The sequence below is a fragment of the Leisingera daeponensis DSM 23529 genome, assembly GCF_000473145.1.
Taxonomy (GTDB): domain Bacteria; phylum Pseudomonadota; class Alphaproteobacteria; order Rhodobacterales; family Rhodobacteraceae; genus Leisingera; species Leisingera daeponensis.
Map to the genome: position 1 here is coordinate 1 of NZ_AXBD01000006.1, position 57,671 is coordinate 57,671.

The window sequence follows — 57,671 nt, forward strand, 5'->3', positions numbered from 1 at the left end:
GAGGAGAGGAGGGACGGCCGGGGGCTGCAGGTGGCCGGGAGGCACGAGGAGGGGGGGAGCGTGCCGGCTGGGCCTTGCGCCTCGGGGCGAAGCGCGGGGGGGAGATGCGGGGGGCCGGGGTCAGCCGAAATAGGGGCGCGGCGAGTAATAGGCCAGCTGCGGTCCGGCGGCCAGGCGCTCGCGCTGTTCCAGCGCCCACTGGCAGGCGGTGCAGCCCAGCACCCCGGCGACCGGGTAGATCAGGGCCAGGGCCAGCAGCGGCAGGCCCAGGAGAAAGCCCGCGGCCACGGCTGCCAGGCTTGCGGTGATGCCGGTGAGGGTGCTGATCAGGGTCATGGGCGTGTCTCCTGCGGTGTGTGTTTTTGCGGTCAGTGTTTTTTGGTCTGTGTGTCTTGGCGGCAGCTGGCTGTGTCTGCCTGTTGAAACCTTTCTAGCATGGCGGCCCCGGCGGCGCTGCTGCACCAAAGGATAGGACGGGGGTGCTGAGGGCTATCCTGTGCCCGCCATGGGTCAGGCGGCCCCGCCTTTCCGGGCCCCCGGCCTGCGGCAGGGAGCAGGCAGGCGGGTCAGGCAGGCCCGGACAGGCTGCGGCCCTCCCCCCGGAACCGCGGCCCTCCTGGCTGGGCAGCGTCAGCCGCTGCCTTCCTTCAAGGCCTGCGACATGCTGGAGAGCACCGGGCTGATCAGGTAGTCGGCCAGCGTCTGGCGGCCGGTTTCGATCATCGCCTGGGCCGGCATGCCGGGCAGGGTTTTCACATTGGGCAGGGCGGCCAGATCCGCCGCATCGATGCGGATGTGCACCGGGTAATAGGGCTGGCCGGTCATCTGGTCGATGCTGCTGCCCGCGGCCACCATCACCACCTCGCCGGTCACTGGCGGGGTCGAGCGGAAGCTGTAGGCGGTGAGCTGCACCCGCGCCAGGCTGCCCTCGGAGACCTCGTCGATATCGGCCACCGCCACCCGGGTTTCCACCAGCAGGCCGGCATCCTCGGGCATCAGCTCCAGGATGGTCTGGCCGGGATCCACCACCTGGCCCAGGGTGTTGATGCTGAGCCCGACCACCCGGCCGTCGCGCGGGGCGCGGATGATCTGGCGCTCGGCCACGTCGAGGGTGGCGTCCAGGCGCTGGTGCAGATCCAGCAGCTGCTCCTGCACGTCCTGGCTTTCGGCGGCGATCCGCGCCGCCCGGTCGCGGCCGGCCTGCAGCCGCCGCTCCTCCATCTCGCCGATCTGCTCCAGCACGTTGCCGCGGTCGCTTTCCATCGCGCCAAGGGTGCCGAGGAGGCCGCTCTGCTGCATCTGCCGCTGGCTGATGCGGGTCTTCGGCACCAGCCCCTTTTCGAACAGCCCGCCGAGGTCCGACAGTTCCTCCTGCACCAGCGCCAGCTGCTCCTCGGTGGCCCGGATGCGGGCATCGCGGCCCTTGAGCTGGTCGTTGAGCTGGGTGATGCGGCCCTGGAGGATCTCCATCTGGCCCTGGTAGAGCGCCCGGTTGGAGCTGAGCAGGTCGCGCTGCACCGCCACCAGCTGCGCCAGCTCCGGCATCCGGGCGATGAGCTGCTGCAGTTCGGGGCCGGTCTGCAGGCTGTCCGTGCCCTTCAGCTCCGCGTCGAGCCGGGCCTGCTGCGCCAGCAGGCTGGCCCGCTGGCCGTTCAGGATCGCCAGCTGCGCCTCGATGCGGCGGCCGTCGAGCCGGGCGATCACCTGGCCCTTGGCGACCCGGCTGCCCTCGGTGATGTTCAGCTCGCGCAGGATGCCGCCTTCCAGATGCTGCACCGCCAGCCGGTCGCCGGCCACGTTGAAGGCGCCGGGCGCCACCACCGCGCTGGTCAGCTCCGCCTGGGTGGCCCAGAACACCAGCCCGCCGAACAGGCCGAAGCCGCAGACCGCCATCCACAGCACCAGCTGGCGCACCCGGGTCGGCGGCCGCCCCGGCAGCGCCACATCCAGGCTGCCGCCGGCGGGCATCAGGTCGCGAAAGCCGCTCTTGGCCGCGGCGCGGCCGGTCTCTGCCGGGCTGCGGCTGTCATGTTCCACCAGGCTCATGCGCTTGCTCCTTTATGGCCGGGCGCGTTCGCGGTTTGCCCGGTGCTGCCCCCTTCCGCGTTGCGGTGGCGGAAGGGGGCGATTTTGGGATCGCCGGGATGCGCCCGGGCGGCCATCGGCTGGGCGGCCGCCTCGATCACCTGGCGCGCCTCGCCGAAGCGGGCGATGCGGCCCTGCTGCAAGAGCGCCGCATGGCTGACCCGGCGCAGCAGGCTGAGCCGGTGGGTCACCGCCACCACCGCGGCGCCGCGGGCGCAGGCTTCCTCGATGGCGGTGGCCAGCGCCTCCTCGCCCTCGGGGTCGAGATTGGCGTTGGGCTCGTCCAGCACGATCAGCTTGCGGTCGCCGAAGAAGGCGCGCGCCAGGCCGATGCGCTGGCGCTGGCCTGCCGACAGGAACTCGCCGCGCGGGCCGACCTCGGCGTTGTAGCCGCCGGGCAGCGCCAGGATCATCTCATGCACCTGCGCCAGCTTGGCGGCCGCCACCACATCCGAGGGTTTGGCGTCCGGGTCCATCAGCGCGATGTTTTCCGCCACCGTGCCCTGGAACAGCTCCACCCGCTGCGGCAGGAAGCCGATATGCTGGCCGATCTGCGCCGGATCCCAGTCGGTGAGGGCGGCATCGTCGATGCGGATATGGCCGCGCACCAAGGGCTGCAGGCCTGCCAGCGCATGGGCCAGCGTGGTCTTGCCGGCGCCGGAGGGGCCGATCAGCCCCAGCGACTGGCCCGGCTTCAGCTCCAGCGTGATGTCCAGCAAGACCGGCTCCGGCCGCCCCGGCAGCACCACGGTGGCATTTTCCACCGACAGCCGGCCCTCGGGCGCGGGCAGCTCCAGCCGCTCCGGCGCGGCGCCGAGATGGGTGAGGAAGTCATTCAGCCGCCCGTGCGCGCCGCGCGCCTTCAAAAAGCCGCGCCAGCCGGCGATCGACTGCTCCACCGGCGCCGCGGCGCGGCCCAGCAGGATCGAGGAGGCAATCATCAGCCCCGGCGTCAGCTGGCTGTTGATCACCAGCACCACGCCCACGCCCAGCACCGCGATCTGCAGCCCCATCCGCACCGCCTTGGCCAGCGAGGTCATCAGCGCCACCCGGTCGGTGGCCAGGGTGTTGAAGACCAGGGCGGAGAACGCCTTGAGCTGCCAGCGCCGGATCAGCGGCGCGGTCTTGCCCATGGCGTGGATCAGCCCGGCATTGGCCATCATCTCCGCCACTGCGGCATTGGTCTCGGCGGCCTGTTTGCCGGCCGTCTCCAAGGGTTTGCGGGCCATCATCTCGCTGAGCAGCCCGAGGCTGAACAGCAGCGCGATGCCGACCAGCGCCACCGCGCCCAGGACCGGGCTGAACATGAAGATCAGCGCCAGGAAGATCACCGACCAGGGCGCGTCCAGAAGCGCCAGGAACACCGGGCTGGTGACAAAGCCGCGCAGCTCCTGGATGTCGCGGATGGGTTCGGCGCGGGACAGGTGCGGCGGCAGGCGGCCGCTGATCATGCCGTCCAGCACCACCGGGCTGAGCCGCGCCTCCAGCCGCGATCCGAGCCGCGCCACCAGGCGCTGGCGGATCATGTCGAACAGAAAAAAGAACACCAGCGCAATCGCTGCGCCGGTGGTCAAGGCAATCAAGGTTGGAATGCTGCCCGAGGCCATGACCCGGGCAAACAGTTGCAGCATGTAGAGCGGCGCTGTCAGGACAAGGAGGTTCACAAAGATGCTTGCCGTGAAGATGGCGGCAAGCACGCCCCGCTGGCCATCAAATACCCGTCTTACCTTCATTGTCGTAGCCCCCCGGCTGCACGAAGTGAAGTTATGAAATCTGGAGAACAGCGCCCTGGTCCAAGGATGCAATCCTTGGCCGGGGACCAAATCGCTGTCCTGAACCAGGGCTGGACGGGCCCGGGGGAAACCCCGGGCCCGCCGTTCCTAAGGCTCAGACGGCAGTGGGACCCCAGATGTTGTCGTAGCTGTCGTCAAAGCCGGTATCGGAGGTCAGCACCCGGATCGCCTCGTAAGAGCCCGCATCGCCGGTGGTGACCGCGTTGATGCCGACGCCGCCGATCGGGACAGCGTCCTGGCCGAGCGAGGTGAACGGCGCCTCGTTGCCGGTCAGGCCGAGGATGTTCACCGTGGCGCCGCCCGCGCTGATCTGCGTGTCGGTGCCATTGTCGGTGACGGTGGCACCGCCGCCGTCGAGCGCCCCGAAGGCATCCTGCGCCGAGGTGCCGAGACCGCCGCCCACGTTGGTGACACGGAACAGCAGCACGTCGTGGTCCTGATCGATGTCGAAGTCGTGGATGGTGTCGGTGCCGTCGTTGGACGAGAAGGTGGCGCCATCCCATTCCAGATCGATGATGAAGACATCCTTGCCGTCGCCGCCGTACAGCCGGTCACGGCCGGCGCCGCCTTTCAGGAAGTCGTTGTAGTCGCCGGCGCCGCCGGACAGGGTGTCGTTGCCGTTGCCGCCGTCCAGGAAGTCGCCGCCGGTGCCGCCGTCCAGGCGGTCGTCGCCGGCTTCGCCGTAGAGGCAGTCACGGTCGGCGCCGCCGTTCAGGTAGTCGTCGCCGTCGCCGCCCTGCAGCACGTCCTTGCCGCTGCCGCCAAGCACCTTGTCGTTGCCGTCGTTGCCGTCGAGGAAGTCGTCGCCATCGTTGCCTTTGACGGTGTCTCTGCCGTCGCCGCCATGGGCCACGTCATTGCCGTCGCCGCCCTTGACCTTGTCGTTGCCTTCCTCGCCGTAGAGGAAGTCATTGCCCTCATCGCCGCAGACAATGTCGTTGCCGGTGCCGCCCCAGGCCTTGTCGGAATCCTCACCGCCTTTGATGGTGTCATCGCCGGCGTCGCCATAGAGACGGTCATGGCCTTCATTGCCGAGCACCCAGTCGTCGCCGTCGTTGCCGTGCAGCAGATCGTTGCCCTTGCGGCCATAGAGCCGGTCATTGCCGTCGCCGCCGTAGCCTTCGTCGTCGCCGCGGCCGCCGATGATGACGTCATTGCCGCCTTCGCCGAACATGGTGTCGTCGCCGCCGCCGCCGCGGATCCGGTCATTGCCGTCCGGGCCTTCGTCGATCGGGGTGTAGCAGTCCGGGCAGTCGACTTCTTTCAGCCCTTCATCCGTCGGGGCATGGTTGCTGTCGGCAGCCGTGGCCTGCTCATCGTCGTCGCAGCAATCCCAGTCGATCTCGTAGCCGTTGACGTCGGCGCCGAGGTTGGTGCCGCTGTCGCCGAAGATCAGGTCGCCCTGGGCGCCGCCTTCCAGCACGTCGTTGTTGGAGCCGCCGCGCATGGTGTCGTGGCCGGCGCCGCCGTTGACGTCATCGCGGCCTGCGCCGCCATCCATCAGGTCGTCGCCGCGGCCGCCCTGCATCAGGTCGTCGTCGTCTTCACCGAACATGCTGTCGTTGCCGCCCTGGCCGTCCATGGTGTCGTTGCCGTCACCGCCCAGCATGCAGTCGTCGCCGTCGACCTGCTCGTCCTTGTTGCCGGTGCCGTTGTCGGCGCCGAAATCAAGGTCGTCATTCTGCGACTGGCGCTCGTCGCCGAACATCTCGTCATCGCCGCTGCCGCCGATCACCAGGTCGTCGCCGAGGCCGCCTGCCATGCGGTCATTGCCGCCCTGGCCGTTCATCCGGTCGTTGCCGTCGCGGCCGTACATGGTGTCGTCGCCGTCCTTGGCGGTTTCGCCGGACTGGCCCATGTCGCCCCACATCCAGTCGTCGCCGCCTTCGCCGTCCATGCAGTCGTCGCCGAGCTCGCCATAGAGGTAGTCGCCGCGGTCGCCGTCGGCATAGCTGTAGTTGCCGTCCGCATCATCGCCGAAGATGTGGTCGTCACCCTTGCCGCCGAAGACGGTGTCGCTTTCCTCGCCGCCCAAGAGGGTGTCATTGCCGGTCTCGCCGTCGATGTAATCGCAGCCTTCCTCGCCGTCGATCCAGTCGTCGCCGTCGTCGATGTATTTCTGGCCGTAGATCGGCACCTGGTATTCTTCCCAGGTGTCCTGATTGACCTTGGTTTCATAGCCGGTGATCACCTGCACGTAATGGCCCTTGCCGTCGGCATTGCCGCCGAACAGGTAGTCATTGCCGGTGCCGCCTTCGATCGCATCGTCGCCGTCCTGGCCTTCGATGTAATCCTGGCCGGCTTCGCCATCGAGCCGGTTGTTGCGCTCGTTGCCGTAGACGGCGTCATCGCCGGCCCCGGCCTTGGCATTGTCGCCGGCGTCGTGGTCGTTCAGGTCGATCACATTGCCGTCGGTGCCGCCGCGCTCGGTGGTGCCGTCGTTGTAATTCGGGTCGAACTTGTTGTCGCTGAAGATGATCTCGCAATCCGGATTGCAGACTTCCCAATCTGAGGTTCTGTCCTTGATACCCATGGTAAACGTCCTCCTCGTTAACTGTAACTGTGCGGGGCGGGGCAGCCTGTGCCGCCCGGGTGCTTGCCCCTGCCGCGCGGTCTGCCGCGGGTGCGGCTGCTGCGGCGGCGGTGTGACAAAGGCGCCGTGATGCCTTCCGCTGGTATTGCAGCGCATCCGCGCCGCTGCCGATGCCCCCAAATGGGGACAAAATCAGCGCTTTAGCCGCCGCGGCCCAGCCAGCCGGCCAGGGCCGGCGCGGCGCTGTCCGCCAGCGCCAGCAGCGGCGCGTGCCACCAGGCGCCCGCCGCCAGCGCGGCCGCCAGCGCCAGCGCCGCCGCCACCCCCCGCGGCCAGCGGCGGCGCGGCTTGGGCGCGGCTTGGGCCAGCGCCTCGGCCACCGCAGCCTTCAGCACCGGCTCCAGCTCGATCCTGAGCGCGCCTTCCATCCGGTTCACCGCCGTCTCCAGCTGGTCGATGCGGGCGCTCAGCGCGGCGCGGTCGGCGGCCGCCTTCTGCGCCGCCTGCGCGCCCAGCCCCTCGTTCAGGGTGGTGAACATCTCCGCGATGCGCTTGTGCAGCGCCACCAGGTCGGCCTGGGCCGCCAGCGGCGGCGCGTCCGGCCCGCCCTGGCGCAGGGCGTTTGCGATCTGCGCCAGCACCGCAGCGCTGAGCCGCGGCGGCGGCGCCGGCCTGTCCGGAGCGGCCTGCGCCTGCGCCGGTTCAGAGGCGGCCTGTCCAGAGGCGGCCTGTCCAGAGGCGGCCTGTCCAGAGGCGGCCTGTCCAGTGGCGGCCTGTGCCGGGGCGGCCTGTCCGGAAGGGGCCTGTTCAGAAGAGGCCTGGGCCGGGCGGGGCCGGGCCGGGCGGGCGGGGCTGCCGGCCGGGGCGGGCGGGCCCTGCACCGGGGCTTCCAGCGTCAGCTTGTTCATGACGCCCTCCCCAGCGAGGCCTGCCAGGTCAGCCGCTGCGCCATCTCGGCGCGGCCGGCCGACTGCAGCTTGGCCAGCACCCGCTTGGCATAGGTGTTGAAGGTCTGCTCCTTGAGGCCCGCGATATGCGCCGCCTCGCGGTTGGACAGCCCCAGCTGGATGAGCGCCGCCACCCGCGCCTCGGCCGGCGACAGCCCCATCTTCTGGGCCAGCATCTCGATGCGGGTGCGGTCGGGCTGGCGCGGCAGGATCGCCACCACCAGCGGCTGATCGGCGCCGGCGCAGCGGTAGCGGGTCAGCGACACCGGCAGCCGCATGCCGCTCTGGCGGTCCTCCAGGAACAGGATCAGCTCGCGCGGGCCGCGGGCGCTGCCGCGGCGCGAGCGGGCGCATTCGGCCACCGCCGCGTAAAACCCCGCGGTCTCGCCCGGGCGGGCGCAGCTGAGGCGGCCGCCCTGGTCGCTGAGCAGGTCGCCGCCCTCCAGCATGTCGCGCCCCGATTCATTGCAATGCAGCAGCCGGCCCTCGCCGTCGAGCACCAGCACCGCAGAGTCGGTCTTCTTGGAAATGGTCCACAACAGCGCGCTGGTCACCGCCGCCTGGGTCTCGCCCGCCAGCTCGCGCAAGCTGTCCTCGCGCAGCACCGGCCAGATCGCCTGCAGGATGTCGCCGCAATGGGCATCATGGGGGCCGCCTTCGAGTTTCAGGGCGATCAGATCCTCGCTGCCGTCCTCGAAGCCGCAGGAAAACAGCGTCCAGCCGCGGCCTGCGGCGAGGTCCGCCGCCAGCTCCGCGGGCAGCAGCGCCGCCAGCGCCCGCGCCGCCGCTCCCCCCGGGCGGCGGCGGCGGAAGCTGCTGGCGGTGCCGGGCTGCAGCTGGCGCCGCAGCGCCGCCGCGGCGGTGTCCGGACAGGCCGCGCCAAGTGCCCCGGAACTGGTCAGGACCGGCGCGCGCCGGTGCCCCGGCTGGACCAGGGCCTGCGTTGTCAGAGAAGAGATTTGCCTTTGAAAAGACCGTGAAAATACCAACCTGCCCGCTTGCGCAGCGGACGCACTCAACACACCCATGTTGCCCCCCGGCATGACATTATGAATGCCTTGAAGGTAGCACAGTGCCGGCAGCGTCAAACCGGGCAGAGGGGGTACGTCAAAGGCCGGCGCGGCCCGGCCCGGCACCGCCGGATACCACCATGGGGGTAGCGGCGGGCGCGCATCGGGCGAATCGAAGAAACTTAAGGTTGATTTGGTTGCAGATTCAAATTTCTTAAAATTGCAGAATACCCCTTGGAAACAGACCGTTTCCCTATCGGATACACTGCCAACGGGGTAAGGCGCCCTGGCCAGATCGCGTGGAAAAACAGCCGGGTAAGGCGGAAACCGGGGCGCAGGGCCGGGCCGGGCGGCCAAAAAGAGCTGCGCCTTGAGGGGAAGCTTCTTAACAAAAACGGCTGAATTCGCTACGGTTTATCCACAGCAATGCGCATCAGAAGTGTTTGGACGCCCGTCTGCGCTGCCAGGCCCAGGATGTTTTTTTCCGGGCATGTTCTGTATTTATCACGATCCGGAAACGGCAGCGCAAAGCGCCGCCGGGGCCAAGACGGCAGCAGGCGGGTGAATTGTGTTTCAGGGAGCGGCCGCGCATTGCAGCACCGGCCGCCTGCGGGGGCAGGCGGTTTAATAAAGGGCGCTCCTGGAGGGACGGGCCGGACGCAGGATCCGGTTCTGGTTACGAGTAAAGGAGTTTTTGATGCCTGTGCATATTGTGGGGGAAAGCAGGCTTCTCAGGGACATGTTTCTGAACATCTGTGAAGCACATGATTACGAGACCGGCGGCTGCTGCAGCAGCCTGGCAGAGCTGCCGCCGCTGCCGGCCAGGGACCTGGTGCTGTTTTACAGCCATTGCGCCGGCGACGGGCTGGAGGCGGAGCTGCGCAGCTACCGCGCCCGCAAAGGCAGCGCGCATCTGATCCTGGTCACCGGCGATGACTGCCCGCCCGAGGCCCAGGCCCGCCTCAGCACCTATGCCGAGGCGGTGATCCCGGAGCGCCAGCCGGCGGATGCGCTGATCGCCGCGCTGCAGGTGGTGCAGAACGGCTACCGGATCGTGCTGCCGGAGGCCGCAGACGCCGCGGAGGCGGAGCTGCCCGCGGTTGTGCCGTGCCCGCCGGACGGCCGGGCCAGGCACGGGCTGTCGGACCGCGAGCAGCTGATCCTGGCCAAGCTGACCGAAGGCGCCACCAACAAGAGCATCGCCAATGAGCTGGGCATCTGCGAAGCCACGGTGAAGGTGCATCTGCGCACCTGCTTCCGCAAGATCGGCGCCAAGAACCGCACCCAGGCCGCGCTCTGGGCCTCCGAGCGGCTGCCGCCGCAGACGGCGGAGCCGCGGCCGCACTAAAGGGGGGCGCCGGCGGGGGGCCGCAACAGGTGTGCCCGGCCGCAAGGCCGGGACGCCGCTGGCCGGATGCGGGCGGAGCCGGGGGCCGCCGCATCCGGCGGGTGCGTGATGCCGGGGCCTTTCTGAAGGGGAAGGTTCCGCTTGTGGCCGGGCGGCGGCCAAGGGCGCCGCTGCGCGGCGGCTGCGCCGGCCTTGACCCGGACCCAGCGGAAGGGGGCAGTATCAGAGCCTTTTTTTCCGCGCCTGCGGCTGGATTTTAAGTCTCCGTGCCTCCGGCTGGATTTTAATCCTCCGTGCCTCCGGCTCAGATCTTGATTCTCCGTGCCTCCGGCTAGACTTTAATTCTCCGTGCCTCCGGCACGAGGGCATTGATCTGGGCGATATGCTCCGGCAGGCAGCGGCTCAGGAAATCGTATTTCTCCACCGCATGGGCGCGGGCGGCGGGGCCGATATGGGCGTACGCGCCGGGGTTGGCCAGCACGTCCGCCACCTGATCGGCGAGCTTCTCCGGGCTGAAGAAATCCACCAGCAGCCCGGTCTCGCCGTGGGTGATCGCCTCGCGCACCGGCGCCACATCCGCCGCCACCACCGTGGCCTGCATCGCCATCGCTTCCAAGAGCGACCAGCTGAGCACGAAGGGCATGGTCAGATAAATGTGGCAGCGGCTGATCTGGATGATCCGGGTGAGGTCGTCATACGGCACCTTGCCGAGGAAATGCACCCGGCTCCAGTCGACGCTGCTGCCCAGCTCATCCTCCATCTCGCCGCGCAAACCGCCCGGATGCTTGCTCTCGGCGCCATAGGAGGTCTCATTGCCGCCGATCATCAGGATGCGGGCATTCGGGCGCTGCGCCTGGATCCGGGGCAGGGCGCGCATCATGATGTGAAAGCCGCGGGCGCGCTCCATGTTTCGGGCGATATAGGTGACCACCTCATCGCTGCGGGTGAGCGGCGTCTCCAGCCGCCCGAGGCTGACCGAGGCGTCAGGGTCGGGGCCCAGCTTGTCGGTGCGGATGCCGTCATGGCACAGATACATGCGGTCATGAAAGCTCTTGGGAAACCGGTCGCGCTGCCAGGCGGTGGGCACATGGCCCTGGTCCACCAGCTCGATGCTGGCGTAAGGCACGGTGTTGCGCGCCTCGGCAAAGAAATAGGCCTGGTCGTTGGGCGGGTTTTCCGGATCGAAGCCGACCAGACCGCCCGAGGTGCGGTAGAAATACTCGAAAAAGCCGATGACCGGCACATCGGGGTAGGGGTCCTTGATGAACAACAGCTCGCCCCAGCCGGTGTGGCCGATGATGATGTCGGGGGTAAAGCCCGCGTCCTTCAGCTGCCGCGCCGCCAGCGCCGCGCCAAGCCCCGCGCCTGACGCCGCCTCCCAGTCCCGGGACAGGCCGAAGGCGTCCTTGTCGGGGGTGCGGAAGGGTTTGTAGGTGACCGTTCTGATCCCCGGCAGCTGCACGCCCTTGCGCTGGGTCAGAAAGACGATTTCATGGCCGCCTTGCGCCGCCAGCCAGGGCGCCAGCTCCCGGTACTGGCCGGGCATGTTCTGATGCACAAACAAAATCTTCATGGGCTTATGCTTGCCGGGCCGCGGGCCGGGATGCAAGCGCAGGCTGCGCGCACGGGCGGCGCCTGTTGCAGCGCTGCCGGCGCCTGATGCTGGCGCTATGCCCTCCTAGCGGCTAGATATAATCAAACGGAGGCAATCAGGGGGCCGGGCTTGGGACGGGCAGAGACCGGACCGGAACCGGGCCAGAGAGCGGGCCAGAGAGCGGGGCAGAGGCGATGCAGATAGAGGAAACCGGGCTGCCGGGGCTGAAGGTGCTGACGCCTGCCCGCTTTGGCGATGCGCGCGGCTTTTTCAGCGAAAGCTGGAACAAGCGGCGGCTGCAGGACGCCGGGATCGAACTGGAGTTCGTGCAGGACAACCATTCGCTGTCGGTGCAGGCGGGCACCCTGCGCGGCCTGCACTTCCAGGCGCCGCCGCACGCCCAGGACAAACTGGTGCGCTGCGGCCGCGGCGCGCTGTTTGATGTGGCGGTGGATATCCGCAAGGGCTCTCCCGCCTACGGGAAATGGTTCGGGATCGAGCTGACGGCGGAAAACGGCAAGCAGCTTCTGGTGCCCAAGGGGTTCCTGCACGGCTTCCTCACAAGGGTGGCGGAGACCGAGGTGATCTATAAATGCACCGATTATTATGCGCCCGAGTGCGACGGCGCGGTGGCCTGGGACAGCTGCGGCATCAACTGGGGTTTTGAGGGCACGCCGCTTTTGAGCGAAAAGGACGCCGCGGCACCGGCCCTGGCGGAGTTCGCCAGCCCGTTCACCTGGGAGGGATAAGGCATGAAGCTACTGGTTACGGGCGGGGCGGGCTTCATCGGCTCTGCGGTGGTGCGGCTGGCAATTGCCCGCGGCCATCAGGTGGTGAACCTCGATGCGCTGACCTATGCCGCCTGCCTGGACAATGTGGCCAGCGTGGCGGAGAGCCCGGCCTATGCCTTTGAGCAGGCCGACATCCGCGACCGGGCCGCATTAGACACTGTTTTTGAGCGCCACCGCCCGGATGCGGTGATGCATCTGGCCGCCGAAAGCCATGTCGACCGCTCCATCGACGGGCCGGGCGATTTCATCGAGACCAATATCACCGGCACCTATCAGATGCTGGAAGCGGCGCGGAAATACTGGGGGCAGGCGGGCAGGCCGGAGGGGTTCCGCTTCCACCACATCTCGACGGACGAGGTCTATGGCAGCCTGCCTGCCGACCCGGCGGTGCAGTTTACTGAGGAGACCGCGTATGATCCGCGCTCGCCCTATTCGGCCTCCAAGGCGGCCAGCGACCATCTGGTCCGGGCCTGGCACGAGACCTACGGCTTGCCGGTGGTGCTGACCAATTGCTCCAACAATTACGGGCCCTATCATTTCCCGGAGAAGCTCATTCCGGTGGTGATCCTCAATGCGCTGGCGGGCAAGCCGCTGCCTATCTACGGCGACGGCTCCAACGTGCGCGACTGGCTCTATGTGGAGGATCATGCCGATGCGCTGCTCTTGGTGGTGCAAAAGGGGGAGCTGGGGCGGTCCTACAATATCGGCGGCGAGAATGAGCGGTCGAACCTGGAGCTGGTCGAGACGCTCTGCGCCATTCTGGATGAAAAACGCCCGCGCGCGGACGGGCGGTCTTACAAGGAGCAGATCACCTTTGTCACCGACCGCCCGGGCCATGACGCGCGCTATGCGATCGACCCCAGCCGCATCCGGCAGGAGCTGGGCTGGCGGCCCTCGGTCACGGTGGAGGAAGGGCTGGAGAAGACGGTGGAGTGGTATCTGGACAACGAGAGCTGGTGGCGCGCGCTGCAGGACCGCGACGGCGTCGGCCGGCGGCTGGGCACCGGCAAGTGACGGCAGATAGGCCGCAAAGGGCAGCGCCCGGCCCTGGGCGGGTGCGAAGCGCCCTCCCGGGGGGGCGGCCGGGGGCTGCCCGGCGGTGCCGCCGGGCGGAACATCTTGGAGAGCGCATATGATCCTCGTCTTCGGCAAGACCGGCCAGCTGGCCCGCGAACTGGCGGCCTATGAGGGCGTCACCTGCCTGGGCCGCGATCAGGCGGATCTGAGCCATCCGGCGGCCTGCGCCGCCGCCATCCGGCAGGCGCAGCCGCAGGCCGTGATCAATGCCGCTGCCTACACGGCCGTCGACAAGGCGGAAGAAGAAGAGGCGCTGGCCACCGTGATCAACGGGGCGGCCCCCGGCGCGATGGCGGCGGCCTGTGCGGAGACCGGCATTCCCTTTGTCACCGTCTCCACCGATTACGTCTTTGACGGCAGCGGTGAGGCGCCCTGGCAGCCCGGCGATGCCACGGCGCCGGTGAACGCCTATGGCCGCTCCAAGCTGGCGGGCGAGGACGCGGTGCGCGCGGCGGGCGGCACATATGCCATCCTGCGCACCTCCTGGGTGGTGTCGGCGCATGGGAACAACTTCGTCAAGACCATGCTGCGGCTGGGCAAGGAGCGGGAGCGGCTGACCATCGTTGCCGATCAGATTGGCGCGCCCACCCCGGCGCGCGGCATTGCGGCGGCCTGCCTGGAGATCGCGCGGCAGCTGATCGAAGATCCGGGCAAATCCGGCACCTATCATTTTGCCGGTGCGCCTCAGACCAGCTGGGCGGGCTTTGCGCGCGGGATCTTTGCCCGCGCCGGGATCGCTTGCGACGTTGAGGACATCCCCGCCGCGGAGTACCCCGCACCGGCGGCACGGCCCTTGAATTCACGCCTCGATTGCTCAGCAATAGACACGGTTTTTGGTATCCCGCAGCCGGATTGGCGGACGGGTCTGGATGAGATTTTAAAGGATTTGGGAGAGGTATCATGACAGAGGGCAAACCCGGCATGAGGACAGGATCCGGCCGCAAGGGCATCATCCTGGCGGGCGGCTCCGGCACAAGGCTCTATCCGATCACCATGGCCGTCTCCAAACAGCTCTTGCCGCTCTATGACAAGCCGATGATCTATTACCCGCTCAGCGTCCTGATGCTGGCGGGCATCCGCGAGATCTGCGTGATCACCACGCCGCAGGACCAGGACCAGTTCATCCGCCTCCTGGGCGACGGCAGCCAGTGGGGGGTGGAGCTGACTTACGTGGTGCAGCCCTCGCCCGACGGGCTGGCGCAGGCGTTTATCCTGGCCGAGGAGTTCCTGGCGGGGGCGCCCTCGGCGCTGGTTCTGGGCGACAACATCTTTTTCGGCCACGGCCTGCCGGAGCTTCTGGCGGCGGCGGACCGGCAGGCGGCGGGCGGCACCGTCTTCGGCTATCACGTGGCCGATCCGGAGCGCTATGGCGTGGTGGCCTTCGGCGCGGACGGCCGCGCGCAGGGCATCGTCGAAAAGCCCCCCGTGCCGCCCTCCAATTATGCGGTGACGGGGCTGTATTTCCTGGATGGATCGGCGCCTGAGCGGGCCCGCCGGGTGCAGCCCTCCCCCCGCGGCGAGCTGGAGATCACCGACCTGCTGCAAAGCTACCTGAACGAGGGCGCCTTGCGGGTGGAGACCATGGGCCGCGGCTATGCCTGGCTTGACACCGGCACCCATGGATCCTTGCTGGATGCGGGCAATTTCGTGCGCACCCTGCAGGAGCGCCAGGGGCTGCAGGCCGGCTGCCCGGAGGAGGTTGCCTATGGCCGCGGCTGGATCACCGCCGCCGAGCTGCAGGCGCAGGCCGGGAAATATGCCAAGAACGCCTATGGCGCCTATCTGGAGCGGCTGCTGAAGTAAGCGGGCGCCGCGCCAGCGGCGCCGGGCCCAAGGCGGGCCGCAGCATCTGCGATGCCGCGGCACAGGCGCGGGAGGCCCCCGTTGCGGCCTCCGTTGCGATCCTGGTTCAGACCCGTTTCAGGCCGGGATCATTCGATCACCCCGGCGCGGCTGAAGACGCCGAAGAAATTGCCGAAGATGTTGGAGACGGTCAGCACGTCGTTGATCGGCGACTCGGTGGCCATCACCAGATCGCCCGGGTTGACCTGGAACTGGCGCGCCGAGAACAGCCCGTCGGCAGAGGTCAGGTCGAGCGAGAACACCACCCGCTGCTGGCGCGGCCCGCGCACGCCGGGGGCCACCGCGGAGGCCGGGTATTCGCGCAGGATCAAAAGCCCCTTGGGATCGGCCTTGCCGTCCTGGAAGCCGCCCGCCACCGACATCGCGTCCATCGCCGACATCTCGTCCTTGGTGAAGATGTGCAGGTCCTCCTCGCCGGTGGCGCCGAAGGAGAGGAAATAGCGCTCGTCCTCCTCGACGAACACCCGGTCGCCGCCGCGCAGGAGGGTGTCGAGGCGGGGGTTGTTCAACAGGTTGTCGACCGAGGTGCCATAGATCGACTGGCCGCGCACCAGCCGGATCTGCGGGTTGTTGAGGCTGGCGCTGATGCCGCCGCCCGCCGAGATCAGCCCCATCACCGTGTAGTTGCGGTCCGGCATCGGGTAGGTGCCGGGCTGGGCGACGCCGGAGACCAGATCGACCGAATTGCCGCGCCCCTCGGCCATGGCCAGCTGCACCTGGGCGGAAGGAACAACCGGCTCCAGCGCCTCCTGCAGCCTGGCCCGCGCCAGGTCCGGGGTCAGCCCGTTGACGTTCACATCGCCCACATAGGGCATGAAGATGGAGCCGTTGGCGGCCACTTTCATGTCCTGCAGCTGCACCATCTTCTGCTCGGCGGAGGTCAGCAGCGAATTGTCGTTGCTGTCCCAGATGCTGAGCGACAAGAGATCGCCGGGCTGGATGATCTGGGTCTTGGCGCCCTGGTGCCGCGGCAGCCAGCCCAGCCGTTCCTGTTTGCCGGTGGCGGGCCAGGCCGCCACCGTCGGCAGCAGCGCCCGGTTCACCTTGTAGAGCGCGAAATTGGCATCGGCCTCTCCCGATTCTTTCAGGATCTCCTCGCTGGCCGGGGCGCCGCCGGGCAGGCGCGAACAGGCAGCGGGCAGGAGGATCAGACCGGCAGCCGCCAGCCAGGGAAGAAGTTTCAGCATTGGGAGCCTGTCTTGAGCTGCTCTGGGTACCGCCCTGGTTTCGATCAGGGGAACCGCTTTGATTTTTGTCCGGGCAAAGGATACTGGGCTGAGCCAGAGGGTTCAACAGAAACGGGCAGCAGCGATGGTAAATCCCGCCGTAATGGTTCTGGGCGCAACAGGGCGCATCGGCCGGCTGCTGCAGCTGTGCCCGCCGCAGGGGCTGGATCTGCGGCTGCAGGCGCGGCGGGCGCAGCCAGGCAGCAGCACCGGGGACTGGCATGTTTTCGATCCGCTGGCGGAGCCGGCGGCGCTGGCGCGCGCCGCGGAAGGAATGGCGGCCCTTCTCTGCCTGGCCGGGCCGGTGCCGGGCCGGGGCGGCAAGGACGCAGACATGGCAGACCATGCCCGCCTCGCCGAAGCGGCGGTGCGGGCCGGCGCGTCCGCCGGCGCCCGGGTGCTGCTGGCGTCCTCGGCGGCGGTGTACGGCGCCCGGGGCGGCCTGCTGGCAGAGGACGCAGCCCTGCGCCCCGCCAGTGCCTATGGCGCTGCCAAGGCGGAGATGGAGGCGCGCGCGGCGGCGCTTGGCGCGGACCTGGGGGTGCCGGTGTGCGCGTTGCGGATCGGCAATATTGCCGGGCTGGACGCTGCCCTGGGCGGCTGGCGGCCCGGGTTCACCCTGGACCGCTTTGCCGGCGGCGGCACCCCGCGGCGCAGCTATATTGGCGCCCGCACGCTGGCTGAGGTGCTGGCGGCGCTGCTGGCCGCGCCGGCGCTGCCGCAGGTGCTGAACCTGGCGCAGCCGGGGGCGGTGGAGATGGGGGCGCTCCTGCAGGCGGCGGGACGGCCCTTTGCCGTCCGGGCAGCCCCGGCCGCCGCGATCCCGGAGGTGGCGCTGGACGTTGCCCGCCTGCAGGCGCTGCTGCCGGCGCCGCTGGCAGCGGCGGATCCGGCACAAATGGCAGCGGAATGGGCCGTGTTAGAGCCTGACATGGCAGACGGATAACCTTGGAGCACATAACGATATGACCTGGCGCAAACGGCTGTTTGACCTGTTTTTTGCCACCCTTCTGATCCTGGTTCTGGGGCCTGTCCTGCTGCTGCTGCTGGGCTGGCTGCTGTGGAAGGAGGGGCGGCCCTTGTTCTACGTGGCGGAGCGGATGAAGGGGGTGGACCAGCCCTTCAGCCTCTGGAAGCTGAGGACCATGAGCGTGGTGGACACCGATACGGGGGTGTCGGGGGGCGACAAATCCGCCCGCATCACCCGCACCGGCGCCTGGCTGCGCTCCAAGCGGCTGGATGAGTTCCCGCAGCTGTGGAACATCCTGAAGGGCGACATCTCCTTTGTCGGGCCGCGCCCGCCGCTGCGACAGTATGTCGAGGCAAACCCTGAGCTGTATGCCGAGGTGCTGAAATCGCGCCCCGGCGTCACCGGCCTGGCCTCGATCACCTATCACAAGCATGAGGCGGCGCTGCTGGCGCGCTGCCGCACGCCGGAGGAGACCCATGCGGTCTATTCCCGGGTCTGCGTGCCGGCGAAGGCGCGGCTGGATCTGATCTATCAGCGCCGCCAGAGCATGTGTTTCGACTTCGATCTGGTGTTTCAGACCATTGGCAATATCTTCCGCCGGGGGTAGATGCGTATGGAACGATTCCCGCATAGCCTGCGCAGCCGGACCGGTGGCGGGCTGGCGGGACACCGGGGGCTGCCCGGCGGTTTTCCGCCGCTGCCCGTTTTGCGGCACAGGGAAAACCGGTTATGATAGGAACTGTGTTTAATAGGCGGCGCAGCGGATTTTCAGCGCCTGAAGCCATATTTGATTCAGGGTTTTTCTGCTATCCGGCAGGGGAAGCGCTGGCCGGACGGGCAAATGGATACAACAGGACAAAAATGCGGGCATTCGAGGGCAGGAAAGCATGTATAATCTGATCAGTGCGCTGTCGCGCCGGCAGAAATCCTACGTCTTCCTGGCGGCAGACCTGGCACTGCTGCCGCTGGCGCTGCTGTTCACCCTGGAGGTGCAGCCGCTGCCGGACCCGGCGCTTGCCACCCTGCTGTCGCTGATGCCGGTGCTGCCTTATGTGCTGGCCGCCGCCGCCGTGCTGGCGCTGTGGCTGGGGCTGCCGCATGTGCAGCTCAACGCCTATGAGCGCCACGCCGCGGTGCAAAGCGCGTTTCTGGCGGGCGGCACGGCGCTGGCGCTGGCGCTGCTGACGGCCGTCTTCGGCCCGGCCCTGCCGCCCGGCACCCATGTGGTGTTTGCGATCTGCTATTTCCTGTCCATGGTGGTGGCGCGCGCGGCGATGCTGCAGCTGGTGCTGATGATCTACCGCCGCGCCAATCCGCGCTGCCGGGTGCTGATCTACGGGGCCGGCAATACCGGCACCCAGCTGGCGCAGGCGCTGAAGGCGCATGACGGCATCGATCCGGTCGCCTTTGCCGATGACAACTCCTCGCTGCAGGGGCTGACCCTGGTCGGGCTGCCGGTGTTTTCTCCGGCCCGGATCGCCGAGATCGTGCAGGCGCGCCAGATCCGCCGGGTGCTCCTGGCGATGCCGTCGCAAAGCCAGCCGCGCCAGGCGCAGATCACCCAGCGGCTGCAGCAGCTGGGGCTGGAAGTTCAGTCGCTGCCCTCCTTTGCCCAGCTGATCGGCGAGGAGGCGCTGGTCGACAAGCTGACGCCGGTGGCGCCGCAGGCCTTCCTGGGCCGCGCCGCCCGCGATGTGCCGCTGAAAGAAGCGGCGGGCTCTTACCAGGGCAAATCGGTTCTGGTCTCCGGCGCCGGCGGCTCGATCGGCTCGGAACTGTGCCGCCAGGTGCTGGCCTGCCGGCCCGCGAAACTGGTGCTGTTCGAACTGAGCGAACTGGCGCTTTACACCGTGCATCAGGAGCTTGGCCCGCTGGCCGAGGCGGCAGGCATCGAGCTGGTGCCGGTGCTGGGCTCGGTCACCGACCCGCGCCAGGTGCGGATGGTGCTGAACCGGCACGGGGTGCAGGTGCTGCTGCACGCCGCCGCCTACAAGCATGTGCCGCTGGTCGAGGCCAACCCGCTGCCGGGCCTGGCCAACAACGTCTTCGGCACCCAGACCCTGGCGCGCGCCGCCGCCCGCGCAGGGGTCGAGCGCTTTATCCTGATTTCGTCGGACAAGGCGGTCAATCCGGCCAATGTGATGGGCGCCTCCAAGCGGCTGGCAGAGCTGATCGTGCAGGACCTGGCCACCCGCCACGGGCAGAAACACGGGCAGAAAACCGTGTTCACCATGGTGCGCTTCGGCAATGTGCTGGGCTCCAGCGGCTCGGTGGTGCCCCTGTTTCAGGAGCAGATCAGCCGCGGCGGCCCGGTCACCGTGACCGACCCGAATGTGAAGCGTTTCTTCATGACCATCAGCGAGGCGGTGCAGCTGGTCCTGCAGGCGGGCGACATGGCCCAGGGCGGCGAGGTCTTTGTGCTGGACATGGGCGCGCCGGTGCCGATCCTGCAGCTGGCCCGCCAGGTGATCGAAAGCGCCGGCCATTCCGTGCGCGACGCGGACAACCCGGACGGCGATATCGCCATCGAGATCATCGGGCTGCGCCCCGGCGAGAAGATGGAAGAGGAGCTGACCCTGACCGAGGAGCTGGTCCATACCCGCCACCAGAAGATCTTCTGCGCCCGCGAAACCGTGCTGTCGGAGATCGAGGTGGCCGGCTTCCTGCGCAGCCTGCGCCAGGCGGTGGCGTCCGGCGACGAGGCGGCGGCGCGGCGGGTCATCCAGCGCTGGGTCGAGGGCTATTGCCAGCCGCCGGAAGCGGGCCGCAAGAGCTCCTGAGCCTGTAACCCCCAAGGACAGAGCCGCAGATCCGGCCCGGGATGTGCCCCAGGCCCGGCCTTGGTGCGGCCTTGGTGCGGCCCTGCGGCTGCACTGGCGGCGAAACTGCCGCTGCCGGGGCACGCGGCAATTGATCCGGCCCGGCCATCCATGCTCTAAGCGGGGCAGCAGATGAGAAGGCCGGGGCAGCGAGACCCGGCACAGGCAGTTCCAAAAGGCAGGTTTCCCGTGAGCGCGATCAAGACCCTTCTGCACTGGACCGTGCGCAGGACCGCGCCGCTGGCCGGCTCTCTGGCCAAACCGCTGGCCGCCCCGGCGGCGGCGGCGCTGTGCCTGGCGGCGCAGCCGGGCCTGGCGCTGGGGCCGGAGATCACCCGCGCAGGCCATGGCGCCGCGCCGGGTACTGAGGCGGCGGCGCCGCGGCTGAAACCGCTGCCGCCGCCCAGCCTCAACTTCTATGGCAGCCCCGGCCTCATCGACATGCCAAGCGCCGAAATGCTGCCCGACGGCCAGTATGCGGTCACCTATTCCTGGTTCGGCGGCACCTCGCGCTACAACATCACCTTCCAGGCGCTGCCCTGGCTCAGCGCCTCGTTCCGCTACAACGGCATCCAGGATCTGGGCCTGTTCGGCTTTGACACCTATTACGACCGCGGCTTCGACGTGCGCGCCCGGCTGTGGCGCGAGCGGCGCTGGCTGCCGGAGGTCACCCTGGGGCTGCAGGATTTTGCCGGCACCGGGGTCTATGCGGCGGAATATTTCGCCGCCACCAAACGGTTCGAGGCCGCCGCCCTGGGCTGGGGCCGCGCGCCGGGGCGGCTGAAGCTCACCGCGGGGCTTGGCTGGGGGCGGCTGGGCAGCCACGGCGCCATCGGCGCGACCGGCGGCACCCGTCCCTCCTTTGTCGGCGGCAGCACCGGCGGCAAGCTGGCCACCGACCAGTGGTTCCGCGGCGATGTGGCGCCCTTTGCCGGCTTTGAATGGCAGCCCGATGCGCGCTGGAGCCTGAAGGCGGAATATTCCACCGATGCCTATGAGACCGAAACCGAGGTCTCCGATGTGTTCGAGCGCAAATCCTCGCTCAACTACGGGGTGGAGTACCAGTATTCCGACCGGCTGCGCCTGGGCGCCTATTACCTCTACGGCTCGGAGATCGGCTTTACCGCGCAGATCCAGCTCAACCCGAACCAGCCGCCGACCCCGATGGCAGTGCCGGCGCCGCAGCCCGTCATCCCGCGCAGCCAATGGGCCACCCAGGACAGCCACTGGCGCCAGGACTGGGCCGCCAGCCAGAGCAAGCAGCGCCAGATCCGCGACCTGGCGGCCGAGGCGCTGAAGGCCGACGGGCTGGTGCTGGAGGCGATCACCCTCACCGGCACGGCCGCCGAGCTGCGCTACCGCAACCCCCGCTACCGCTCGGCGGGGCAGGCGGCGGGCCGCGCCGCCCGCGCCCTGGCGCAGACGCTGCCGCCCTCGGTGGAAACCTTCCGCCTGGTGCCGGTGCGCCGCGGCCTCGGCCTTGCGGCGATCGAGATCCGCCGCTCGGACCTGGAGGCGCTGGAGTTCGATCCGGAGGCTGCGGATGCGCTCTATGCCGCGGCCGGGGTGCAGGATGCCGGGCCGCTGCCGGAAGACGCGATCTTCTCGGGCGAGCTGTACCCGGCCTTTGCCACCTCCGTCAGCCCCTACACCAAACCGGCCTATTTCGACCCGGAGCAGCCGTTCCGGCTGGATGCGGGGGTTGATTTCGCCGCCTCCTATGCGCCTGCGCCGGGCTGGCACATCGCCGGCACCATCCGCCAGCGGGTCCTGGGCAACGTGAAGAACGGCCGCGCCTCCAATTCGGTGCTGCCGCATGTGCGCACCGACCAGGTGGAATACGCGCAGTTCGGCACCACCCTGGAAAACCTCTACGTGAGCCGCCTGTGGAAACCGGGCCGCAACCTCTATGCCCGCGCGACCACGGGCCTGTTCGAAAGCATGTACGGCGGCGTCTCGGGCGAGATGCTGTGGAAGCCGGTGAACAGCCGCCTCGGCCTGGGGCTGGAGGCCAATTACGTGGTGCAGCGCGACTTCGACCAGCGCTTCGGCTTCCGCGACTACCGCACCTTCACCGGCCATGCCTCGGCCTATTACGAGCTGCCCAAGGGCTACCTGATGCAGGTCGATGCCGGCCGCTACCTGGCGGGCGATTACGGCGGCACCTTCAGCCTCAGCCGCGAGTTCGACAACGGCTTCATGGTCGGCGGCTTCTTTACCCTCACCAATGTCTCCTCCGAGGACTTCGGCGAGGGCTCCTTTGACAAGGGCTTCCGCTTCCGCATCCCGGTGGACTGGCTGCTGGGCAAGCCGTCGCGGTCGGGCTTCGGGCTGACCATCCGCCCGACCCAGCGCGATGGCGGCCAGCGGGTGTCGGTGCCGGACCAGCTCTATGGGTCGGTGCGCGAGGCCCACCGCAAGAGCCTGGAAGACCAGCGCGCGAGGTTCTGGGAATGAGCATGATCCGTTTCACCGCCGCCGCCCTGGCCGCCGCCGCGCTGCTGCTGGCGGGCTGCAGCAGGGGGCCGGAAAAGGCCCCGGCAGAGCTGGAGGTGGTGCAGGCGGTGGGGGATCTGATCGGCCGCCGCCGCAATCCGCCGCCGCCGCCGGCCGGGCTGACCCGGGCGCTGCTGGACCAGCAGCCCCAGGCCTATATCGAGGTCACCATCGAGAACCGCGGCGCCACGGCCTATCTGACCCGCGCCCTGGAGCGCCGCGACAGCCATCCCGGGCAGATCGAGGTCTGGCGCACCCAGGACAATGTCTCGCTCGCCTTCCGGCAGGGCATGGTGATTGCCACCCGCGGCCTGGGCGGCGGGCTGTTGTCGGCGCAGGTGCCGGCCGCAGACGGGGTGGCGGGCCCGGCGCGGGGCGGCGCCCGGCGCTATACGGTGCGGGCCAACGGCAACGGCCAGGCGGCGCTGAACATGGCCTGCAGCCTGCACGACCTGGGCCCGGCGCCGGTGGAGATCGTCGAAATCACCCATCCCGCCCGCCATCTGCAGGAGCGCTGCGACGGCAGCGGCGGGGCGGTGGTCAACGATTACTGGGTTGATTCCCGCCCCGGCCGCTCCCGGGTCTGGCAGTCGCGGCAATGGGCCGGGCCGGAGACGGGTTATGTGAAAATCCGCCAGCTGCGGCGCTGAGCCGCCGCCTTTTTCCGCCCTGCTGCCGCGGCTTTGCGGCAACGGGCGGAAAAAATCCGCAACGCAAACCGGATTTCAAGAGTTTTGCAGCTATTCCATGCGTTGAAATGGGCAACCGCCTCCCATAAGGTCGCCTCAACGCACCTTTCCACAGTTCTCCAAAGGAGTTTGAAAATGAAAAATCTTCTGACTGCCCTGACCCTGGCCGCGCTGGCTTCGGCCACCGCCGTTTCGGCCCAGCAGGTTCCCTCCCCGGCACCGGGCGCAGGCTCCGGCAACAGCATGGGCGCAGGCGCCTCGGCTCAGAACGGCTTTGCCCTGGGCGGTCTGAGCGCAGGCGCCGTGGCCGGCGTCGTGGCGGGCCTGGTTGTGCTGGGCGTGGTTGCCAACGATGACGACGAAGTCGGCACCACCACCACCACCACCACCACCAACTAAGCGCTTTGCCGCGCCGCAGGCGCGGGCATGGTTTTACGGAAACGGGCCCCTTTCGGGGCCCGTTTTCTGTTGTCCGCGGGCCCCGGCAAAACCGGGGGCTTTTCGCAACCCGGAATAGAATATGCGCGGCGCCGGGAATTAATCCCGTAATAGGGATTATGTTTCTTTTTCGCCTGCCGGCCGCCCCGGCACGGCCCGCCCCCGGCCAAACCACGGGGCGTCTGGCCGGAAACCGCAGCGGATGCGGCGGCTTTTCTTGCCGGGGAAAGATTGATCATGGATAGTTTCAAGATAGCTGAACACTGTGTTTGGAGAGCGCTTGATGATTTATCCTGTTATTCTGTGCGGCGGTTCGGGGACGCGGCTTTGGCCCAGTTCGCGGCGGGCTTTTCCAAAGCAGTTTGCCGCCTTTGCAGGCAAGCAAAGCCTTTTTCAGCATGCGCTCTCCCGTCTGAGCGGCCCGGAGTTTGATGCTCCGGTGTTCGTCACCAACGAGGAGTTCCGCTTTCTGGTGGAAGACCAGGCGGCGGCCTTGGGGCTGCTGGACGGGCGCATCATCCTGGAGCCGGCCATGCGCAACACCGCCCCGGCGGTTCTGACGGCGGCACTGACCCTCAAGGACCAGCCCGGGGCCCTGATGCTGGTGGCGCCGTCTGACCACATGATCCGGGACACGGACGGGTTTCTCGCCTCGGTGGCGGTGGCGGCAAAGGCGGCGCAGGAGGGCGTGCTGGTCACCTTCGGGGTGACGCCGGAGCGCCCCGAGACGGGCTTTGGCTACCTCAAGCTGGCGGAGCCGGCCGCCGCCGGGCAGGCTGTTGCGCTGTCGGGCTTCCTGGAAAAGCCGGACCGGCAGACGGCCGCCGGACTGCTGGAGCAGGACAACGTCCTGTGGAACGCCGGGATGTTCCTGTTCCGGGTCTGCGACATCCTGGAGGCCTACAGGCTGCACGCCCCGCATATGCTGGCGCTGTGCGATGCGGCGCTGGCGCAGGGGGAAGAGGACCTGGGGTTCTTCCGGCTGGGCGCCGGCCCCTACGAGGAGATCGGGGCGGTCTCGATCGATGATGCGATCATCAGCAAGGCCAAAAACGTCGTGGCGGTGCCGCTGGCCTCTGACTGGTCCGACCTGGGCAGCTGGGATTCCCTGCATGCGGTCTCGGCAGAGGGGCCGGACCGCCTGTCGGAGACCGGCCCGGTGACGGCGATCGGCTGCGAAAACACACTGCTGCGGAGTGAAGAGGACAATATCCGGCTGGTCGGGCTGGGCCTGAAGAACATCGTGGCGGTGGCCATGCGGGATGCGGTTCTGGTCGCCAGCCTGGACCACGCCCAGGACGTCAAGACAGCGGTGGCGGCGCTGCGGGAAAGCGGGGTGCCGCAGGCCGAGGACTATCCCCGGTTCCACCGGCCGTGGGGGTGGTATGAAACCCTGTGCCTGGGCGAGCGGTTCCAGGTCAAGCGGATCATGGTCAAGCCGGGCGGCATCCTGAGCCTGCAAAGCCATGTGCACCGCTCGGAGCATTGGATCGTGGTGGCCGGCACCGCGCAGGTGACCGTGGGCGAGACGGTTCAGCTTCTGTCGGAGAACCAGTCGGTCTATGTGCCCTTGGGGGCCGTCCACCGGATGGAAAACACCGGCAAAGTCCCGATGTACCTGATTGAGGTGCAGACCGGCGCCTATCTGGGCGAAGACGATATCGTCCGCTATGAGGATGTCTATAACCGGAACTAGCCGCGGCCGGACCGGCGGCGGGCGCACGGCGGGGGCGCTGGATGTTGCAATCCCAATACAGGGGAAAACTAATCCCGTCCGGGGGCCGCTTTTCTGCGGCCTGCAGCCCGCAAAGCGGTACACAGTCCAAAAGGCCGTCCGAAGGGCCGGCCAGGCAAAGACAAAAGCAAGGTTGAGGCACTGGTGAAACGGCATTTGGTCACTCGCGGCATTCTGGCAGGTGCGGTTCACGTTTGCTGGATGCTGCCCGTTGCGGCCCAGGACAGCGGCACGGAAATGGTGTTCGGCTTCAGCCAGGGCCTGGAAACCAGCGACAACCTGGAGCTGGACCCGGTCAGCCAGGGCAGCACGACCTTTGCCTCGACCGGGCTGTCTTTCGAGCTGATCAAGCAAACCCCGCTGGACCGCTTCGGGCTGCTCGCTTCGGGCGTGCTGCGGGGCGTGAGCGGGCCGGGCGCGGACTCCGGGCTGGACAATCAGGCTCTTGAGCTGAGCTACGGCCGCCAGGGCGCGGATGCGGCGTTCGAGGCCACTGCCGGATACTTGCAGACAAACATCGAGTTCCTGGAGCCGCTGGACGGCATTATCGGGGACGATGGCGAAATCGACCTGCCGCCGGATGCGGATGAGCTCAGCGGCACGGGCAACCGCGAGCGCTATGCCGCGGGGGTGGCGCTGGAGCTGGGCCGCGAGGCGCCTGCCGGGGCATCGTTCCGCGCGGATTACGTGGCGTTCCGGTACTCGGACACCACCGACCCGGAGCTGTTTGACAACGACCTGAGCGAGGCGGAGTCCGAGGTGCGCTTCCGCCTTTCGCCGGTGGCGGTTGCCCGGCTGGGGCTGGGCTACCGGCTGTATGAAGCGGAAGATGCCGAACAGACCCGGCGCGACACATCGCGCGGCTATGCCGGGCTGAGTGTGGAGGTGAGCCCGGTTCTGCGGCTGGACGCGGATCTCGGCTATGCCTCGATCGACACCCGGGAGTTTGGCGTCACCGAGAAAAGCAGCGGCGTGGAAGCGCTGCTGCGCCTTGAGCGGGATATGCCCAACGGCACCGTGACCGCGGAAGCGGAACAGTATGTCACCGACGACGGCACCATCCGCACCATCACTGCCGGCCGCAGCCTTGAGCTGCCCAGCGGCGCGCTGTCAGCCACGCTGGGGGCGGCGGATTCCGACACCGGCCAATCGGAAATCATCGGCTCGCTCAGCTGGAGCCAGGAGCTGCCCAGCGGCGGCATCAATGCGCAGCTGCAGCGCTGGGTCGATTTCGACGAGGACGACGGCAATGTGCTGCGGACCGCGCTGCTGCTCGACTACAACCACGAGATCAACGGCCTCTCCAGCATCGGCCTCAAGGCGGGCTACACCGTCTCCGACGAGGCCGGCGGCAGCACTGACCGGGCCAGCTTCACGGCCGAGTACAGATATGCGCTGACGCAGGACTGGTCGCTGAACACGGGATACCGCTACCGCATGCGGGAAGACCTTGCGGAGCAGCGGGCCCAGTCGCATGCCGTCTTTGTCTCGATCGGGCGGGAGTTCAGGGTGCGGCGCTAAGCGCCCGCGCGCCCTGCCCGCCTTCCGGAGCCTCAGCGCGGCGGCCCGGCCGCCCATCCGCTTGCCAGGCCGCAAAACCGGACCATATTCAAGCTTCGGCGGCCGGATGCCCTCATAACCTGACCGGCAATATGACCCCGGCGGGCCGGTGAATTCATTGGGGCCATCTGCGGCCCGGCGGCTGGGAATGGCCTGCGGCCCGAATGCCCGGGACCGCTTCCGTCCCGGCTCTCAGGGGCGGCCAGAACAATATTTGACGGAGGATGCCCGCTTCAGAAAACCTTCTCCGGTATACGGGCTGATCTTGCTGGCGTCGTGTTTTCTGCGGCCGCGGCCTTTCTTGAACCATATTTACGGAAAGTCGAAAGATGACAAAACAGGCGGGGCCGGTGCTGCTTTATATCGCGTCTTTTCCCTATTCAGGCTCAACGATTTTCTCCATCGCGCTGGGAAACAGCCCGGGATTTCTGAATATTGGAGAGGCCAACTATCTCGAAAACGACTGGAAAGACGAAAAGCCCTGCTATTGCCGGGAGACGCTTGCGGCCTGCCCGTTCTGGAGTGAGGTGAAGAAACTGACCGGTGCCGGTCCGGGCGCCGCAGGCCCGTCGCTGCAACTGGAGGATCACGCGGCCTTGCGGTTCCTGGACAGCCGGGACCTGCCGCTCCACAAACGGTTTCTGGTCAGCCTGGGGGTGCCGCTGACTGTTGTTTTCCGGCAGGAGGATCTTAGGGATTATGCCAGCCGCACGGCATCCTTCATAAGGTCTCTGTCGCACGCCTTTGGGGCCTGTGCGATTGTTGATGCGTCAAAAAACCTGCGGCGGCTTGAAGTCCTCCGGCAGTACTCAAACCTCGATATCAAGGTGATTGTGCTTAAGCGGGAGGCGCAGGACCTGCTGGCGTCCCGTCTTAAAAGGGCGAAAAGACGCAATCCGGGGTATTCCCCCTTAATGGCCCCCGTTTATTTGCTTTGGGTTTTGTATCACCGGTTTGCGATCAGGAGAGTGACGCGCAAGATGCGGGATGAGGAGTGCCTGGAGGTCAGCTATGAAGAATTGTGCGGCACTCCGCAGGCCTTGGAGCGCCGCATCGGGAGATGGCTCGGGACGCCCGTCGATTTCGGGATCAGCGGCGAGAACGTCATTGATACGTCAAACTCCCACATCTTCACTGGCAATGTCCGGATCACGAAATTCGAGGAAGGCGGCAAGGGCATCCGGCTCAGAAAGGCGGCGTCATCGGTGCCTGGATTCGGCAGGCTGGAGCGGGTGGTGCTGGCGGTGTCCAGGCGGATCGAAATCTAGCCGCCGGCTGGAATTCTCCTGTCCGCGGGCCGCCGGTCTTCCGGAAAACAAAAAATCCCCGGTCCCATCCCGGGAGCGGCCTGCCTCCTGGTTCCCTCCCGGGATTTGCGCGGGCCTGTGCCTGATTTCCGTCCCGGCGCCCATGGAGGCGTAAAGCGCTAGTCAGAAAAATTGCGCCAGTTGAATGCACTTGGCATGAGCGCCTTTGTGCCGGAGTGAACCCTTGGCGCGCCGGTGGTCTTGATGTCGCCGCCCACATTGGTGCCGGAGAGGCTGAGCCCTGAGACCTGCATGAAGCGCAGCTCGCTGACTTTGCCGAGCAGGGAGATCCCCTCCCAGGTGATGTCGTAGCCGTCCTTGATCAGGAAGGCCCGGCCCCCTTGCGGGGCGGTGCTTTCAAAGATCGTGTTGCTGATGCGGATGCCGTGCGGCATCGCCTGCGCGTTGCTTGCGTTCAGCAGGCCGGTCCTGTCGACCGCGCTGACCACGATGCCGTTGGGGTTGTTGATGAACTGGCTGCCGTCAACGGTGATGTTGGTGTTCCACTTTTCCGGGTTGAAATCGGTGCTGTCGTGAAACGAGCTCTTGAGGTCGAAGCCGCTGACGCCGTTGTTGTAGAACACGCAATCCAGCACCTTGCCGTTGCGGAACCCGCCGGCGGTGTCCAGGCCGTCGCGGGCGTTGCTCTCGAAGAAGCTGCCGGTCACCGTCATGTTGGACGGCCCGTCACCGGACGCGGTGCTCTCGGTCTTGATGCCGTCGCCCAGCGATTTGCGGAAATGGCTGCCTGAAATCGTGGCGCCGTCCCCGGCCACGATGCGCAGCTGGTAGAAGCCGCCCTCGAACAGGCTGCTGTCGACAGTGAGGCCGTTGCTGCCCTGCACATCGATATGCATCGACACATTGCCCGAGAACGTGCTGTCCTTGACGGTGACCCCATCGCCTGCGACGAGCAGAAGCCGCTTTTTGTGGTAGTCCTGGCCCGCAGCGGGAAGGATCCCGTCGTAGCTTGTTTCCGGCGCGTTCACCACGTCGAAAGTCACATTGTCCACGGTCGCCCCGTTGGACAGGATGAACAGCGGCGAGGAATCGGCGGCCGAGGCGGTGCGCACATCCAGCCCCGCGCCGTCTTTGGCGGTGAGGGTGAAATTCTCCGGCAGCCGCAGGCGCGACCCCGAGATCCTGTAGGTGTCCTCAAGAACCAGCGTGTCGCCGGCCTTGAACGTGTTGTTTGACAGCAGGTCCGCAAACGCGCCGGAGATATCCTGACCCGCAGACCAGCCGAAGCCGGAGGAGTACCAGGGCGGCGCGCGGTGCTCCTTGGCCCAAAGATCCGCAGCGAACCCGCCTGATACCGACAGCAGGCCTGCAATGCTGCTCACGCGCAGGAGTTCATCAACAGAGATCAAGCGCCCTTCCTTCCTGCCCCTCGCGGTTCGGCAACGGCCTTCAAGATACTAAACAACGCAAAATGAGGCAATGTGAGCCGGCACGCGCCCAAAGGGCGCAACCGCCCGCTGCGCTGTCCTGACCGCACATCCGGCAGCCCGGGCGCGGAGCGCGCGGCCAGGCCAGTGCCGCCCCGCGGCTCAGGCCTGCAGGATGTCCTCGAGCCGGGCCGCCAGACGGGCAACGCCGTAATGCTGTTCTGCACGCGCCCGCCCGGCCCGCCCGAAACGGGCCCTCAGGTCCGCGTCACCGGCCAGGGTCTCAATGGCGCGCACCCAGTCTTCCTCGGACTGGCACAGGAAACCGGTCTCTGCATCAAGGACGGTCTCGGCATTGGCGCCCACCCCGCTGGCCACGACCGGCAGGCCGCTGGCCATGTACTCCAGGGCCTTGAACGCGCATTTGTATGCGTTGAAGGGGTCCTGCGACAGCGGGTAGAGGCCGATGTCGAAGGGGGCGATTGCATCGGCCACGGCTCCGGGGTCCGACCATGGGATCTGGTCGATGAAGTCGAGTGCCACGCCCTCGATGCCCGCGAAGGCCTGGTACAGCTCCTGCACCCCGCAGGCGCCCACGATCCGGAAGGTGACGGGGCGCCGGGCGCCGATCCGCTGCAAGGGATTTCGCAGGATCCGGATCAAGTCATCGGCGTAATGCGCGCCGTTGCCGATCCAGCCGAGGCAGATCCTGTCTGCGGGCGTGTGGGTTTTGACGCGGTAATTTTCCAGCAGCACGCCGGAGGGCACCAGGTGCACGGCGCTTTGGTGCGGCCGCGCAAGCCGGGCCAGCGCCCCGCTGCCCGCCAGCACGCCGCTGGACAGGGCCATCATCCTGCCGGCCCGCTGCATCGTGGCGCTGGCCCGGGTGCGGCTTGGCGCATCGTCGATGTCAAAGAACACCTTCTTGCCCAGCCGCCGCAGAATGCGGGCGGCCAGCAGGTCGTAGCGGCCGTATTTCTTCTGGAAGATAACCGCATCGGCACTCCGGGCGGCCGCCAGCAGGGACAGATACTGCAGACGGTGATCAATGTGCCGGATCCGCACCGCATGGCCCCGGGCCTGCAGCGCTTCGGCGACCCAGTAGCCCCTGACCCGTGAACTGGCCTTGTCCTCCCGCCCCAGAAGAACCCAGAGAATGTTCAGGGCGGCCCCCGGACGGTTGCGCAGCTTCGCCTCTGCCGCCCCTGCCCCCTGCGGCGGCTCTGTGTCCCGCAGCCCGTCAGCCATGCGCCGCCCCCGGGGCCTGGAGCACGCTTTGATAGAGCGCGGCATAGCCCTGGCACATGGCCTGCAAGGAATAGCGCTGCACCGCGTGGCGCCGGGCTGCCTCTCCCAGCCGGGCCCGCAAGGCGCCGTCCGCGATCAGGCGCGCCATGGCTGCGGACAGCCCTTCGGCGCTGCCATCCGCCACCAGCAAGCCGTTTTCCCCGTCCTCCACGATTTCGGCCGGCCCCATGGTGCCTGCGGCAATTGCCGGGTTGCCGCAGGCCATCGCCTCGGCAACGGCCAGGCCGAACGCTTCGTCCAGCGCCGCATGCACATAGATGTCGGACACGGCGGCCCAGGCGGCCACATCGTCCCGCCTGCCCGGCAGGATGACCTTGCCGTCCAGGCCGCAGTCCGCCGCCAGCTGTTCCAGCCGGGGCCTCTCGCTGCCTTCGCCCAGAATGACCAGCCGGGCATTGCCGGGCCGGTCCGGGATGTCCGCAAAGGCCTTGATGATGCTGCCGTGGCGCTTGCGCGCCACCAGCGAGCCGACGGAGATCAGCACGATCCAGCCGTCCTCCAGGCCAAGCTGCTGCCGCAGCGCTGCCCGGCGGCCGGCCGGGCACGGCGTGAACTTGTCCACGTCGATACCGTTCCAGACAATCGAAATGCGCGCGTCCGGAACCCCCCAGCGGCTTTGGATATAGCGTTTGGAGGTCCGGCTCACAGCGGCCCAGCGGTCAATCCACCAGATCCTTCCGGTCAGGATGTTGCGCAGCCGGGCCAGGGCCTGCGGCCGCTTCGGCCGGCCTCTGGCAAGGGTTCCGAAATGCTGGGTGCGCACGATCCGGAAGCCGGACAGCCGGGCCAGCATGCAAAGCCAGGCGGATTTGCGGCTGTGGACATGCAGCAGCCGGAAGCCGTCCCGCTTGAGGCTCTGCAGGGCGCGGGCCAGTTCAGCCGGTGACGCCGCCAAGGTGATTGCGCCCTGGCTGACCAGCCCGGAAAACCGCGCATCCAGGTCGCTCCCGCCGGTGAAAATGCCGCGGCACTCCACCCCGTCCGCGGTCATCAGATCATAGACGACCTGGGTCACGCCGACGCCGGGGCGGGCATTGTCCACTATGTGGCAGATCTTCAGCACCGCAGGCTGCCGGGTCCGCTAGCTGTAATAGCCCGCGTAATGCTGTTTATAGATGAACTCATTGTCCGCGTATCTCCGGGCTTTGGATTGGGACACCAGGCTCAGCACGCAACCGGCCACCGGGCTGTTCACGGAGCGCAGCTCGCGCAGCCCCTCCCGCACGGCATTCTTGGAGGTGCGGTTCCAATGCACCATATAGACGACGGAATCCGCCATCCTGGACAGCAGCCGGGCATCCGCCGCCACCAGCACAGGCGGCGCATCAAGAATGACCAGCTTGTACCGCTCGCGCAGTTCGGCAATCATCTGGGAGAACCGGGGCGAGGACAAAATGTCTGCCGGGCTCTCGTGGAAATGCTCTTTTTTCCCGGCCGCCAGAATATGCAGCCCGGACTCCGGGTGCACCGCCAGCGCTTCTTCCAGGCTGCAGTCATTGCGCAGGTAGCTGACCAGCCCGGTGCTTGCGGCCTTGGAGGGAACCAGCCTCGGGAATTTCGAATAGATCCGGGCATTGGAGGAATCGCGCAGGTCGCAGCTGACCAGAATGGTGTCATGCTCCGTGTGCTGGCTGGCCAAAGCGGTCAGGAACGAGGTGACGCTTTTGCCTTCGCCCGGCACCGAGGAGGTCAGCATGACCACCTGCGGCTGGTTGTCCGGATCGCTGTACAGAAGGCTTGTCCGCAGGTTGCGGATGCTTTCGGCCAGCAGGCATTTCGGGCGGGTCACGAATTCCCGCGCGCGTTTCTGCAGGCTTTTGCGCCTGCCGGTCAGCGGCAGCGACGTCAGGACGGGATAATGGGTGATTTCCGCCAGGTCATTCGGATCGCGGACCGAATTGTTCATCCGCTCGCGCAGCAGCAGGAACAGCGCGCAGAGGAACAGAGCGCCGGCGCTGGACGCCAGCAGGACGCGGTTGCTGGCCTGCCGGTCCGGGTATGAAGGCGGTTCGGCCCGCGACAGGACACGGGCATCGGCGGACTGCATGTTGGCCTGTTCGGAAATTTCCTTCTGACGCACCACGAAGGTTTGCAGCAATGTCTGGTTGGCGAGCACCTCGCGCTCGAGGCGGGAGATGAAAAGCTCGTCCGCGGTCCGTTCGATCGAGGTGATTTCCAGTTCCCGGACCATCTGCTCCAGCTGCTGCTCCCGCTGTTCCAGGGACTCGACCTCGAACTCAAGCGCGGCGACGATATAGGCGGCCTCCTCGCGGATGCTCTGCTGGGCCTGCCCGAGCAAGGCCGCGCTGCGCACGCTGGACGGCGTCACGACGCTGCCGCTGATGGCGCGCTCTTGCGCAATGGTTTCCCGGATATCCATCTCCCGCTTGCGGAAGTCGGTGATCAGTTCAGATTCCCGGAATTCCGTGACGCTCCAGAGATCCGTCCCGTCCGCCAGCGCGGCTGCGGCCCGTTCAAAGCGGGCGCGGGATCCGGACAGGCGCAGCCGGACGGCGGCAAGCTCCTGATTGTGCGCCGCAAGCTGAATGCCGGTCATTTCCGCGCTCTGCGCGCGCCGCCGGGCCAGGTCCAGGCGCGTGTTCTCCAGGTTCCGCTCGGATTCCACGACGCTTTGCCTGAGCTCCTTGATGCGGTTGTTCACAAGGTCGATGGCCGCAAGCACGTCCTGGTTTTTCGACACTTTCTGAAAGTCGATATATTCCTCGCTGATCGTGTTGGCGATCAGCGCGGCCTTGTCCGGGTCCGAAGAGTAATAGAACAGCTCGATCACCCCGGACCCGCTGATCACCTCGATCTCCAGGTTGTCGCGCAAATAGCTGATGGCGTCCCGCGCGGCCGATTTTTTCGCCTCCTCTGCTGTCTGGGCGGGTGCCGCGTCTGCGGCGGCATCCGTCTGCACTGCAAACCCCAGCTGCGCCAGCCGGCTGGAAACGGAGTCCGGCAGCGCCTCCAGCAGCCAGGCCGCGGCAGCGTCCCAGATCCTGCCGCTGTCCGGCGCCCCGCCGCTGTTCTGCCTGCCCGGCAGGATGGTGTCTTCGCCAAGCGCGCTGACAATATTGCCCAGGAGGGTGGTGGAGTTCAGGATTTCAACCTGGTTGCCGATCCCGGCCCCGGTGTCCGGCTTTACCAGCGCCTCTGAGATATCGACGATCTGCAGCCGCTCGGGCTCATAGAGGATGCTGGTCACCGCGCGGTAGACCGGCTCCTGCTGGCTGACATGCGCCAATCCGGCCAGAAATCCGGCACCCGCAAAGGCCGCCAGAAGCAGCTTTCCGCGCCAGAGAGCAAGCGCCATCTTGCGCATATCCAGCGTCTGGTCGCCCTCGCCGTCGTGCGGCAGGCTGTAGACGTCGTAGTCTGGCAAGGTTTCCTTGGGCCGGGCATGATCCCCAAACTCTGACCGTCTTGCGTACATGCACCAAAACCCCTTAACCGAAATCACACTTGGCCGCTCAGCGCGCGCTCCAGTGCATCCCTGAGAGCGCCATAAATGCCATCAATCCATAATTATGTGGCAAAGTCGACGGATTCCAAGTCCGGGCAAACCGGGGCGCGGCCGCAGGGCGTCAGCGGCGGTGCGGGCCGTCCCCGGCCATTCCGGCGGCCAAGACGGCGGGGCGGACGCTCTGCCCGGCAGCGCCGGACCCGGAATGGCGCCGCTGGCCTGCTGCAGAGATTTCGGGAACAAGCGGCGCGGGCGGGCCGGAGAGGGGCCGGAGAGGGGCCGGAAACCCGGCGGCTCAGGGCTGATGCCCGGCACATCTGGGCGCCGCCGCCTTGGGAAGGGCAGATAGTGTCTCCGATTGCGGTCAAATTGTCGATGCCTTGACCTGCCTTTTCCGGCGGCTTTCGGCCTTTGCGCGGTTCATTGCGGACGGCAAACGCGGAATTGGCCAAAAAAAGCCGGCTTTTTGACATCAAGCTGCTCCCGGCTTCCTGTTAACCCTTTTGCGCGATAGGCCGCGGCAAATTCAGCAGCACGCCGGCGTTCCGGCGGCGAGGGACAGAACTATCTGCAGCGCCCGGGAGATGTCCCGGTGCTTCAGGCCCGTTTCCAGGGCCCGTCCCCGGTGTGCGCTGTTACGAAATGTATGAGGGTCGGCCGCACCACTCGGCGGCTGATTGCAGTTAAAAGGAAGTCACATGACCGTTTGGCATTCGTCTGACCTCGGCTGGTCCGCGGGTCAGGATGTCTCCAGCGCGTTTGCGTCGCTGCTGTCGAGCAAGAAATTCAAGGCCGGCGACACGCTGGTTCTTGAGGATACCTACAAGATCTCGGGGGCGCACCTGCGGCTGCCGGAGAATTTCACCCTCACCGCCAAAGACGGCGCGGGGCTGGATGTGCGCACCACTTCGGCCACCGACACCTCGCCGCTGTTCCTCCTGTCCAAGGGGGTGACGGTCGATAACGTCACCTTCGACGTGGTGAACGCGCCGAAGACAAGCTACGACGGGATCCTTCCCGCTGCGGGCCAGGACTACCACAAGAAGCGGGTTCTGGTCGTCGAGGGCGATGGGGTCACCGTCAAGGACAGCGCCTTCTCGGGCAATGTGTCGATGCATATCGATGTGCAGGGCGGCAACGGCCTCACCGTCGACAGCAGCCTGTTCGAGGGCGGCTTCTACCAGCTGCGCGTCGTGGCCGGGGACGGCGCCACGATTTCGGGCAGCCATTTCCGCAAGTCGCTGGGCGACGGCATCAAGACCGAGAGCTCCTCGTCCGGTGACGGGCCGTCCAACATGACGGTGACCGGCAGCTTCTTCGAGAGCAACGCCCGCGACGGCCTGGACACCGCCGGCGGGTTCCGCAACGGCAAGGTCCTGGATTCCGTGTTCTACAACAACGGCGTCAGCGGCTTCGACCTCAAGAGCTCGTTTCACGACAGCACCGATTTCAACCCGGAAAAGTGGAACACCAACATCACCGTTGACGGCAGCCAGTTCATCAACAACCCCAACGGCATCGTGGTCAGCGCGGTCGACAGGACCGGCATGCTGAATGCAACCAACGCGAAGGCGATGCCGCACGGCATCCACATCAGCGACACGATCTTTGAAGCCACCGGCTCCAGCTCCGGGCGGGCGTTCCTGATCAAGGACGGCTATGACATCACCTGGGAAGGGATCTCCCTGCTCGGCAATGTCAGCGAGTACCGCTTCATGAACGCTTCCGGGCTCAGCCTATCGGGCACCAATGTCGGCGGCGATATCGAAACCACCGGCGCGCCGCGGAAGCTGTCCGTCAGCGAGCTGTGGTCCGGCTCCGCCGGCCCGGTTGCAGGCGGCGAGAGCGAAGGCGGCTCCGGCGGCAGCACAACACCTGCGCCCGAGCCCGAGCCTTCGCCTGAACCTGCGCCGGACGGCGACCTCAACCTGGTGACCGGCAACGCGCAGGACAACACCCTGCACGGCACGGCAGAGGCGGACATTATCAAGGGGCTCGACGGCCAGGACATGCTGGCTGGCTACGGCAGCCGGGACCGGCTCAGAGGCGGCAGGGACGAGGATACCGTCGACGGCGGCGGCGGCAGGGACAAGGTCTTTGGCGGCGGCGGAGCAGACACCGTCTATGGCGGCGGCGGAGCAGACGTTCTGAAGGGCGGCGGCGGCCAGGACCTCCTGGATGGCGGCAACGGCAACGACATGCTCAATGGCGGCAACGGCGCCGACCGGATCTCAGGCGGCGATGGCAGCGACACCTTTGTGTTCACCGCGCGTCACGGCCAGGACACGGTTCTGGATTTCACCTCCGGAACCGACATGATCGACCTGAGCGGGCTGGGCCAGAGCGCCAGCAGCTACAGCGATCTGGAGATCAGCAGCCAGGGCGGCAGCGCGCTGATCGACACCGGGGAAGGCACCATCCTGCTGCAGGGGGTTCAGGTGTCGGAACTCGGGGCAGGAGATTTCCTGTTCTGAGGCACCCGCCCTCAGGTTTGCCCGTCCGGCAGCTTTGAATTTGCGCAAGCAGATCCGGACGGGCCGCGATTTTCCTGCGCTGCGGAGGCCATGCCTTTGCAGCGCAGCCGCCATCCCTTGCCAGCGCCGCAGCGCTGCGGGCCCGGAAGCCGGTCAGAGCGGGCCCGGCGGCGGCCGCTTGCCCGCGATTTCCGAGAGCGCCTCGGCATAGGCGCGGATCACGATCTTCTCGTCAAACTGCCGCTCGACAAGCGCGCGCCCGGCGCTGCCCATCTTCTGCAGGATGTCCTGCGGCGCCCCGGCAATGCGCAGCATCGCCCGCTCAAGGTCGGAACTGTCGCGCGGCGCCACCAGAAAGCCGCTCTCCCCGTCGATCACCACCGTGCGGCAGCCGGCGGTATCCGTGGTGATGACCGGCCGCCCGCAGGCCCCGGCCTCCAGAAGCGCGCGCGGCGTCCCCTCGCGGTAATAGCTGGGCATGACCACGCAGGTTGCCTGCGCAAGAACCGGGCGGATGTCGCGCTGGCGGCCGAGGTATTCGATGATCCCCTCCTCCTCCCACTGCGACAGCACCGCCTCGGGGACCGCTGCCGGGCCCGGCGTTTCAAGGCCGCCGGCCAGCCTGAAGACAGCCTCGGGAAAGACCTTGCGCACCTGCCGCGCCGCTTCGGCGTATTCCCCGATCCCCTTCTCCCACAGCAGCCGGGCAACCAGCAGGAAGACAGGGGCCTGCGGCCGCCGGGGCACCGGGGAGGCGGTGAACCGCGCCAGGTCGACCCCGGACCCGGGCAGGATCCGCGCGGTGCCGGACGCAACCAGCCCGGACCGCAGAAACTGCTCCTGATCTTCGAGGTTCTGGAAAAAGACGATGGGAGCAGCCCGGAAGGCATGGCGGTACACCCGGGCCGCAAAAGCCGCCAAGGGGCCCTTGCCGGAAAATACAGACCCTAAACCGGTCACATTCGGGATGATCGGGGTGCCGGTCAGGCGCGCCGCCAGCCCGGCATAGAGGTTGTTCTTGATCGTATAGCTGAGGATGGCGTCAGGCCGCAAAGCCCGGATATGCCCGATCATCGCCCTGAGGCAGCCGGCCTCCCGCACCGGCGAGGTGCCGCGGCGGTCCATCTTCAGCTCCACATACCTGCAGCCGATCTCGCGGAGAATGGCCTCGGTGTAATCGTCGCGGGGCGCCAGCACGGTGATCTCGTGGCCGGCCGCCATCAGCGCCCGCAGCAGGCCGGAGCGGAAGTTCACCACGTTGAAGGAGGAATTGACGGTCACAACCAGCTTCATGGGATTTCCCGCCTCATGACACGGCATCACTGTAAATTCCGGCCATCGCGCGGGCGCAGCTTGACCAGCTGAATTGCCGGGCCCGGCGCCTGCCCTGCGCCGCCATGCGGGCGCGCAGCTCCTCGGAGCCGCAGACCTGCAGGATGGCGGCGGCCAGCGCTTCGGGATCCGAGGCATCGCACAGGCATCCTGCCTGGCCCGCCACCTCGGGCAGCGAGGTCCGGTCCGAGGCGACCACGGGGGTGCCGCTGGCCATGGCCTCAAGAACCGGCAGGCCGAAGCCTTCGAACAGCGACGGGTGCACGTAAAGATCCGCCGCCTGGTAGAGAGCCCGCAGCTCCGGATCGGACACGTAGCCCAGGCGGTGCACGCGGTTGCGCAGCGCCGGTGCGGCAAGCGCCCGGGCAATTTCGCCGCTGTCCCAGCCTGCGCCGCCGACCAGCACCAGATGGTGCGGGATGCTGCTGCCCAGAACCGTCATCGCCCGCAGCAGGCCGGCCAGGTTCTTGCGCGGGCTGGCAGCCCCTGCGGAGAGGATGAAGGGGACACCGGGCGGCAAGGCAAACCGGTGCAGCAGCGCCGGGTCCGCCGGGGTGAAAAACGCCTCCGAAACGCCTTCCAGCACAACCCGCAGCCGCGCCTCGACCCCCGGCCCTGCATACTCCCGCACGGTGTCGGCGGTGTATTGCGACACGCAGGCAATGACATCCGCCTGCCGCACCGCCTGGTCGAGGCTGCGCTGCATGACCCAGGGGCGGGTGTTGCGGAAGTAGTCCGGGCGGATCAAGGGGCCCAGGTCGTGAATGGTCACCACCAGAGGCTTCCGGGTGGCCACCGGATAGCCGAGGGAGACGGCGTGGACCACATCGACCGGCGCATCCAGGCAGGCCTCGAGGGACGGGCGCCCGAGAAACGTCCAGAGCAGCGAGGTGCCGCGGCGGCCAAGGCCTGTGAGCTGCAGCCCGGTCTCCTGCTGGCGCGCGGCAAGCGCCTCCGGCTCCAGCCCCGACCATCCGGCAACAGGGATGATCTCGGGCCCGCCAATGCCCCGCAGCGCCTCCAGCAGCTCCCGCGCATAGCGGGCCAGCCCATGCCCCTGCCGGTCGCCGAACTGATTGGCGAAACAGGCCACCCGCAGCCCCTGCCCGGGGATCATGCCTGCGCGTTCAATGGTTGCGGATTGCAAGAAATGTCCTCCCGAAGACGCTGTTCCAGCGGCGCCGGAGCCGGCCGCGGATCCCCGCGGGCAGAAACGCGCCCAGCAGGGCGGCCCAGGAATCCGCCGCAAACGGCCACAGCGCGATGGCAATCAGATACTGGCGGATGGCGGCCCCGCGTCGGCCCAGGTAATGGAACTGCACCCGCCCGGTGCGGCGGTGAAAGCCGGCCCGGGCCGCCAGCGGCAGCCACCAGGCGCGGCGCCGCCGCAGCGCCGCGTATTTGTCCAGGATCCGCTTGTGCGCGCGCAGCTCCCGCGCCGGATCCGAAACGGTCCGCGGCCCCGAATGCTGGCGCAGATCCACCAGAACCTCCGGAACACAGCCGATCGGGGCCAGCCGGGCCAGGCGTATCCACATGTCCCAGTCCTGCCGGGCGGCAAGCGCAAGATCGAATTTGCCGGCCTCGATCAGCAGCCGCCGCTCTGCAAGATAGGCCGAGGTCGGCGCCGTCACATCGCTGACCAGCAAGGCGTTCAGCAGGTCGCCTTCCGGGAAGGCATGGCGCGGCTCTGCGATCACCCGGCCGCTTTCGGCATCGGTTTCCCGCAGGCCGCAGTAGACCGCCCCGAACTCCGGGCGCGCTGCCAGCCGCGCCATCTGCTTTTCGATCTTTTGCGGATGCCACAGGTCGTCGCTGTCGAGGAAGGCAACAAACCGGCCGCGCGCCCTGTCTATGCCGCGGTTGCGGGCCGCATTGCCGCCCGCGTTCGGCTGTTTCTCGTAGACCACCGGCAGCGGCACCGTCTTTGCCCAGGCGCTGACCCGCGCCGCGGTGTCATCCTCCGACCCGTCGTCGATGACAATGATTTCCAGGCCGCGGAAGGTCTGCGCCTGCACGCTGTCCAGCGCCTCGCAAATCAGGTGCCCCCGGTTATACGTGGGCACCACCACCGAGACCTTTGGCGGCGCATCAGCCATTGCGGTCCGCCGCCGCCCAGGACACCTGCCGCTCCAGCTCCGCCCGCGAAATGCGGTTCTGCCGGTCCCACACCAGCGCATAGGCGCGGAAGACGGCGGTGGCCGAGTGCAGCGCCGAAATCAGCCCCGGGGTGCCGTCGAGAAACCCCTTCTTGTAAAAGTACTTCTTCAGGAACTCCTTGGCCGGCGCCCAAAGGATCTGCCAGCCGCGGATCTGCCGCTTGCTGTCCTCGACGTGCTTGACGGTCTCCTCCAGATAGGTGGAGCTCTTCTTCAGGCGCTTTTCGAAATTATGCTCGTTGAAGTGGATCATCTTGCCGCTGAGCTGGCCCACCCTTTGCGCGGGCGCATCCAGGTGGCAGGTCTCGTGGAACATGCCGCCGAAGCGGAACAAATCGCGCCGGGCCAGGTGGATCAGGTTCCAGTCCTGCCAGCCGCCGCCGTGCATCGGCCGGTGCATGAAATGATTGAGCCGCCGGAAGCGGTAGCCGTCCATCTGCTCGTCCTGGATCGCCGCGCGGATTTCGCCGGCCAGCTCGCGGGAGACCCGCTCGTCGATATCCATATGCAGCAGCCAGTCGCTGGCGGCGGCGTCGATCCCCTTGTTGCGCTGATCGCTGTAATATTCGCCGGGCTTGCGCGGCGACCGCAGAAACCGGACGGTGCCGCCCGCCGCCGCGCAGATCTCTTCGGTGCGGTCGGTCGAGCCGTCATCCACAATGATGATCTCATCGGCCCAGCCGATCAGGTTGGCCAGAAACCCGGGCAGGTCCTCTTCCTCGTTGTAGCTGATGGCCACAACGCCCAGGGTGACGGGGGCGCGCTCGAACGGGCTCATCGGGCCGCCTGGGCCAATCCGGCGTCCGGCCCGGACAGCAGGCCGTCAAAATAGCTGATGGTCTTGCTCAGCCCTTCTTCCAGCGCAACCGCAGGCGCCCAGTCCAGTTCGCGCTTGGCCAGCGAAATATCCGGGCGGCGCTGCATCGGATCATCCTGCGGCAGCGGCCGGTAGACGATCTCGGACTGCGAGCCGGTCATCTCCACGATCCGCTCCGCCAGCTCGCGGATGGTGATCTCGACCGGGTTTCCGAGGTTCATCGGGCCATGGCAGCCGGGTCCGGCCGCCATGAAGCGGACCAGCGCATCAACCAGGTCGCTGACATAGCAGAACGACCGGGTCTGCATCCCGTCGCCGAACAGCGTGATCGGCTCGCCTTTCAGCGCCTGGACGATGAAATTCGACACCACACGCCCGTCATTGGGATGCATTCTGGGGCCGTAGGTGTTGAAGATGCGCGCCACTTTGACATCCAGCCCGGTCTGCCGGTGATAGTCGAAGAACAGCGTCTCCGCGCAGCGCTTGCCTTCGTCGTAGCAGGACCGCGGGCCGATGGGATTGACATTGCCCCAGTAGTCCTCCCGCTGCGGGTTCACCTTGGGATCGCCGTAGACTTCGCTGGTGGAGGCCTGCAGGATCGGGCACTTGAGGCGCTTGGCCAGCCCCAGCAGGTTGATGGCGCCATGCACGCTGGTTTTCGTGGTCTGGATCGGGTCGTGCTGGTAGTGGACCGGCGAGGCCGGGCAGGCGAGGTTGAAGATCGCGTCCACCTCGACATAGAGGGGGAACGTGACATCGTGGCGGATCAGCTCGAAATGCACGTTGTTCGCCAGGTGATAGATGTTCGGTTTTGTGCCGGTGTAAAAATTGTCGACGCACAAGACGTCGGTGCCGTCCGCGATCAGCCGGTCGATCAGGTGAGACCCGATGAAACCAGCGCCGCCTGTGACCAATACCTGTTTGTTAATACTCATTATGACTCCACACCTGGGTTCCTAAGTGACTCGTCTTTTGCCGGTTTCCGGCCCAAGGCCCTGCGCAGGCGCAGCAGGGCCGGCTGCACGAACCTGTCCCTGAGCCGGTTGACGCGCAGCCGGGGCGACCGGCGCTTGGGGGTTTGCAGCGCCGCGCCGGCACCGGCGGGCTGCGGATTGGCCAGCTCTGCGCTGCTGTAGCCGAAATGCCGGGCGATCTGCTGAACCGCCGGATCGAGCTGCAGGGTATAGCTGCTGTCCTGCTTCCATTTCTCAGAGGATTTCGCATGGGTGCCGGCGCCGGTGCGGGGATCGGGCTCTATGCCGATGAACCGGCAGATTGCGGCAAAGCCGTCAGCAGGCGCTTGCACCAGATCCTCGTAGCGCACCGTCAGCAGCCTGCCTTCCGGCAGCATCTGTTCAAACGCCAGCAGGTTGCGGCAGATTTCCAGCCAGCCGTGCTGCCGCTTGCCCGGGTCGGTGCCGAACAGCGCGGCGGCGGAATACATCGTGCCGTGCGGGTTGCGGACCATGGCCACGATCTTCACGTCAAAGCTGGTGGTCTGCATCCATTCCAGGATCAGGCTCAGCGCCGCCCAATGGGCAAGGAACTGCGGCGATTTCTCAAAGAACACCGGGCGCGCATAGGCCTGGCACAGGGCTTCCCAGCCCTCGAAGACCAGCGCCCGGTCGTCTGCGGGCGGCTGGAATTCCGGCACGCACCGCGCCAGCAGGTCAATCATATAGGCGCGCGCATTCGCCCGGCTGCCATAGCCGCCGTAGGCCCGCCCCGAGCTGAACAGCTGATCCGGGCGCCGCAGCAGCACCGCGGCCATCAGCCACCAGTGGGTCTCCAGATTGGAATGCGGCGAATAGGGCACGGTCTGAACGTCAGGATGGCGGCAGATCTCATCCTGGAACATCGTTGAGCCAGAGCGCTTATCTGAAAGCAGGAGCACGATGCTGGGCATGAGACCTCCGGTTCGCTGATTTGACCTGCCGCGGCACTTCGAAAAAGTTCGCTAGAGACGAAATAAGTCCAATGACGAGGAAGAAAAGCATTGCGCCGCGCGGCGTCGAGACCGGCGCATGCCCGAAGGCGGCCCACGGCAGCAGGGCGACCATCGACAACAGCAGCGACTGCGACAGCAATCCGGCGAAGGAGCCTTTGCGCCTGGCGAGCTGCCCGGCGGCGCGAAGCGCCCGCAGCACCAGGGCGCCGTAGAGAAGCGCGGCCAGCATCCCGTAGCTGTAATAAGCCATTGCAAATGCGGCATGGGTTGCCTTGCCGGCCTGCTCGGGAACCACCCGGGACTCCGAATACCTGACGGTGACCCCCTGCCCCAGCAGCAGGAACTGCGGCTGCTCGGCAATGTGCTGGAACGGCTCGACATAGGCCAGGATGCGCTCGCTTTCGCGCTCGTCCTGGAACGGGTTCTCCAGGATCGCCTGGCTGCGGTTGGACAGGCGGTCGAAGAAAAACAGCTGGGAGGAAATGCCCACGGCCAGAATGACGGTGGTGCTGACCGCGACCGGCAGCAAAATCCCCCGGCGCACATGCTTGAACCCGTAGAGCAGCACCGCCAGCAGGATGAGCAGGCTGCCCAGGATCGGCCCGCGGGAATAGCTCATCACAACCCCCATCGGCGCCAGCAGGCAGGCGGCCAGCGTGAGGCCCCGCCAGACCGGCCCCAGCCGCCACGGCCAGCGCAGCAGCAGCGCCGCAAGCGGCCAGCACACATTGATGAATGAGGCGCCCAGGATCGAAACCCCGACCAGGGTCCGGCCGCGGACGCCGCTGTCTCCGGCGCTGTAATGCGCGCCCACCCCTTCCGCGGCGGGCTCGAGGAACTTGTTCGAAAACACCAGATCCACAACCAGCACCCGCGTCATCGGCAGCGACGTGAGGATCATCAAGGACGCGGTGACCAGCATCCCCAGCACCGCCGCGCGCAAGATCACCGACACATCCTGCGGCGTCCGCACCATCAGGCCGGTGAGGAAGAACACGCTGAAGGCCAGGCAGGTGCGGATGGAGATATAGACGGAATCCTGCAAGGTGCTGAAGGTCAGGGCCCCGATCACCTCGCTGGCGAGCGCCAGAGACAGGATCACCTTGACGGTCGTGGAAAACATCCTGCGCCCCCGGACCGCAGGCAGGCTCTGCGCCTTCACGATCAGCATCAGGATCAGCAGGTCGATCATGTAGACAGGCACCGGGCCCAGCTTGACATTCAGCTTGGGCACCGCGACGAGGACAAACACGAAGACCGCGAACAGGCCGATGCCCGGGGTTGTCCGGTGAGGTCTATAGGCCATAACCGTGCCTCACCTTTGCGTATAAATTCAGATGAGCGCTCACGTAGTCTTCGATCCTGAAGGTCTGCGAGCGCTCAAAGCCGTTCTGCCCCAGCCGGCTGCGCAACTCCGGGGAGGCCGCCAGGCGGCGGATGGCAGCCGCGATGCTGGCAGGCTGCGCCGGATCGACCAGCAGGGCGGCCTGGCCGTCCGGGCCGACAACCTCCCGCAGCCCCGCGACATCCGAGGCGATGACAGGCAGCGCCGCGTTCATGCCCTCCACCGCCGCCAGCCCGAAGCCTTCCCACAGGGAGGGGATCAGGAAGATGTCCGCCTCCTGCAGCAGCGCCCGGATGTCCGGCACATAGCCCGCAAACTCCACCGCTTCGGACAGGCCCAGCCGCGCGGCGGTGCTGCGCAGCGCCTCAAGCTCGGGCCCGTCGCCCGCGATCACATAGCGCAGGTTGCAGGGCATCAGCTGCGCCAGCGCCTCCAGCGCCGCGCCGTAGTTCTTGGCCGGGGCCAGGCGGCCGGCCGACAGCAGGGTCAAGGGCGCGTCCTTGGGCGCGCGCCGGATGGGCCTGTCAAAGAACAGCCGGCAGCCATTGGGGATCACCGTGACCCCCTTGACCCAGGGGCGCGCCGCCTTCAGCTCGGCGCTGACCCCCTGGCTGATTGCGATGATCTGCCGGAAGGCGCCGTAGACCTGCCTGTCGACCGCCCGCCCGAACAGGCTGGACCGGCGGTTGTTGGAGGTGCTGTGCTCGGTGAAAAGCACCGGCGCGCCCACCACGCCGGCCCGCACCAGAAGCGACAGGTACAGGCTGGCGGGAAACAGATGCGCATGCACGACGTCGCTGGGGCGGATGTGCCGCCTGGCATAGGCCGCGAGCCGGCCGAAGGCGCGCGGGTCATAGGGGCTGCTCACCCCAAGCGACACCGCCCCTTCCGGCACGCCGCCCTCGCCGAAGCCCTCCAGCGAGACCAGATGCGCCTCGATCCCTTCCGACTGCAGCTGGCCGTGCAGGCTGCGGGCCATCCGCTCGGCGCCGCCGCGTTTCATGTCGATGCTGTTGATGATCTGGAACACCCGCGGCCGCGCCGCCGGGTCCGGCGCCGCCGCGGGCGGCGGAGGCCGCCGCCGCAGCCTGCTGAGGCTGCTGCGCAGCGCCTTGCGCTGCTTGGCCGGAAGGATCCGGGCCAGAGGGTGCTGCCGGAACAGCGCGGGCGCCTGAAAGCGGTTCCAGGGCACCGGCTGCCAGTCCGGCGGCGGCTCCGACATCACCGTTTCAAAAAGTCCGGCATAGGCGCGCACGCATGTTTCGCGCGAAAACCGGCTGCGGGCCGCCGCCGACACCGCCCGGCTCATCGCCTGCAGCTGCGCCCGGTCCCGTGCCAGGCCTTCGATATGCCTGGCAAACTCCGCGGTGCCGCCGGTCTCCGCCAGGAACCCGGTTTTGCCTGCCTCGATCAGGAAATCGGTGATGCCCGGCAGCCGCCAGGCAACCGGGACAGCGCCGGCCGCCATCGCCTCGAGCAAGGCGTTGGGGCAGCCTTCGAAATGCGAGGGGAACAGAAAGACATCGGTCTCTTCCAGAAACCCCGGGATCTCCCCGGGGGTCAGGCTGCCGAGGAAGCGCACGGCCTCCGGGTCCGCCAGCCCGGCCAGCGCCCGGCGCAGCTCCGCCTCATCCTTGCCCTGCCCCGCGATCCGCAGCTGGAACGGCACCCCGGCGTCTTCCAGATGGCGCAGAATGTCAGGCAGGTGCATCACCCCCTTCTGCCGGTGCTCCAGCCGGCCAAGGAAGCCCAGTCTCAGGGCCCCGCCCCTGCCCCGCACCGCCCGGGCCGCCGCGGCGAACCGTTCCGGCGGCACCCCGTTGGGGATCAGGGCAATCTTGTCCGGGCTGACGCCGTAGCCGGTTACCAGGTCCTCCTGCAGCCGCGGCGTCAGCGCCACGATCCGCGCCAGCCGCTCCTGGCCGATCAGGGTCAGCTTGTAGCCTTCCTCGAACCCGTTGGCGCAGCGGGCCAGGGCCCGCACATGGGCGGGAAGATGCGGCAGCGCGCTCAGGATGGCGGGGGAGTTGACGCCGAACACCGCGTCGATCTGTTCGGCCGCGCACCAGCCGGCAAACGCGCGGGCCTGTGTTTTCAGGCTTGAGCTTCTTTTCGCCAGCAGCACGCATCCCTCATCGGCAAACGCCGGGTCGGTCAGGCTGGCCTGATCGCGGCCCGCCGCGACGCAGCGCAGGTCGATGCCCTGCGCCAGCAGCGCAGGCCGCATGTTGCGGTAGAAGGTGAAGGTTCCGCTGTCCTTCGGCACCGATCCGAACGCCACGCGTATCATCGGCGGCCTCCCGGCAGGCACAGCCTCGCCCTGCCCTGGCCCGCCTTGTTTCGGCCCGCCTTATTTTGGCCTGCCCGGTTCGGGCCTGCCCGGTGTTTGGCACGGCCCATCCGATCACCCCCCGGCTGCAACGGTGATGTGATCGCCGGCCCCGAACAGGCTGTCGTAATCGGCGATGGATGTCAGCGCGCCGTTCTCCAGCGTCAGGATGATGTCGCAGTCCCGCACGGTCGTGTGCCGGTGGGCCACCATGATTAGGGTCTGCGAGCCCGCCAGCTTGGAAATCTCCGCCATCACCTGCGCCTCGGTGGCGTTGTCGAGGGCGCTGGTCGCCTCGTCGAACACGATGACGTCCGGCTCGGGGTAAAGGGCGCGGGCAATGCTCAGGCGCTGCCGCTGGCCGCCGGACAGCCGCACCCCGCGCTCGCCGACAAAGGTCTCGTAGCCGTCGGGCAGCTCGTTCAGGATGAACTCCTCGATCTGCGCCATGCGCGCCGCAGCCCGCAGCTTCCCGGTGTCGATATCCGCGTCGGGAACGCCAAAGGCGATATTCTGCGCCACCGTGGCATCGCTCAGGTAGATGTCCTGCTGGACATAGCCGACATTTGCGCGCCAGGAGCGGATTTCACTGTGCGACAGCCTGCGGCCGTCAATCCGGATCTCGCCGCTGTCCGGTTCCAGCAGCCCCAGGATCATATCCATCAGGGTTGTCTTGCCGGCCCCGGTCCGGCCGACAATCCCCACGGACATGCCCGCTGCAATCGTGAAGGTCACGTTTTTCAGGCTGTCTTCCTCGGTGCCGGGATAGCGGAAGCACACGTCCTGGAACTCGATGCTCTCCCGGAAGCGCAGGGGGGCAACCGCGCCGGGCAAGGCCGGCAGGTCTTCCGCGCTTGTGAAATCCTCCAGGATGGACTGTGCGGAAGCGCTGCTCAGCCGCAGGGACACAGAGGCGTTATAGCCGCGCTGGAAGGCCGGCATCATGCGGTAAAGCGCCAGGACAAACACCCCGAGCGTCGGCAGCATACTGGCCATCGCGGCGCTGCCGGTGCCGCCGCTGCGGGCGGACAGCAGCAGGGTCAGCAGCACAGTGCCGCCGATGGCGACGGATTCGATGATGTGGCGCGGCGCCATCCGGACGGTGTTGGACAGCGCATTCGCATTGGCATAGGCCGACGACGGCACCGAATAGCGTTCAATCAGGTTCCGCTCCCGGTTCAGCAGCCGGACCTGTTTGCCGCCGATCAGCGCCTCCATTGCCAGCCGGTGCCGTTTGCGGTTGGTGCTCAGGATGGTCAGGCCCAGCCGGCTTGAGATCCGGCGCACGGACAGCAGCAGCACCGCATAAAGCGCGGAGAATGTGCCCATCGCCAGCAGCGTGACCGACGGGTTGATCACCAGCAGCAGCGCCACCAGGAAGATGAGTGTCACAGCCGCGACCACGAATTCCGAAAACGCCCGGAAGACCTGCGAGACGATGCGGGCCGTCTCCGACAGCATATTCGCCACAAGCTCGCTGCTGTTGCGCTGCAGCATGAACGGGTAGGGCTGCTTCAGATAGGCGGTCAGCAGGCGTTTCGACAGGCTGTGAACCCGCCCTTCAAGCCAGCGGTTGGCGGCATAGACGGTCAGGATCTTCAGCCCCGCGGTGGCGAGGAGCATGACGAAGAACGCGATGCCCAGCACAAAGATGAACTCATCGGCGCTGCCAAAGCCGCCCCATGTGTAGACATATGACAAGTAGCTGTTTGACTGAATGAGCCCGGGCTCGCCGAGCACCTTGAGAAAGGGGAAGATCATGGCGACCCCCACCATGTCCGCAAATCCGCTCAGGATGATCAGCGGCATGATCAGCATCGCCGTTTTGCGCTCCGCCGGCGTCAGCAGCCGCAGGGCCAGAGACAGGCTTTTCATGACGGCCTCCGGCAGAGTGCGGGCTTGCGCCTCCGGCATAATCCAGAAGCGCGCCTCCGGCGCGGGGCAGAACTGCCGGAACCCTGCGGCGGCCGCGGCCGCCCTGCTTTCTGAAACACGCCGGCCGGGCACGCCAAGGCGGCCCCGCTCAGCTTCTTTGAAACCGATACCAAATCACAATGCACAAGACTGCTTTCGTTACAGGCGCGGCGGCCAGCCAAATACGATCTTGATTGTTGCAACTAATACGAAAAGATCCAGCCGCCACCCCATGTTGCGGACATAGTGCGCATCCAGCTCAAGTTTTTCCCGGGCCTTCTCGATGCAATCGGTGTAGCCCTGGGTCACTTGCGCATAGCCGCTCATGCCCGGCTTGACGGTTTCGCGGATGCCGTATCCGGGAATCGCCTGCCGGTAGGTTTCGGCAAAGGAGAAGATTTCGGGTCTCGGGCCGATCAGGCTCATCTGCCCCATCAGGACGTTCAGGATCTGCGGCAGCTCATCGAGCTTGGTATCGCGCATCCAGTGCCCCAGGGGGGTGATGCGGGAGGTCTCCAGCGGATCGTCCGCCCCCCGGCAGCCTGCGCCGCTGCAGGTCATGGTGCGGAACTTGATCATCGTGAACCCCTGCCGGTTCCGGCCGCAGCGCTGCTGCAGGAAGAACAGGCGACCCGGATTCCCGAAGGGGTTCAGGCACAGCAGAACGCAGCAGATCCCAAGCAGCAGCGGCAAGCAGGCCAGGCTGATCAGAATATCCGCTGCACGTTTGGACACCAGGTAGGCACGCCGTTTCGCGGCACGGGAAAACGCCCCTGAGAGATTTTCCCCCTCCCCGCCAGGGTAATAATACCTCTTGGCGGCGACTTTTAACATAACACCATTCTTCATTTAACTTGTAACCGTCTACTAAACCCATACACGGAGGGCACAGAAACCGGCTGCCCGAAACAAGAAATCCAGCCCCTGAAAACAGGCGGGATGGGCATTTGAATCTGTGAAAATCAGTCCCCCCAGACCCCTCACATGCGGCCATTGGAACACACTGCAAGCAGGCCGCCAGACAAGTATGCCGTCCGGGTGCCGTTCTGCCAAGGTAAAATTTTAAGAATATTTGCTGAAAACTACGCCGGAAAATTTAAACGGCGCGGGTTTAATTGAATTCCCCGGGAGCGCGGCCGCGGACCCCGGAAGCAATTGATCTCATTGATTTAATTTTGCCCAAAAAAAGCGCTGCGAAAAACAGGGCGATGGAAAAAAGAAAACCTATTACAACCGAAAATACGAATGATAATCCAAAAAACAACCATAGGGAAAATACGGCAATCCACATTGCGCAAACGGATATAAAGAAAGAAGGAATCGCCATGCCGGACCTTGAACCTGGAGTATCTGACATACTGTTATTCCGGCCTGGCCTGCGGCGCCAGAGGCGCACAGGGGTTTGCGGAGAATTGACGCCGCAAGCAGCTGCGGTGCAGGACAGGATCCTGCACCGCATTGGTGTCAGACGAGCAGGAAGTCGTCGCTCAGCGCCGCGCTGCCGGTGGCAATCGCAAAATCGCTGATGGTGCCGTCAAAGGCATCGGTGAAGCCCGCTTCGCCCGATTTGCTGGCCCAGCCGTTGGCGCCGACCTGCAGGTGCTCTGCGTTGTCCAGCCAGTCGAACTCGAAGTCCGCCTCTCCGGCCAGTTCGCCGTTCAGCCGCAGCGCAACCTTGCCGCCGCCGAAGCTGGCGCTGACCGAATAATCGGTGTCCGCCTCAATGCCGGTGACTTCGAAGGTTTCCGACGCAGCACCCTCCTGGAACCGCACGAACAGCGAGCCGTTGCTGATGTAGCTGGTGAAATGCCCGTCGTTGGCATCGGCGCCATAGGCATCCTTCGAGACCAGCCCCTGGCGGCCGCTGACCGTGTCGGCATTGAAGGTGAAGGCGATGTTGCCTGCCTCCGCCTGCAGCGCCTGGTCCGGCGCGAACTCCCGCACCGAGCTGTCCGTGCCGTTGAACTCCATCGGGCCGTCCAGCTCGAAGACGTCCGCAAGCGCCGGCAGGCTGGTGTCCGTGCCGGTGCCGCCTTCGGGTGCCGCAGGGGTGCTGGTGTCCGTCTCCGTGCTGCCGGTTCCGGTTTCACCGCCGCCCGCACCGGAGACCGCGGCTGCGGTGTTGAAGCCTTCGGTGATCCCGACGTTCGAGATGGTGCCGTCGAAGGCATCCACGAAGCCGGCCGCGCCGGACTTGCTGGCCCAGCCGTTTGCGCCGATCTGCAGGTACTCCTTGTTGTCCATCCAGTCCACCTTGAAGGCGGCGGAATCCGCCAGCACATCGTTGACCCACAGGGACACCTGGCCGTCGCCGAAGCTGGTGCGCACGTCATAGTCCTTGTGCGCCTCGATGCCGTCCATCGTCAGAGTCTTGGAGGCAGACCCTTCCTGGTAGCGGACGTGCAAGGTGCCGTCCTTGATGTAGGAGGTGAAATGCCCGTCGTTCACGGTTGTGCCGCGGGCGTCCTTGGACACGAGCCCCTGGCTGCCGCTGACCTTGTCCGCGTTGAACGCAAAGGACACCGTTGCGGATTGGGCATTTGTGCCGGCGGACGGCGCCACCTCGATCACCTTGGCGGCGGTTCCGTCGAACTCCATCGCGCCCGACCGCTGGAACAGCGTCTCGCCGCTGCCGGCCGGAGCGGAAGTGTCTTCCTCCGGGGCCGGCTTGGGCTGCGGCTCGGGTTCCGGCGAAGGCTCGGGCTCGGGTGCGGGTGCAGTGCTGCCGCCGGAGCCGCCTTCGCTCTCGCCGCCTGAAACCGGGCCAGCGGAGCCGGACCACAGCTCGCTGACGGACAGCTTCCGCGGCGCGCCGGTGGTTTCGATGTCGCCGCCGACATTGGTGCCCGAGAGGCTGAGCCCGGAAGCGTTCATGAAGCGCAGCTCGCTGACATTGCCGAGCAGGGAGATCCCCTCCCAGGTGATGTCATAGCCGTCCTTGATCAGGAACGCCCGCCCGGAGTTGGAGCCGGTGGCTTCAAAGATCGTGTCGCTGATGTGGATGTCGTGCGGCATCGCCTTCGCGTTGGTTGCGTTCAGCAGGCCGGTCCTGTCGACCGCGCTGACCACGATGCCGTTGGGGTTGTTGATGAACTGGCTGCCGTCAACGGTGATGTTGGTGTTCCACTTTTCCGGGTTGAAATCCGTTTTGTCGTGATACGAGCTCTTGAGGTCGAAGCCGCTGACGCCGTTGTTGTAGAACACGGAATCCAGGACCTTGCCGTTGCGGAACCCGCCAGCGGTGTCCAGGCCGTCGCGGGCGTTGCTCTCAAAGAAGCTGCCGGTCACCGTCATGTTGGACGGCCCGTCACCGGACGAGGAGCTCTCGGTCTTGATGCCATCGCCCAGCGACTTGCGGAAATGGCTGCCCGAAATCGTGGCGCCGTCCCCGGCCACGACGCGCAGCTGGTAGAAGCCGCCCTCGAACAGGCTGCTGTCGACGGTGAGGCCGTTGCCGCCCTGCACATCGATATGCATCGACACATTGCCCGAGAAGGCGCTGTCCTTGACGGTGACCCCATCGCCCTCGACGACCAGAACCCGCTTCTTGTGGTAGTCCTGGCCCGCAGCGGGAAGGATCCCGTCGTAGCTTGTCTTCGGCGCGTTCACCACGTCGAAGGTGACGTTATCGACCGTCACCCCTTTGGACAGGAGGAACAGCGGCGAGGTGTCGGTGGCCGAAGTGGTGCGCACATCGAGGCCCGCGCCGTCTTTGGCGGTGAGGGTGAAATTCTCCGGCAGCCGCAGGTGCGCCCCCGAGATCTTGTAGGTATCCTCAAGAACCAGCGTGTCGCCGGCCTTGAATTTCTTGCTCGACAGCAGCGACGCAAACGCGCTGGAGACATCCTGACCCGCGGACCAGCCGAGGTCAGACGAATGCCAAACGGTCATGTGATTTCCTTTCACTGGCAATCAGCCGCCGAGTGGTGCGGCCGACACTCTTACATTCCTTACATTCCGAAACAGCACTGTCCGGGGCGGGCCCTGAAGACGGGGCTGAAGCACCGGGACAGGCCCTGGATGCCGCAGATGTCTCAGATCCCTCACCGCCGGACAGCGGACTGGTAAAAACCTGGCAGCGACCTAATTGCCGCCGCCCCGTGCGGAAAGCCCCGATCCAATCCGGCCGGGAAGCCGGCTTGTTTCAGCCGCTCGCCCCGCAAACCGTCCGCAAAGAACCGCGCAACGGCAGGAACCCGCTCAAACGCGGGTGTTGAAAGTCTGGGAAAACGCGGGGCTGTTCTGTAACAGTGGAGCCGGTTTACCCTGCCCCGTGTCACATCCGGGAAGCGGGGTTTGAGGCAACTCCGCAAGCAAAAACTCTGCCCGCAGAAGTGCTTGGCCGCTGCCCGGCAGAGAGCGGCATCCGGCCCGGCCGCACAAAGACCCGCAATCGCGAATCGCAGCGCCTCAAGCCGGGCGGCACCCGCCTGGCTTGAGGCGCTCTGTTTGCGCAGTTGCAGACCGGCGGCCTGCCGGCACCGGCGGGCCGGAGAAGCAGGCCGGACGCCTTCAGAACGCGGGCTTCTTCACCCGCTGCCGCATCCTTTGCCTCTTGCGGGCCCGCAGCTTCAGTTTCACCCGCTGCACGGCCAGCGTGACCAAGGCCGACAGCCGGTCCGACGTGGAGAGGTCCGGGGTCAGGCAGAGGGAGTTCAGATATTCCCGTGACAGCCGCCGCGCGGGGCGCGGATCCGCAACCGCATCCGGGTCAAACCATTTCGCCACCGCATCCGGCGTCTTGTTGGCCCGTTGCGAGCCATCCTTATGCAGCCTGCGCTGAAACTGCGGCGCACACTCCAGCCGGACGATATGCCCCAGCAGGGCGCATTCGGCCAGCAGCACGTAGTCCGAAGCGATATAGCTACCGATCAGGCGCGTGCGGGCCAGCATGTCCCGGCGGAACATCCCGAACACCGAGGTCACGACCGCCAGCTGGTCCAGCGTTTCATAGAGCCGCCGCGCCGGTGTGCGGGCTGAGGTCTCCACGCAGGACGCCGCCCTTGTCCCGGTTTCCCGCCCGGTGTCATCAATATACCTGAACGCCGGGTAGACCAGGACTGCGCCGTCGCCATGCTCTTCGAACCCCTGCAGGCAGGCCGACAGAAAGGCGGGGCCCAGAATGTCATCATGGGCCAGCCAGTTGAAATACTCGCCGCGGGCCAGGTGGAATGTGTAATTGTAGTTCTTGGCGGCGCCGATATTGCGCGGCTGCCGCACATAGAGAATGCGCGGATCCTGCTCCGCAAAGCGGCGGCAGATCGCCTCGGTGCCATCGGTTGAGGCATTGTCGGAGATGATCAGCTCGAAATCCTGAAACGTCTGCGCCAGAACGGATTGAATGGCCTGCTCCAGGTAGTTTTCGCCGTTGTAGACCGGCAGCCCGATGCTGCAGGCCGGCGCCGCGGAAATATCTGTCATCTGCTCACTCGTTTACCGGTACCCATGCTCACATAGCCCGCCCCGCAAACCCGGCCACCCCGGGCTGTGCGGCCGGCAGGGCGGCTGTCCCTGACGGCCGTGCATTCAGACGAGGACGGCGAATTCAAACGCGTCTCCCGTCAGGTTCAGCCCATAGACATTGTGCAGCACGCCGATCAGCTCATCCTGATCGCCGCCGCTGCCTGCCAGCCAGATCGCGGTGCCGGCCGGCAGCCCGGCGGCGTCCTCGGTCAGCACGTAATCCGAGCTGGTTCCGGCCAGCCGCACCTTGTCGCCGGCGGTGAAGTCCCAGACATAGCCGTAATCGTCCGCGCCGCTGGTGGCGCCATCGCCGTCGTCATAATAGACGGTGCCGTTGTCTCCGAAAACGAACACATCGCCGCCGCCATTGCCGGTGAAGACATCCAGCTCCCCCAGCCCCGGCAGCGGAGCGGTTTCCTCCACCGCCGCCAGCACCTCGGCGGTATCATCGCCGATGATCACATCGCCGCCTTCGATTTCGGTGATGGCGATATCGTGGAACTCGATATCGTAATGATGGGCGACCAGCGCAAACGACCCGGTGACCGGATCGTCATAGCCGATCGTCAGGTCCATCAGCCAGTCCACCGGCTCGGCCGTGCCCTCTTCCCAGACCTTCATCTTGTAGGTCCGGTCAAAGGTGCCAGACTGCTCGACCCGCATCAGGAAATTGAACCGCGTGCCTTCGGCCAGCGCATAGTTGGTATCGCCGGTATTGGGGAAGATCTCGAAATGCGGGGTGCCGGTATGCTGGTTGTAGAACAGGAACTCCGAAGGGGTGAACCCTCTCAGCGGCTGCCACTGGATGGGGGAATCATCGGTATGGCCGTTCCACCACAGCCCGAAGCCGAACAGGCCGCCCACGATGGACATGTCATGCGGCGTGACCGCAACCCGGGCTTCGAAAAAGTCCCATGTGTCGTCGCCAAGGGTGATGAAGCGGTCAAAGCCCAGCTCCTTGGGACGCACGCCGTCGCCGGTCAGCATCCAGTTGCCGTCGACGATCTGGGCCACGTCCTGGATATTCGTGACCGTGGACCAGTCGATCGAGTAGTTCGGATCCCAGTCGGATCCGCCCTCATACTGGATGGTCACATCCTGCGTGTAGGTGGAGCCGTCCTCATATCTGGCAATGATCGACACCACATCGTCGGCCGCGGAAGGATCCAGTTCGGCATAGGCAATGTCGATGTTGAAATCCCCAGCCTTCTCCAGCCGGTGCTGGTCCGGGCCGGCCGACAAAGACCGCTCCGCACCGCCGTTCAGCGTGTAGCTCAGCGACACCAGCCCCTCGGCAAACACATCCCCCAGGATATTGACCCAGGTCTGCGGCACACCGGGCTGGCCAAAGGTCTGCACCGGCCCGTACCAGACGTCGATGACCGGCCCGACTGCGACGGTCACCGTCGCGGTATCGGTGAGGCCGCTGTCATCGGCGATCGTGTAAGTGAAGCTGTCCGCCCCCTCGTAGCCCGCATCGGGCGTATAGGTCAGGGTGCCGTCGCCATTGTCCGTCAGGGTGCCGTTCAACGGAGCGGTGAAGCTGCCGAAGGTGACGGGATCGCCATCGGGGTCGCTGTCATTGGCCAGCAGGCCGCTGATTGTGATCACCAGCGCCGTATCGGTGGCCGCGGACCGGATGTCATCCGCCGCATCCGGCGCCTGGTTCACCGGGGTGAAGCTGCCGTCCTCATCGGCGATCGGGTCGCCCGCCACCTCGAAGTAATCGACCTGCGCGGTATAGCCCGCGGCCAGCCCGGTGTTGCCCGCAAACACCCCCGCCGAACTGGCGGTCAGCGCATGGGTGAAGCTCACCGCCGTGGTCCAGCTGATGCCGTCGGCGGAATACTCATAGGTCCAGACATCGCCCGCGCGGTCCACCCGCAGATACTCGGCACTGCCCGGGATCACCGCATTGACCCGCGAGGAGGAGGAGCCGTTCACCGTCACCCCGGCAAAGACCCGCAGGTTGCTGCCGTCGGAATAGGTGTCGAACCGCACCCAGTTGCCCGCGTCCTGCTCCACCAGNATCCCCTGCAGCTGGAAGCGCTCGGTGGGCGTGGTCAGNAAGCGCGCCTCGACCTGGAAATCCTCATCCGCGATGGCCTGCATCGCGCGCGCCGCATTGTTGGTCCGCCAGGCGTCGTAATTGCCGTCCGGCGTCACCAGCTCCAGGTAGGCATCACTGGCATTGCTGGCCAGATTGGCCGAAACGCCCGCCGCCCCCGCGACCGTCCACACCGCCGGATCCAGCGCCCCGCCGCTGAAATCATCCGACACCAGCCCGCTGCCCGAGGCAGGCGTGCCGATGGTGAAGTCGAAGACAACCTTGGCAGGCGCCGAAATTCCGTCGCTGAGGCCGAGCTCAAACCCGTCCAGCCCGTCGGTCCCGGCAGTGGTGGCAAAGGAAACCAGCCCCTGGTTCACATCCGCCTGGGTAAAGCTGCCGCCTGCCGCCAGATCGGTGCCGTTCAGCCGCAGCGCGCCCAGTGCCGGGGCGGTGACCACGGTATAGACCAGCTCAGCTGCGCTTTGCTCGGTATCGGTGGCCGAGAGCAGCGCAGCATCGATGGCCAGCGTTTCGCCCGCGTTCATGACCGCGGACTGCTCCCGGTGCTGCAGCAGAACCGCCACGGTGGCATCGGTCTTGCTGGCGGCGATCACATCGGTCAGCCCGTCCTGATTCACGTCTTCCGGCATCGGGGTGTAGGCACCCACGGCATTGCTATCTATCGTCACCGCGCCAAAAACGCCGGCCCCGTTGTTTTGCAGGAAACGCACCGAATTGTCGCCGACGCTGGCCGCCAGCAGGTCTGTGTCGCCGTCATTGTCGACATCCTGGGCAATCACTGACCTTACACCCTGAACATTGGACGCCAGCACGGTTCTGGTATAGCCGCTGCCGGTATTGAAATAACCGATGACCTGGTTGCCAAGCTTGGCCGCCGCCGCGATATCGGTGAGGCCGTCGCCGTTCAGGTCGGCGGCAGTCACGTAATAGGCCCCGTTGGCGGTGTTATCGATCACCTGCTTGGTGAAATTCTGGCTGCCGCCGTTGACATAAAGCGCCACCGTGTCGTCGCCGTGGCTGGCGGCCAGCACGTCGAGATCGCCGTCGCCGTCGATATCAATTGCAACCGCCGTCTTGGCCTCAACCGCATTGCTGTCGAGCACCCGCTCGGTAAAATTCTGGGCGCCGTCATTCTCGTACCAGGCAATGGTATTTGAATCCTGGCTGGCGGTCACCAGATCAAGGTCGCCGTCGCCATCCATATCCGCCGCTTCGATGAAATGCGCCCCGTCCTTGACGGCAATCGTGTGGCGCTGAAAGCTGCCGGTGCCGTCGTTTTCGTACCAGACATACAGATCGTCGCGGTAGCCGCCGGCCAGAATATCCGGGTCGCCGTCCTGGTCGAGATCGGCAACCGAGGCCGGATAAGAGGACTC

General features: G+C 66.6%; 40 protein-coding genes (1 of these 40 running past the window's edge). 15 read left to right on the top strand and 25 right to left on the bottom strand.

Going from position 1 to position 57,671, the window contains the following annotated elements:
• Nucleotides 1-120: 120 nt before the first annotated feature.
• The 6 genes from DAEP_RS0100005 to DAEP_RS0100030 form a co-directional block, all read right to left on the bottom strand.
• Nucleotides 121-336, bottom strand: coding sequence for a hypothetical protein (locus DAEP_RS0100005; RefSeq protein WP_027243223.1), 216 nt, complete (start codon nucleotides 334-336; stop codon nucleotides 121-123).
• 294 nt (nucleotides 337-630) lie between these two features.
• Nucleotides 631-2,046: an HlyD family type I secretion periplasmic adaptor subunit gene (locus DAEP_RS0100010; protein ID WP_027243224.1), complete on the bottom strand. Its 1,416-nt coding sequence runs from the start codon at nucleotides 2,044-2,046 to the stop codon at nucleotides 631-633.
• A complete protein-coding gene (locus tag DAEP_RS0100015; protein ID WP_027243225.1) occupies nucleotides 2,043-3,818 on the bottom strand; it encodes a type I secretion system permease/ATPase in 1,776 nt (591 codons plus the stop codon). The genes DAEP_RS0100010 and DAEP_RS0100015 overlap by 4 nt, the downstream gene beginning before the upstream one ends.
• A 154-nt stretch (nucleotides 3,819-3,972) precedes the next feature.
• The gene (locus DAEP_RS0100020) at nucleotides 3,973-6,411 is read right to left on the bottom strand and encodes a calcium-binding protein (protein ID WP_027243226.1); all 2,439 of its coding nucleotides are present in this window, start codon (nucleotides 6,409-6,411) and stop codon (nucleotides 3,973-3,975) included.
• Nucleotides 6,412-6,611: 200 nt separating this feature from the next.
• Nucleotides 6,612-7,319 carry a hypothetical protein gene (locus tag DAEP_RS23230; protein ID WP_051337279.1) on the bottom strand — a complete coding sequence of 236 codons (708 nt, stop codon included), beginning with the start codon at nucleotides 7,317-7,319 and terminating at the stop codon, nucleotides 6,612-6,614.
• The gene (locus DAEP_RS0100030; RefSeq protein WP_027243227.1) at nucleotides 7,316-8,386 is read right to left on the bottom strand and encodes a helix-turn-helix transcriptional regulator; all 1,071 of its coding nucleotides are present in this window, start codon (nucleotides 8,384-8,386) and stop codon (nucleotides 7,316-7,318) included. The genes DAEP_RS23230 and DAEP_RS0100030 overlap by 4 nt, the downstream gene beginning before the upstream one ends.
• Nucleotides 8,387-9,065: 679 nt before the next feature.
• Between DAEP_RS0100030 and DAEP_RS22250 the strand changes: the two genes are divergently transcribed.
• Nucleotides 9,066-9,716: a helix-turn-helix transcriptional regulator gene (locus tag DAEP_RS22250; RefSeq protein ID WP_167630814.1), complete on the top strand. Its 651-nt coding sequence runs from the start codon at nucleotides 9,066-9,068 to the stop codon at nucleotides 9,714-9,716.
• Nucleotides 9,717-10,047: 331 nt separating this feature from the next.
• Here DAEP_RS22250 and DAEP_RS0100040 read toward each other — a convergent pair whose 3' ends face one another.
• Nucleotides 10,048-11,289, bottom strand: a complete 1,242-nt coding sequence (locus DAEP_RS0100040; RefSeq protein WP_027243228.1) for a glycosyltransferase family 4 protein — start codon at nucleotides 11,287-11,289, stop codon at nucleotides 10,048-10,050.
• A 215-nt stretch (nucleotides 11,290-11,504) separates the two neighbouring features.
• Between DAEP_RS0100040 and rfbC the strand changes: the two genes are divergently transcribed.
• The 4 genes from rfbC (at nucleotide 11,505) to rfbA (ending at nucleotide 14,981) form a co-directional block, all read left to right on the top strand.
• Nucleotides 11,505-12,059 carry a dTDP-4-dehydrorhamnose 3,5-epimerase gene (gene rfbC, locus DAEP_RS0100045; RefSeq protein WP_027243229.1) on the top strand — a complete coding sequence of 185 codons (555 nt, stop codon included), beginning with the start codon at nucleotides 11,505-11,507 and terminating at the stop codon, nucleotides 12,057-12,059.
• A 3-nt stretch (nucleotides 12,060-12,062) separates the two neighbouring features.
• On the top strand, nucleotides 12,063-13,115 hold the full coding sequence (gene rfbB / locus DAEP_RS0100050) for a dTDP-glucose 4,6-dehydratase (protein ID WP_027243230.1): 1,053 nt from the start codon (nucleotides 12,063-12,065) through the stop codon (nucleotides 13,113-13,115).
• A gap of 118 nt (nucleotides 13,116-13,233) precedes the next feature.
• Nucleotides 13,234-14,082 carry a dTDP-4-dehydrorhamnose reductase gene (rfbD, locus tag DAEP_RS0100055; RefSeq protein WP_027243231.1) on the top strand — a complete coding sequence of 283 codons (849 nt, stop codon included), beginning with the start codon at nucleotides 13,234-13,236 and terminating at the stop codon, nucleotides 14,080-14,082.
• Nucleotides 14,079-14,981: a glucose-1-phosphate thymidylyltransferase RfbA gene (gene rfbA / locus DAEP_RS0100060; RefSeq protein WP_027243232.1), complete on the top strand. Its 903-nt coding sequence runs from the start codon at nucleotides 14,079-14,081 to the stop codon at nucleotides 14,979-14,981. The genes rfbD and rfbA overlap by 4 nt, the downstream gene beginning before the upstream one ends.
• 128 nt (nucleotides 14,982-15,109) lie before the next feature.
• Here the strand turns inward: rfbA and DAEP_RS0100065 are convergent, their stop codons facing one another.
• Entirely contained in the window at nucleotides 15,110-16,228 is a 1,119-nt protein-coding gene (locus tag DAEP_RS0100065; RefSeq protein WP_027243233.1) for a polysaccharide biosynthesis/export family protein, read from the bottom strand.
• A gap of 124 nt (nucleotides 16,229-16,352) precedes the next feature.
• Here DAEP_RS0100065 and DAEP_RS24475 point away from each other — a divergent pair, with 124 nt between their 5' ends.
• The 9 genes from DAEP_RS24475 (at nucleotide 16,353) to DAEP_RS0100110 (ending at nucleotide 28,242) form a co-directional block, all read left to right on the top strand.
• A complete protein-coding gene (locus tag DAEP_RS24475; RefSeq protein ID WP_027243234.1) occupies nucleotides 16,353-17,213 on the top strand; it encodes an NAD-dependent epimerase/dehydratase family protein in 861 nt (286 codons plus the stop codon).
• A 19-nt stretch (nucleotides 17,214-17,232) separates the two neighbouring features.
• On the top strand, nucleotides 17,233-17,844 hold the full coding sequence (locus DAEP_RS0100075) for a sugar transferase (protein ID WP_027243235.1): 612 nt from the start codon (nucleotides 17,233-17,235) through the stop codon (nucleotides 17,842-17,844).
• Between the two features lie 280 nt (nucleotides 17,845-18,124).
• Nucleotides 18,125-20,017, top strand: coding sequence for a polysaccharide biosynthesis protein (locus DAEP_RS0100080; protein WP_027243236.1), 1,893 nt, complete (start codon nucleotides 18,125-18,127; stop codon nucleotides 20,015-20,017).
• Between the two features lie 228 nt (nucleotides 20,018-20,245).
• Nucleotides 20,246-22,513, top strand: coding sequence for a YjbH domain-containing protein (locus tag DAEP_RS0100085; protein ID WP_245595035.1), 2,268 nt, complete (start codon nucleotides 20,246-20,248; stop codon nucleotides 22,511-22,513).
• Nucleotides 22,510-23,202 carry a YjbF family lipoprotein gene (locus DAEP_RS0100090; RefSeq protein ID WP_208855432.1) on the top strand — a complete coding sequence of 231 codons (693 nt, stop codon included), beginning with the start codon at nucleotides 22,510-22,512 and terminating at the stop codon, nucleotides 23,200-23,202. Before DAEP_RS0100085 ends, DAEP_RS0100090 begins: the two co-directional genes overlap by 4 nt.
• Nucleotides 23,203-23,376: 174 nt before the next feature.
• A complete protein-coding gene (locus DAEP_RS0100095; protein ID WP_027243239.1) occupies nucleotides 23,377-23,640 on the top strand; it encodes a hypothetical protein in 264 nt (87 codons plus the stop codon).
• 322 nt (nucleotides 23,641-23,962) lie between these two features.
• Nucleotides 23,963-25,375 (top strand): mannose-1-phosphate guanylyltransferase/mannose-6-phosphate isomerase, encoded by a 1,413-nt coding sequence (locus DAEP_RS0100100; RefSeq protein WP_027243240.1) that lies wholly within the window; start codon nucleotides 23,963-23,965, stop codon nucleotides 25,373-25,375.
• A gap of 183 nt (nucleotides 25,376-25,558) precedes the next feature.
• A complete protein-coding gene (locus DAEP_RS0100105) occupies nucleotides 25,559-26,935 on the top strand; it encodes a hypothetical protein (RefSeq protein ID WP_154665010.1) in 1,377 nt (458 codons plus the stop codon).
• 368 nt (nucleotides 26,936-27,303) lie between these two features.
• Entirely contained in the window at nucleotides 27,304-28,242 is a 939-nt protein-coding gene (locus DAEP_RS0100110; protein ID WP_027243242.1) for a sulfotransferase family protein, read from the top strand.
• Nucleotides 28,243-28,400: 158 nt separating this feature from the next.
• Here DAEP_RS0100110 and DAEP_RS0100115 read toward each other — a convergent pair whose 3' ends face one another.
• The 4 genes from DAEP_RS0100115 to DAEP_RS0100130 form a co-directional block, all read right to left on the bottom strand.
• Nucleotides 28,401-29,624 (bottom strand): right-handed parallel beta-helix repeat-containing protein, encoded by a 1,224-nt coding sequence (locus DAEP_RS0100115; protein WP_161787050.1) that lies wholly within the window; start codon nucleotides 29,622-29,624, stop codon nucleotides 28,401-28,403.
• 207 nt (nucleotides 29,625-29,831) lie between these two features.
• Entirely contained in the window at nucleotides 29,832-30,917 is a 1,086-nt protein-coding gene (locus tag DAEP_RS22255; RefSeq protein WP_036760320.1) for a glycosyltransferase, read from the bottom strand.
• Nucleotides 30,910-32,019 (bottom strand): glycosyltransferase family 4 protein, encoded by a 1,110-nt coding sequence (locus DAEP_RS23235; protein WP_051337281.1) that lies wholly within the window; start codon nucleotides 32,017-32,019, stop codon nucleotides 30,910-30,912. The genes DAEP_RS22255 and DAEP_RS23235 overlap by 8 nt, the downstream gene beginning before the upstream one ends.
• A 39-nt stretch (nucleotides 32,020-32,058) precedes the next feature.
• Nucleotides 32,059-34,413, bottom strand: a complete 2,355-nt coding sequence (locus DAEP_RS0100130; RefSeq protein ID WP_084204369.1) for a polysaccharide biosynthesis tyrosine autokinase — start codon at nucleotides 34,411-34,413, stop codon at nucleotides 32,059-32,061.
• Nucleotides 34,414-35,141: 728 nt separating this feature from the next.
• On the opposite strand from DAEP_RS0100130, the gene DAEP_RS23240 reads away from it, so the two are divergent.
• A complete protein-coding gene (locus tag DAEP_RS23240) occupies nucleotides 35,142-36,917 on the top strand; it encodes a right-handed parallel beta-helix repeat-containing protein (protein WP_051337282.1) in 1,776 nt (591 codons plus the stop codon).
• A 153-nt stretch (nucleotides 36,918-37,070) separates the two neighbouring features.
• Here DAEP_RS23240 and DAEP_RS0100145 read toward each other — a convergent pair whose 3' ends face one another.
• The 13 genes from DAEP_RS0100145 to DAEP_RS0100210 form a co-directional block, all read right to left on the bottom strand.
• A complete protein-coding gene (locus DAEP_RS0100145) occupies nucleotides 37,071-38,210 on the bottom strand; it encodes a glycosyltransferase family 4 protein (RefSeq protein WP_027243245.1) in 1,140 nt (379 codons plus the stop codon).
• Nucleotides 38,211-38,223: 13 nt separating this feature from the next.
• Nucleotides 38,224-39,396: a glycosyltransferase family 4 protein gene (locus DAEP_RS22270; protein ID WP_051337283.1), complete on the bottom strand. Its 1,173-nt coding sequence runs from the start codon at nucleotides 39,394-39,396 to the stop codon at nucleotides 38,224-38,226.
• Nucleotides 39,377-40,348, bottom strand: a complete 972-nt coding sequence (locus tag DAEP_RS22275; RefSeq protein WP_051337284.1) for a glycosyltransferase family 2 protein — start codon at nucleotides 40,346-40,348, stop codon at nucleotides 39,377-39,379. The genes DAEP_RS22270 and DAEP_RS22275 overlap by 20 nt, the downstream gene beginning before the upstream one ends.
• Nucleotides 40,341-41,186: a glycosyltransferase family 2 protein gene (locus DAEP_RS0100160; RefSeq protein ID WP_027243246.1), complete on the bottom strand. Its 846-nt coding sequence runs from the start codon at nucleotides 41,184-41,186 to the stop codon at nucleotides 40,341-40,343. Before DAEP_RS0100160 ends, DAEP_RS22275 begins: the two co-directional genes overlap by 8 nt.
• Nucleotides 41,183-42,160: a UDP-glucuronic acid decarboxylase family protein gene (locus DAEP_RS0100165; RefSeq protein ID WP_036760324.1), complete on the bottom strand. Its 978-nt coding sequence runs from the start codon at nucleotides 42,158-42,160 to the stop codon at nucleotides 41,183-41,185. The genes DAEP_RS0100160 and DAEP_RS0100165 overlap by 4 nt, the downstream gene beginning before the upstream one ends.
• Nucleotides 42,160-43,131, bottom strand: a complete 972-nt coding sequence (locus tag DAEP_RS0100170; RefSeq protein ID WP_084204371.1) for a sulfotransferase — start codon at nucleotides 43,129-43,131, stop codon at nucleotides 42,160-42,162. Before DAEP_RS0100170 ends, DAEP_RS0100165 begins: the two co-directional genes overlap by 1 nt.
• Entirely contained in the window at nucleotides 43,100-44,479 is a 1,380-nt protein-coding gene (locus DAEP_RS0100175) for an O-antigen ligase family protein (RefSeq protein WP_027243249.1), read from the bottom strand. The genes DAEP_RS0100170 and DAEP_RS0100175 overlap by 32 nt, the downstream gene beginning before the upstream one ends.
• Nucleotides 44,469-46,808 (bottom strand): glycosyltransferase family 4 protein, encoded by a 2,340-nt coding sequence (locus tag DAEP_RS23455; protein ID WP_084204372.1) that lies wholly within the window; start codon nucleotides 46,806-46,808, stop codon nucleotides 44,469-44,471. Before DAEP_RS23455 ends, DAEP_RS0100175 begins: the two co-directional genes overlap by 11 nt.
• Nucleotides 46,809-46,922: 114 nt before the next feature.
• A complete protein-coding gene (locus DAEP_RS0100185) occupies nucleotides 46,923-48,722 on the bottom strand; it encodes an ABC transporter ATP-binding protein (RefSeq protein ID WP_027243250.1) in 1,800 nt (599 codons plus the stop codon).
• A gap of 198 nt (nucleotides 48,723-48,920) precedes the next feature.
• Nucleotides 48,921-49,496, bottom strand: coding sequence for a sugar transferase (locus DAEP_RS22285; RefSeq protein ID WP_245595036.1), 576 nt, complete (start codon nucleotides 49,494-49,496; stop codon nucleotides 48,921-48,923).
• Nucleotides 49,497-50,225: 729 nt separating this feature from the next.
• On the bottom strand, nucleotides 50,226-52,652 hold the full coding sequence (locus DAEP_RS0100195) for a right-handed parallel beta-helix repeat-containing protein (RefSeq protein ID WP_027243251.1): 2,427 nt from the start codon (nucleotides 52,650-52,652) through the stop codon (nucleotides 50,226-50,228).
• Between the two features lie 621 nt (nucleotides 52,653-53,273).
• Complete coding sequence (locus DAEP_RS22290) at nucleotides 53,274-54,182, bottom strand: glycosyltransferase family 2 protein (RefSeq protein ID WP_051337286.1); 909 nt, start codon at nucleotides 54,180-54,182, stop codon at nucleotides 53,274-53,276.
• A gap of 105 nt (nucleotides 54,183-54,287) precedes the next feature.
• On the bottom strand, nucleotides 54,288-57,671 hold the 3' portion of the coding sequence (locus DAEP_RS0100210) for an FG-GAP-like repeat-containing protein (RefSeq protein WP_027243252.1). Its footprint extends 1,140 nt past the window's final position; 3,384 of the gene's 4,524 nt are visible here — the last part of the coding sequence; the start codon falls outside the window, past its right edge; the stop codon is at nucleotides 54,288-54,290.

Bases quoted from the DNA above. Each gene is read 5' to 3' on its own strand.
- DAEP_RS0100040 (WP_027243228.1), bottom strand. From the start codon at position 11,289: ATGAAGATTTTGTTTGTGCATCAGAACATGCCCGGCCAGTACCGGGAG.
- DAEP_RS0100075 (WP_027243235.1), top strand. From the start codon at position 17,233: ATGACCTGGCGCAAACGGCTGTTTGACCTGTTTTTTGCCACCCTTCTG.
- DAEP_RS24475 (WP_027243234.1), top strand. From the start codon at position 16,353: ATGGTAAATCCCGCCGTAATGGTTCTGGGCGCAACAGGGCGCATCGGC.
- DAEP_RS0100030 (WP_027243227.1), bottom strand. From the start codon at position 8,386: ATGGGTGTGTTGAGTGCGTCCGCTGCGCAAGCGGGCAGGTTGGTATTT.
- rfbC (WP_027243229.1), top strand. From the start codon at position 11,505: ATGCAGATAGAGGAAACCGGGCTGCCGGGGCTGAAGGTGCTGACGCCT.
- DAEP_RS0100010 (WP_027243224.1), bottom strand. From the start codon at position 2,046: ATGAGCCTGGTGGAACATGACAGCCGCAGCCCGGCAGAGACCGGCCGC.
- DAEP_RS0100130 (WP_084204369.1), bottom strand. From the start codon at position 34,413: ATGTACGCAAGACGGTCAGAGTTTGGGGATCATGCCCGGCCCAAGGAA.
- DAEP_RS0100100 (WP_027243240.1), top strand. From the start codon at position 23,963: ATGATTTATCCTGTTATTCTGTGCGGCGGTTCGGGGACGCGGCTTTGG.
- DAEP_RS22250 (WP_167630814.1), top strand. From the start codon at position 9,066: ATGCCTGTGCATATTGTGGGGGAAAGCAGGCTTCTCAGGGACATGTTT.
- DAEP_RS0100065 (WP_027243233.1), bottom strand. From the start codon at position 16,228: ATGCTGAAACTTCTTCCCTGGCTGGCGGCTGCCGGTCTGATCCTCCTG.
- DAEP_RS0100090 (WP_208855432.1), top strand. From the start codon at position 22,510: ATGAGCATGATCCGTTTCACCGCCGCCGCCCTGGCCGCCGCCGCGCTG.
- DAEP_RS0100175 (WP_027243249.1), bottom strand. From the start codon at position 44,479: ATGGCCTATAGACCTCACCGGACAACCCCGGGCATCGGCCTGTTCGCG.
- rfbD (WP_027243231.1), top strand. From the start codon at position 13,234: ATGATCCTCGTCTTCGGCAAGACCGGCCAGCTGGCCCGCGAACTGGCG.
- DAEP_RS22275 (WP_051337284.1), bottom strand. From the start codon at position 40,348: ATGGCTGATGCGCCGCCAAAGGTCTCGGTGGTGGTGCCCACGTATAAC.
- DAEP_RS0100170 (WP_084204371.1), bottom strand. From the start codon at position 43,131: ATGCCCAGCATCGTGCTCCTGCTTTCAGATAAGCGCTCTGGCTCAACG.
- DAEP_RS0100195 (WP_027243251.1), bottom strand. From the start codon at position 52,652: ATGACCGTTTGGCATTCGTCTGACCTCGGCTGGTCCGCGGGTCAGGAT.
- DAEP_RS0100185 (WP_027243250.1), bottom strand. From the start codon at position 48,722: ATGAAAAGCCTGTCTCTGGCCCTGCGGCTGCTGACGCCGGCGGAGCGC.
- DAEP_RS0100015 (WP_027243225.1), bottom strand. From the start codon at position 3,818: ATGAAGGTAAGACGGGTATTTGATGGCCAGCGGGGCGTGCTTGCCGCC.
- DAEP_RS0100080 (WP_027243236.1), top strand. From the start codon at position 18,125: ATGTATAATCTGATCAGTGCGCTGTCGCGCCGGCAGAAATCCTACGTC.
- DAEP_RS0100165 (WP_036760324.1), bottom strand. From the start codon at position 42,160: ATGAGTATTAACAAACAGGTATTGGTCACAGGCGGCGCTGGTTTCATC.
- DAEP_RS22290 (WP_051337286.1), bottom strand. From the start codon at position 54,182: ATGACAGATATTTCCGCGGCGCCGGCCTGCAGCATCGGGCTGCCGGTC.
- DAEP_RS23240 (WP_051337282.1), top strand. From the start codon at position 35,142: ATGACCGTTTGGCATTCGTCTGACCTCGGCTGGTCCGCGGGTCAGGAT.
- DAEP_RS0100110 (WP_027243242.1), top strand. From the start codon at position 27,304: ATGACAAAACAGGCGGGGCCGGTGCTGCTTTATATCGCGTCTTTTCCC.
- DAEP_RS0100095 (WP_027243239.1), top strand. From the start codon at position 23,377: ATGAAAAATCTTCTGACTGCCCTGACCCTGGCCGCGCTGGCTTCGGCC.
- DAEP_RS22255 (WP_036760320.1), bottom strand. From the start codon at position 30,917: ATGGCTGACGGGCTGCGGGACACAGAGCCGCCGCAGGGGGCAGGGGCG.
- DAEP_RS0100020 (WP_027243226.1), bottom strand. From the start codon at position 6,411: ATGGGTATCAAGGACAGAACCTCAGATTGGGAAGTCTGCAATCCGGAT.
- rfbB (WP_027243230.1), top strand. From the start codon at position 12,063: ATGAAGCTACTGGTTACGGGCGGGGCGGGCTTCATCGGCTCTGCGGTG.
- DAEP_RS0100005 (WP_027243223.1), bottom strand. From the start codon at position 336: ATGACCCTGATCAGCACCCTCACCGGCATCACCGCAAGCCTGGCAGCC.
- DAEP_RS0100160 (WP_027243246.1), bottom strand. From the start codon at position 41,186: ATGAGCCCGTTCGAGCGCGCCCCCGTCACCCTGGGCGTTGTGGCCATC.
- rfbA (WP_027243232.1), top strand. From the start codon at position 14,079: ATGACAGAGGGCAAACCCGGCATGAGGACAGGATCCGGCCGCAAGGGC.
- DAEP_RS23455 (WP_084204372.1), bottom strand. From the start codon at position 46,808: ATGATACGCGTGGCGTTCGGATCGGTGCCGAAGGACAGCGGAACCTTC.
- DAEP_RS0100145 (WP_027243245.1), bottom strand. From the start codon at position 38,210: ATGAAGCTGGTTGTGACCGTCAATTCCTCCTTCAACGTGGTGAACTTC.
- DAEP_RS23230 (WP_051337279.1), bottom strand. From the start codon at position 7,319: ATGAACAAGCTGACGCTGGAAGCCCCGGTGCAGGGCCCGCCCGCCCCG.